The sequence below is a fragment of the Streptomyces sp. NPDC057702 genome (assembly GCF_042799315.1).
GTDB lineage: Bacteria > Actinomycetota > Actinomycetes > Streptomycetales > Streptomycetaceae > Streptomyces.
The window spans coordinates 56,732-114,402 of sequence record NZ_JBHVJC010000027.1 but is presented as its reverse complement, the minus strand read 5'-3'; the positions used below and the strand labels follow the sequence as shown (position 1 = coordinate 114,402).

The 57,671-nt window shown below is 74.1% G+C and carries 44 protein-coding genes and 3 pseudogenes (1 of these 47 cut by a window edge); 33 read left to right on the top strand and 14 right to left on the bottom strand.

Annotated features, from left to right (window positions below; all coding sequences use genetic code 11):
• Positions 1-151: 151 nt before the first annotated feature.
• Positions 152-772, bottom strand: coding sequence for an NAD(P)H:quinone oxidoreductase (gene wrbA, locus ACFVFR_RS21600; RefSeq protein ID WP_383704106.1), 621 nt, complete (start codon positions 770-772; stop codon positions 152-154).
• A 184-nt stretch (positions 773-956) separates the two neighbouring features.
• Positions 957-1,568, bottom strand: coding sequence for a nucleotidyltransferase domain-containing protein (locus ACFVFR_RS21595; protein WP_383704103.1), 612 nt, complete (start codon positions 1,566-1,568; stop codon positions 957-959).
• Positions 1,569-1,695: 127 nt separating this feature from the next.
• Between ACFVFR_RS21595 and hemC the strand changes: the two genes are divergently transcribed.
• Positions 1,696-2,631 carry a hydroxymethylbilane synthase gene (gene hemC / locus ACFVFR_RS21590; RefSeq protein WP_383704101.1) on the top strand — a complete coding sequence of 312 codons (936 nt, stop codon included), beginning with the start codon at positions 1,696-1,698 and terminating at the stop codon, positions 2,629-2,631.
• 403 nt (positions 2,632-3,034) lie between these two features.
• On the opposite strand, the gene ACFVFR_RS21585 is transcribed toward hemC, so the two are convergent.
• From ACFVFR_RS21585 to ACFVFR_RS21570, 4 genes and pseudogenes are all read right to left on the bottom strand, one after another.
• Complete coding sequence (locus ACFVFR_RS21585; protein WP_383704099.1) at positions 3,035-3,586, bottom strand: hypothetical protein; 552 nt, start codon at positions 3,584-3,586, stop codon at positions 3,035-3,037.
• A pseudogene (locus ACFVFR_RS21580) lies at positions 3,570-4,064 on the bottom strand (DUF6879 family protein); the annotation flags it as partial. The pseudogene ACFVFR_RS21580 and the gene ACFVFR_RS21585, both read right to left, overlap by 17 nt.
• Before the next feature lie 309 nt (positions 4,065-4,373).
• Positions 4,374-5,084, bottom strand: coding sequence for a leucine efflux protein LeuE (gene leuE / locus ACFVFR_RS21575; RefSeq protein ID WP_383704097.1), 711 nt, complete (start codon positions 5,082-5,084; stop codon positions 4,374-4,376).
• A 562-nt stretch (positions 5,085-5,646) separates the two neighbouring features.
• A complete protein-coding gene (locus tag ACFVFR_RS21570; RefSeq protein ID WP_383704095.1) occupies positions 5,647-6,015 on the bottom strand; it encodes a YbjQ family protein in 369 nt (122 codons plus the stop codon).
• A 247-nt stretch (positions 6,016-6,262) separates the two neighbouring features.
• On the opposite strand from ACFVFR_RS21570, the gene ACFVFR_RS21565 reads away from it, so the two are divergent.
• Together ACFVFR_RS21565 and ACFVFR_RS21560 are read left to right on the top strand one after the other, a co-directional pair.
• Positions 6,263-7,747, top strand: coding sequence for a VTT domain-containing protein (locus tag ACFVFR_RS21565; protein WP_383704093.1), 1,485 nt, complete (start codon positions 6,263-6,265; stop codon positions 7,745-7,747).
• A gap of 565 nt (positions 7,748-8,312) precedes the next feature.
• Complete coding sequence (locus tag ACFVFR_RS21560; RefSeq protein ID WP_383704091.1) at positions 8,313-10,031, top strand: threonine/serine exporter ThrE family protein; 1,719 nt, start codon at positions 8,313-8,315, stop codon at positions 10,029-10,031.
• 410 nt (positions 10,032-10,441) lie between these two features.
• Here the strand turns inward: ACFVFR_RS21560 and ACFVFR_RS21555 are convergent, their stop codons facing one another.
• Positions 10,442-10,939 (bottom strand): inorganic diphosphatase, encoded by a 498-nt coding sequence (locus ACFVFR_RS21555; protein WP_349996095.1) that lies wholly within the window; start codon positions 10,937-10,939, stop codon positions 10,442-10,444.
• A gap of 86 nt (positions 10,940-11,025) precedes the next feature.
• Between ACFVFR_RS21555 and dacB the strand changes: the two genes are divergently transcribed.
• From dacB to folE, 6 genes are all read left to right on the top strand, one after another.
• Positions 11,026-12,579 carry a D-alanyl-D-alanine carboxypeptidase/D-alanyl-D-alanine-endopeptidase gene (gene dacB / locus ACFVFR_RS21550; protein ID WP_383704088.1) on the top strand — a complete coding sequence of 518 codons (1,554 nt, stop codon included), beginning with the start codon at positions 11,026-11,028 and terminating at the stop codon, positions 12,577-12,579.
• Between the two features lie 104 nt (positions 12,580-12,683).
• A complete protein-coding gene (locus tag ACFVFR_RS21545) occupies positions 12,684-13,820 on the top strand; it encodes a zinc-dependent metalloprotease (RefSeq protein WP_383704086.1) in 1,137 nt (378 codons plus the stop codon).
• Between the two features lie 181 nt (positions 13,821-14,001).
• Positions 14,002-15,444 carry a tRNA lysidine(34) synthetase TilS gene (tilS, locus tag ACFVFR_RS21540; protein WP_383704084.1) on the top strand — a complete coding sequence of 481 codons (1,443 nt, stop codon included), beginning with the start codon at positions 14,002-14,004 and terminating at the stop codon, positions 15,442-15,444.
• Positions 15,445-15,503: 59 nt separating this feature from the next.
• Positions 15,504-16,043 (top strand): hypoxanthine phosphoribosyltransferase, encoded by a 540-nt coding sequence (gene hpt, locus ACFVFR_RS21535; protein WP_383704149.1) that lies wholly within the window; start codon positions 15,504-15,506, stop codon positions 16,041-16,043.
• 235 nt (positions 16,044-16,278) lie between these two features.
• The gene (gene ftsH / locus ACFVFR_RS21530; protein WP_383704082.1) at positions 16,279-18,303 is read left to right on the top strand and encodes an ATP-dependent zinc metalloprotease FtsH; all 2,025 of its coding nucleotides are present in this window, start codon (positions 16,279-16,281) and stop codon (positions 18,301-18,303) included.
• A 250-nt stretch (positions 18,304-18,553) separates the two neighbouring features.
• Positions 18,554-19,159, top strand: a complete 606-nt coding sequence (gene folE / locus ACFVFR_RS21525) for a GTP cyclohydrolase I FolE (protein WP_383704079.1) — start codon at positions 18,554-18,556, stop codon at positions 19,157-19,159.
• A gap of 70 nt (positions 19,160-19,229) precedes the next feature.
• Here folE and ACFVFR_RS21520 read toward each other — a convergent pair whose 3' ends face one another.
• Positions 19,230-20,363: an alpha/beta hydrolase gene (locus ACFVFR_RS21520; protein WP_383704076.1), complete on the bottom strand. Its 1,134-nt coding sequence runs from the start codon at positions 20,361-20,363 to the stop codon at positions 19,230-19,232.
• A gap of 145 nt (positions 20,364-20,508) precedes the next feature.
• On the opposite strand from ACFVFR_RS21520, the gene ACFVFR_RS21515 reads away from it, so the two are divergent.
• The 6 genes from ACFVFR_RS21515 (at position 20,509) to ACFVFR_RS21490 (ending at position 26,247) form a co-directional block, all read left to right on the top strand.
• Positions 20,509-22,530: a phosphatidylglycerol lysyltransferase domain-containing protein gene (locus ACFVFR_RS21515; RefSeq protein ID WP_383704073.1), complete on the top strand. Its 2,022-nt coding sequence runs from the start codon at positions 20,509-20,511 to the stop codon at positions 22,528-22,530.
• A 103-nt stretch (positions 22,531-22,633) separates the two neighbouring features.
• Positions 22,634-23,635, top strand: coding sequence for a dihydropteroate synthase (gene folP, locus ACFVFR_RS21510; protein WP_383704070.1), 1,002 nt, complete (start codon positions 22,634-22,636; stop codon positions 23,633-23,635).
• Entirely contained in the window at positions 23,632-24,114 is a 483-nt protein-coding gene (locus ACFVFR_RS21505; protein ID WP_383704067.1) for a nuclear transport factor 2 family protein, read from the top strand. The genes folP and ACFVFR_RS21505 overlap by 4 nt, the downstream gene beginning before the upstream one ends.
• Before the next feature lie 615 nt (positions 24,115-24,729).
• Entirely contained in the window at positions 24,730-25,089 is a 360-nt protein-coding gene (gene folB, locus ACFVFR_RS21500) for a dihydroneopterin aldolase (protein WP_383704064.1), read from the top strand.
• Positions 25,086-25,679: a 2-amino-4-hydroxy-6-hydroxymethyldihydropteridine diphosphokinase gene (folK, locus tag ACFVFR_RS21495; RefSeq protein WP_383704061.1), complete on the top strand. Its 594-nt coding sequence runs from the start codon at positions 25,086-25,088 to the stop codon at positions 25,677-25,679. The genes folB and folK overlap by 4 nt, the downstream gene beginning before the upstream one ends.
• Before the next feature lie 79 nt (positions 25,680-25,758).
• Positions 25,759-26,247, top strand: coding sequence for a DUF3180 domain-containing protein (locus ACFVFR_RS21490; RefSeq protein ID WP_383704146.1), 489 nt, complete (start codon positions 25,759-25,761; stop codon positions 26,245-26,247).
• A 174-nt stretch (positions 26,248-26,421) separates the two neighbouring features.
• On the opposite strand, the gene ACFVFR_RS21485 is transcribed toward ACFVFR_RS21490, so the two are convergent.
• The gene (locus ACFVFR_RS21485) at positions 26,422-27,582 is read right to left on the bottom strand and encodes an ABC transporter ATP-binding protein (protein ID WP_383704058.1); all 1,161 of its coding nucleotides are present in this window, start codon (positions 27,580-27,582) and stop codon (positions 26,422-26,424) included.
• 159 nt (positions 27,583-27,741) lie between these two features.
• Here ACFVFR_RS21485 and ACFVFR_RS21480 point away from each other — a divergent pair, with 159 nt between their 5' ends.
• The 4 genes and pseudogenes from ACFVFR_RS21480 (at position 27,742) to ACFVFR_RS21465 (ending at position 31,989) form a co-directional block, all read left to right on the top strand.
• Entirely contained in the window at positions 27,742-28,482 is a 741-nt protein-coding gene (locus tag ACFVFR_RS21480) for an ABC transporter permease (protein WP_383704055.1), read from the top strand.
• 5 nt (positions 28,483-28,487) lie between these two features.
• Positions 28,488-29,057 (top strand): annotated as a pseudogene (locus ACFVFR_RS21475) (ABC transporter permease); the annotation flags it as partial.
• 162 nt (positions 29,058-29,219) lie between these two features.
• On the top strand, positions 29,220-30,173 hold the full coding sequence (locus ACFVFR_RS21470) for an ABC transporter substrate-binding protein (RefSeq protein WP_383704144.1): 954 nt from the start codon (positions 29,220-29,222) through the stop codon (positions 30,171-30,173).
• A 64-nt stretch (positions 30,174-30,237) separates the two neighbouring features.
• Positions 30,238-31,989, top strand: coding sequence for a hypothetical protein (locus ACFVFR_RS21465; RefSeq protein WP_383704052.1), 1,752 nt, complete (start codon positions 30,238-30,240; stop codon positions 31,987-31,989).
• Between the two features lie 1,960 nt (positions 31,990-33,949).
• Here ACFVFR_RS21465 and ACFVFR_RS21460 read toward each other — a convergent pair.
• On the bottom strand, positions 33,950-35,092 hold the full coding sequence (locus ACFVFR_RS21460) for an NADH-quinone oxidoreductase subunit D (RefSeq protein WP_383704049.1): 1,143 nt from the start codon (positions 35,090-35,092) through the stop codon (positions 33,950-33,952).
• A complete protein-coding gene (locus tag ACFVFR_RS21455) occupies positions 35,089-36,282 on the bottom strand; it encodes an SAM-dependent methyltransferase (protein ID WP_383704046.1) in 1,194 nt (397 codons plus the stop codon). Before ACFVFR_RS21455 ends, ACFVFR_RS21460 begins: the two co-directional genes overlap by 4 nt.
• A 558-nt stretch (positions 36,283-36,840) precedes the next feature.
• Here ACFVFR_RS21455 and ACFVFR_RS21450 point away from each other — a divergent pair.
• Together ACFVFR_RS21450 and ACFVFR_RS21445 are read left to right on the top strand one after the other, a co-directional pair.
• Complete coding sequence (locus tag ACFVFR_RS21450; protein ID WP_383704043.1) at positions 36,841-38,040, top strand: sensor histidine kinase; 1,200 nt, start codon at positions 36,841-36,843, stop codon at positions 38,038-38,040.
• Positions 38,041-38,207: 167 nt separating this feature from the next.
• Positions 38,208-38,885, top strand: coding sequence for a response regulator (locus tag ACFVFR_RS21445; protein ID WP_383704040.1), 678 nt, complete (start codon positions 38,208-38,210; stop codon positions 38,883-38,885).
• A gap of 125 nt (positions 38,886-39,010) precedes the next feature.
• Here ACFVFR_RS21445 and ACFVFR_RS21440 read toward each other — a convergent pair whose 3' ends face one another.
• A complete protein-coding gene (locus ACFVFR_RS21440) occupies positions 39,011-40,105 on the bottom strand; it encodes a DUF5937 family protein (RefSeq protein ID WP_383704038.1) in 1,095 nt (364 codons plus the stop codon).
• A gap of 99 nt (positions 40,106-40,204) precedes the next feature.
• On the opposite strand from ACFVFR_RS21440, the gene ACFVFR_RS21435 reads away from it, so the two are divergent.
• The 11 genes and pseudogenes from ACFVFR_RS21435 (at position 40,205) to ACFVFR_RS21385 (ending at position 52,292) form a co-directional block, all read left to right on the top strand.
• A complete protein-coding gene (locus ACFVFR_RS21435; protein ID WP_383704035.1) occupies positions 40,205-40,678 on the top strand; it encodes a hypothetical protein in 474 nt (157 codons plus the stop codon).
• A 926-nt stretch (positions 40,679-41,604) separates the two neighbouring features.
• Entirely contained in the window at positions 41,605-42,573 is a 969-nt protein-coding gene (locus tag ACFVFR_RS21430; RefSeq protein WP_383704032.1) for a Rossmann-like and DUF2520 domain-containing protein, read from the top strand.
• On the top strand, positions 42,570-43,649 hold the full coding sequence (gene panC, locus ACFVFR_RS21425) for a pantoate--beta-alanine ligase (RefSeq protein WP_383704029.1): 1,080 nt from the start codon (positions 42,570-42,572) through the stop codon (positions 43,647-43,649). The genes ACFVFR_RS21430 and panC overlap by 4 nt, the downstream gene beginning before the upstream one ends.
• Positions 43,646-46,051 carry an L-aspartate oxidase gene (locus ACFVFR_RS21420; protein ID WP_383704026.1) on the top strand — a complete coding sequence of 802 codons (2,406 nt, stop codon included), beginning with the start codon at positions 43,646-43,648 and terminating at the stop codon, positions 46,049-46,051. The genes panC and ACFVFR_RS21420 overlap by 4 nt, the downstream gene beginning before the upstream one ends.
• Before the next feature lie 2 nt (positions 46,052-46,053).
• The gene (nadC, locus tag ACFVFR_RS21415; RefSeq protein WP_383704023.1) at positions 46,054-47,094 is read left to right on the top strand and encodes a carboxylating nicotinate-nucleotide diphosphorylase; all 1,041 of its coding nucleotides are present in this window, start codon (positions 46,054-46,056) and stop codon (positions 47,092-47,094) included.
• Positions 47,094-47,891, top strand: a complete 798-nt coding sequence (locus tag ACFVFR_RS21410) for a type III pantothenate kinase (RefSeq protein ID WP_383704020.1) — start codon at positions 47,094-47,096, stop codon at positions 47,889-47,891. Before nadC ends, ACFVFR_RS21410 begins: the two co-directional genes overlap by 1 nt.
• A gap of 1,817 nt (positions 47,892-49,708) precedes the next feature.
• A pseudogene (locus ACFVFR_RS21405) lies at positions 49,709-49,951 on the top strand (hypothetical protein); the annotation flags it as partial.
• A gap of 552 nt (positions 49,952-50,503) precedes the next feature.
• Positions 50,504-50,689 (top strand): hypothetical protein, encoded by a 186-nt coding sequence (locus ACFVFR_RS21400; RefSeq protein ID WP_383704017.1) that lies wholly within the window; start codon positions 50,504-50,506, stop codon positions 50,687-50,689.
• Between the two features lie 183 nt (positions 50,690-50,872).
• Positions 50,873-51,268 (top strand): BlaI/MecI/CopY family transcriptional regulator, encoded by a 396-nt coding sequence (locus ACFVFR_RS21395; RefSeq protein ID WP_383704014.1) that lies wholly within the window; start codon positions 50,873-50,875, stop codon positions 51,266-51,268.
• A 9-nt stretch (positions 51,269-51,277) separates the two neighbouring features.
• A complete protein-coding gene (locus tag ACFVFR_RS21390; protein WP_383704011.1) occupies positions 51,278-51,796 on the top strand; it encodes an amino-acid N-acetyltransferase in 519 nt (172 codons plus the stop codon).
• A 160-nt stretch (positions 51,797-51,956) separates the two neighbouring features.
• Positions 51,957-52,292 carry an Lsr2 family protein gene (locus tag ACFVFR_RS21385; protein WP_383704008.1) on the top strand — a complete coding sequence of 112 codons (336 nt, stop codon included), beginning with the start codon at positions 51,957-51,959 and terminating at the stop codon, positions 52,290-52,292.
• Here the strand turns inward: ACFVFR_RS21385 and ACFVFR_RS21380 are convergent.
• Positions 52,223-52,960 (bottom strand): SCO3374 family protein, encoded by a 738-nt coding sequence (locus tag ACFVFR_RS21380; protein WP_383704005.1) that lies wholly within the window; start codon positions 52,958-52,960, stop codon positions 52,223-52,225. The genes ACFVFR_RS21385 and ACFVFR_RS21380 overlap by 70 nt on opposite strands.
• 462 nt (positions 52,961-53,422) lie before the next feature.
• On the opposite strand from ACFVFR_RS21380, the gene ACFVFR_RS21375 reads away from it, so the two are divergent.
• On the top strand, positions 53,423-55,948 hold the full coding sequence (locus tag ACFVFR_RS21375) for an ATP-dependent Clp protease ATP-binding subunit (protein WP_383704002.1): 2,526 nt from the start codon (positions 53,423-53,425) through the stop codon (positions 55,946-55,948).
• Positions 55,949-56,300: 352 nt separating this feature from the next.
• Here the strand turns inward: ACFVFR_RS21375 and ACFVFR_RS21370 are convergent, their stop codons facing one another.
• On the bottom strand, positions 56,301-57,671 hold the end of the coding sequence (locus ACFVFR_RS21370; RefSeq protein WP_383704000.1) for an NACHT domain-containing protein. 1,929 nt of this gene lie beyond the right edge of the window; only the last 1,371 of its 3,300 coding nucleotides appear in the window; the start codon falls outside the window, past its right edge; it ends in the stop codon at positions 56,301-56,303.

Below are 57,671 nucleotides of genomic sequence, written 5' to 3'. Positions count from 1 at the left end.
GCGTGAGATCCGGAACGGCGGGGTCGGCCCGCGCCGGCGGGCCGGCGGGCCGGAGCGAGGAGCCCGGCCCGTCCCGGCCTTCCGAGGACGCCCTGGAGTATCAGGAGGTTCACGTACACCGGGGCGGACTGGAGGGTGCGTGGGGGATGGGCTACGCCGCGAGGCCCCGCTTGATGGCCCGGGCGAAGCGGACGACGCGTTCGGCCTGGACGCGGGCGGCGGTGCGCGCGTTGTCGTCGATGGGGGTGTCCGGGCCGCCGACGTGGGAGGTGCCGTACGGGTTGCCGTCCACGAACTTCGACGGGTCGGTGTAGCCGGGGGCGACCAGGATGCCGCCGAAGTGGTGGATGGTGTGGTAGAGCGCGAGCAGCGTGGACTCCTGGCCGCCGTGGGTGGTGGCCGAGGCCGTGAAGCCGCTGTAGACCTTGTCGGCCAGCTTGCCCTGCTGCCACAGCCCGCCGAGCGTGTCGATGAACTGCTTGAGCTGCGAGGTGACGTTCCCGTACCGGGTGGGCGAACCGAAGATCACCGCGTCCGCCCAGACCACGTCGTCGCCGGTGGCCTCCAGGACGTCGGCGGTCGCGTCGGCGTTCGCGGCCCACGCGGGGTTGGACTCGATCGCGGCCCGTGGGGCCAGCTCGGCCGCCTTGCGTAGCCGCACCTCGGCGCCGGCCCGCTCGGCGCTGTCGGCGATCTCCTGGGCGAGTGCGTGGACCGTGCCGGTCGACGAGTAGTAGATGACGGCGACGTTCACGGATACCGGTGTGCTCATGGCGCGATGCTCCCTCGGTCTGCGCTCCCTTACCGCGAATAGACATTACGGGCATAGCGCCGCCGAGGCCCGCTCTTGCGCGCGCCGAGCGGCAGTCGGGCGAAGCGGGCGGCTCCCACCGGGCCGGACCCGCCCCCGACACCCACCCGGGTCGGCCGGGTCGGCGACCGGGTCGGTCCCGCTCTCACCCCGCCAGCCGCGCGCGCCACGGGTGGTCGGGGCGGGTGAGCCCGACGGCCCAGCTCAGCCAGGCCCGCTGGGGCGGGGCGAGGCACGGCAGTACGGCCGTGAAGTCCCGCTCGTCCTTGGCCCGTGGCGCGGCGGCCTTGTAGTAGAGCTGCACCTCGGGGGCGAGGTAGGGGACGCCGTCGGGGGAGCGGCGGCCGATCCGCGCCAGCGGCAGCCGCACCCTGGCGTCGCGCCGGGAGACCCACCACCGGCCCGCCGTCTCGTCCAGCATGACCTGGATACGCCAGGGCTCGGCCGGCCCCGGCCGGCACCAGATGTCGTGGACGCCCGCCGGCAGCACCTCGCCCGGCGCCCAGCGGCGCAGCGTGCCCGGCGGGTCGGCGGCCCACCACTCCCAGCCCGGCAGCGCGCGCTGCGCCGCGAGCTGGTCGCGGCGCGGCAACAGCACGTCGACGTCGGCGTGTTCGCGCAGCGCCCGGCCGGCCGCCAGCTCGATGGCGTACCCGCCGGCGATCCACCACGGCGTCGGCGTACCGGCGAACCGGCGCGCGACCCGCGCCGGCGACTCCGGCTCCCACGGGCCCCACGGGGTCTCGGTGCGCACCATGGGCCCATCCTCGCCCGCGTCCGGCCCGCGCGGGCGTGCGCCCCCCGGTCGCCGGGGCCGGTGCCGTCGGGCTCGCCCCGGGGTGGCGCGGTCCGGCGCGCACCCCGGCGCGGCCTATCGTGGGGGCATGGCCGACGCTGAGCTGATCCGTATCGTCTCCCGCTCCTCGCCCATGGCGCTCGCCCAAGTCGAGCGCGTACGCGCCGAGTTGAGCGTGCTGCGACCCGGTGTGCGGACCGAGGTGGTGCCGGTGACGACCTCGGGCGACCGGTGGCTGGGCGACCTGGCCAAGCTCGGCGGCAAGGGCGCGTTCACCAAGGAGGTGGACGCGGCGCTGCTGGCGGGCGAGGCCGACCTGGCGGTGCACTGCGTCAAGGACGTACCGGCCGACCGGCCGCTGCCCGCGGGCACCGTCTTCGCCGCCTACCTGCGGCGCGACGACATCCGTGACGCGCTCGTCCACCCCGCCGGGCTGACCCTGGACGAGCTGCCGGCCGGCGCCCGGATCGGCACCTCCTCGGTACGCCGGGTCGCCCAACTCGCCCTCACCCACCCGCACCTGACCTGCGTTCCGATGCGCGGCAACGCCAACCGGCGGCTGGAGAAGCTGGCCGCCGGCGAGGCGGACGCGCTGCTGCTGGCCGTCTCCGGCCTGGAGCGCATCGGGCGCCCGGACCTGATCACCGAGGTCCTGTCGGTCGAGACGATGTGCCCGCCGATCGGCGCCGGTGTGCTCGGCCTCCAGTGCCGGGAGGACGACACGGCGACCATCGAGGCCGTGACCGGCCTCGGCGACGCCGACACCTGGCGCGAGACCACCGCCGAGCGGATGCTCCTGCACGTCCTCCAGGGCCACTGCAACTCCCCGATCGCCGGCTACGCCAGGGCCGAGCGCGACGGGCGGCTCTCGCTGCGCGCCCGGGTCTTCACCCCCGACGGCAAGACCGTGCTGGACGCCCACGAGTGGGCCGGCCCGCTCGACCCCGCCACGCTGGGCACCTCGGTGGCCGTCGCGCTGCTGCGCCAGGGCGCGCGCGAACTGATCGACTCGATCCCGCACTGAGGCGGCTCGCGCCGCCGGGGTCGTACGGGGGCCGGGGCTGTACCCCCGCGTGGGTGGGTGGTGGAGCCGGTTACCGCGCGGCGGGCCCGATGTCCTCGGCCGGGGTGACCAGCCACCTGTGCCGCTCGGGGGCGGCGTCCAGCCCAGGTCGGTCACGGCCGAACCGCCGGGCGCGGCGGCGACGTCGTCGCGTGCTGTCTTTGACCATCGGCCCGAGGCTGTCCCGCTCTCTTTCCGCGCGACACTCGGTCGTGGGGTGTGCGCGGGGTGTGCGCGGCTTCGTTCGGCATGGCGCGACCTCCGGTGTGGTCAGTGACGGCCTGGTCACTGACCACAGGGAGGGGGAGGTTCGCGTTCTCCATGGTCATTCGTCGGGTTGGGGCGTGGAAGGGGTATCGCCGCACTACAGCGGCGTCCCGATGGCATCGGCCAGGCGTCGCATGTCCGGCGTCAGTGTCCTTCGCCTGCGCATGGCCCTGGTCGCGATGTCCCGCGCGTACCGCTGCTGTGGAAGCCACTCGGGCGACGCCTCCTGGATGCCGTACAGCACCTCCATGGCCTGTCCGTACTGACGCGTGCGCGCGTGCGCGTCGGCCACGTCCAGCAGATGACGGTTGCGGTTGTTGCTGGTGGGGCGTAGGCCCCCGGAGGGAATCCTGCTGGCGAGGCTGAGCACCACGTCGGGCTTGCCGGCGACCGCCGCGTTCTCGGCACGCTTCAAGGCCACCGTGACGGGGCCGAAGGTGCGCAGAAAGTCGGCGCGGGGGGCGTGCTCGCGCCCCAGCGCGGCCGCCGCCGCGTGGGCCACGCGCAGGGCGTCCGCCGCCTCCACGGCCTCCGCGTCGGCCCGTTGACGCGGAGACCGGCCGGTGGTCGACGGCATGGAACGGCGCCGATCGAGCACGGCCGCGCGGGCACGCCCTGACGGGTCCACCTCGTCAGGGTCGATGGCCACCGTTGACGTACTCCCTGAACGGAACGGATTCCGCGAGGGCGATCCGCTGGTACTCGATGTACGGCGCCGGGTCGCCGTCGTACAGTTCCCGGCTGATCTGGGTGCCGTCCTGCGCGTAGTGCATGAGGACGACGTCCGACCGGTCGAAGAGCCAGAAGTCCCCCACCCCCTCCAGGGGGTGGGGTCGGTCGGTCACGTCGAGGACGCGGATGTCGTCTCCGGCCCGGGAGCGAACGTCGTAGTACGTGAACTCGAAGCGGAGATAGTCCGTGAGCGGCTGCCTGACGATGTGGACGCGGCCCTTGGACTTCCCCTCGGCTCTGATCCTTCTCAGGCCCTCCGTGTAACCGGAGGAGTAGTTCTCGGGGTCAAGCCGCTCCCCGGCCAGGAAGTCCCGAATGTCCCCGTCCTCGCTGGGCACTCTGTAGACGGGGAGGGTTTCTGGCCGCCACGCCTCACGCTTGAAGTCCCGAATCCTGGTCGTCCAGGTGCGCCATCCAAGAGCGCGGAACGCCTCCCTCGACGTCTCCTCGGGATCTCGACGAGTCCTTCCCCGGCCGGTGCGACGAACCCCCTGATGTGGGCCCCTCGTGGGCCGGTCGACCTGACCGTACGAGTGGCATGGGCGGGCCGTCCATGCGACAACGCGACTGTGCGCGTCATCGCATAAACAGCTGGCGGGGTAGACCAGTTGGCCCGAACGGGGGTCGCGCCGGGGGCCTGGCGGCCCCCGTACCTCCTGCCGGCCCCGCGACCCGCACGGACCAGCGGGGCGCCAGCCCCCCGGCTACCCCGCGCTGGCCAGCGACAGCTTGACCGCGAAGCCGAGGAACGCCGCTCCGGCGGTGGCCGACAGGCTCGCGGTCAGGCGCTTGCGGCGGCGGAAGGTGGCGGCGAGGAACGTACCGCTGAAGATCAGGATCGACAGGTACGTGATGCTGAAGAGCTGCGCCCAGGCGCCGAGCGCGACGAAGGACAGGACGGGGTGCGGGTAGTCCGGGTCGACGAACTGCACGAAGAACGAGATGAAGAACAGGATCGCCTTCGGGTTGAGCAGGCTCACCACGAGCGCGCGCCGGAACGGCCGCTCGCCCGCGCCCCGGCCGCCGGCCGTCGCGTCCCGGGGGGCCCCGGCCGTCTCCGGCCCGGCCTCGGTCCGCGCGGGGTCGGTCACCGCCGCGGCCTGCTCGGTCCGGCGGTGCCACAGCGCCCACGCGCCGCGCAGCATCCCGATCGCCAACCAGGTCAGATAGCCGGCCCCCGCGAACTTCACGATCGTGAAGGCCACCGGGCTCGCCTTCAGCAGCGAGGCGACGCCGCCCGCCGACAGGACCATGAGCACGGTGTCCCCGCACAGCACCCCGCCGGCCGCCTGGTAGGCGACGCGCGGGCCGCGCCGGGCGGCGACGGAGACGACGTAGAGCGAGTTCGGGCCCGGCAGCAGAATGATCAGCGCGAGGCCCGCGAGGTAGGTCGGAAGATCCGTTATCCCCAGCATGTCCCGCAGGATGTCATCCGCCCCGAGCGCCGCCCAAGCGCATTCCGCGATCCGGTCTCCCCCCTCACGCGACGTGAGGGAGCGCCGCGAGCGGCGTACCGAAGCCCGCGCGCCGAACGCCGCGTGCCGGCACCCGGCCGCGCGGTCGACCAAGGGGGAGGTGTCCCCGACGCCGCGTCCCAGGCCCGGGGCGCATTCGGGGGCCGGGGCGAGCCGGAGTCCGTCGGGAGTCGCCGGCGGCGGGGGCGGCCGTCCGGGCGGCGGGGCGGGTGGGGTGGCGGGGCGGGCGCGACGAGACGTATCGGCCGTGCGGGCCGCACCCCGTGCTCGGCGAGACATACGTCACGGCCGGGGCACCGCGCCGCGTCCCCCAGGGTGCTCACGCCCCACGAGGCCACGGCGCGCCCGGCCCTGCCGGCGCGTACCGGATCGGCCGCGTGGCGGCCTCACGCGTCGCGCGCGTGCCGGCATCGGGCGAGTCTCGATTCGGCCATGTCGCCGACCGGCCGTGGGGCGGGGGCCGGCCGCCGGGCCCGCTGGGGGGCGGGCCCGGCGGTGGGGGTCAGCTCTTGGGGACGAGCACGACGGCCGTGCCGTACGCGCAGACCTCCGTACCCACGTCGGAGCCGGAGGCCACGTCGAACCGCATCATCAGGACCGCGTTCGCACCCCGCGCGCGGGCCTGCTCGACGAGTCGTTCCATCGCCTCGTTGCGGGTCTCGACCAGGGTCTTGGTCAGGCCCTTCAGCTCGCCGCCGACCATCGACTTCAGGCCGGCGCCGATCTGGCTGCCGAGGTGGCGGGAGCGCACGGTGAGGCCGAAGACCTCGCCGATGACCCGCTGTACGTGGTAGCCCGGCACGTCGTTCGTGGTCACGACCAACACGTCGGCATGTTCCTGCTGACCGCCGCCAAACTCTTCGATGCCCATGGTTCTACTTTCTGTGAAACACGCGCCAGGTGTGGCTTGTGAGGTGCATGATCTCTTTCCGCGTGAGGAGACGCACGCGGGGGGCCGGGGGTTGGCTGGGCTGGAACCGGTGCTTCCCGTCCGGCGTTGATAGTTTTGGGCTGACTACCGCACCCCTGACGCGGCCAGCCGCATTCAGCCCGCTCCTTTGACCGCGGCCGGGCCGCCCGCGCCGCCCGCACTCCCTGATCCAGGAGCCCCGTCACCCGTGACCACTCTCGCGCTTGGCCCCAGTTGGCTCGACCCGGACCATCTGATCGACCAGTTCGGCATCTACGGCGTGCTCGCCATCGTCTTCGCCGAGTCGGGCCTGCTCATCGGCTTCTTCCTGCCGGGTGACTCGCTCCTGTTCACCACCGGACTGTTGGTCACCACCAACGCGATCAAGATGGACCTGTGGCTCGTCTGCCTGCTGGTGGTGCTCGCCGCCGTCGCCGGTGACCAGGCCGGATACCTCTTCGGCCGCAAGGTGGGACCCGCGCTCTTCAAACGACCGGACTCCAAGCTCTTCAAACAGGAGAACGTGGAGAAGGCGCACGACTTCTTCGAGAAGTACGGCCCCAAGTCGCTGGTCCTGGCCCGCTTCGTGCCGATCGTGCGGACCTTCACGCCGATCATCGCCGGCGTGAGCCGGATGAACTACCGCTCGTTCATCACCTTCAACGTCATCGGCGGTCTGCTGTGGGGCGCGGGCGTCACCCTGCTGGGCGCGGCGCTCGGCAAGGTCGACTGGGTGCACTCCAACATCGAGGCGATGCTGGTCGGCATCGTGCTGCTGTCGGTGGTGCCGATCATCATCGAGTTCCTGCGTGCCCGTAGCCAGTCCAAGAAGGCCGCCGCCGCCGGCGAGAGCGGGGCCACCGCGCTGGCCGCCGCCGCGCCGCGCGGCGGCGAGACCGACGCCGCGTCGCGGGGCGCCGACGGTGCCATCGGCGACGGCCCCTCCGGGCCGGGCCTCGGCGGTCCGGGCGGCGCGCGCGCCGACGTCTTCGGGCACCCGGGCGCCACCGCCGGCCAGCGGCCCCCCGCCGGCCAGCGACCCGGCGCCACCCCGCCCGGCCCGTACGGCAGCGCCCCGCAGGGCCAGCACCAGCGGCGCCCCGACCACCAGCAGGGCCACCCGGCCCCCCGCCCCCAGCAAGGCCAGCCCCCGCAGGGCCAGCCCCCGCACCCCGGCCAGCAGCGAGCCGCCCGGCCCGACCAGGGCTACCCGGACCAGCGGCCGCGACAGGACTACCCGCCCCAGGGCCAGGGCGGCTACCCGGCCGACCAGCGGCAGCCCGGCTACCAGGGCCAGCCCGGCCCGCAGGCCCACCAGCAGGGCTACCCGGCCCAGCAGGCCCGCCCCGGACAGCAGGCGCCGCACGGCTACCCGAACCAGCAGGGCTACCCGGGGACATCCGAGCCGGGGCAGGGGTACGGCCAGCAGCCCGACCACGGCGCGCGGCCCGCGTACGGGGCGCACCCGGGCCAGGCCGCGCAGCCGACCCCGGAGGGCGGCCCGACCGGGGGACACGGCGACCGGACAGCGTCGTACGAGCCCGGGTACGAGCCCGGCTACGAGCCGGGGGCGCACCAGGGCGACCCGTACGCCGCGCAGGGCGACCACGACCCGCGGGACCCGTACGGCCCGCAGGACGGCCAGGGCCCGCACGACCCGCCCGGCACCCGCGGCCGGCACGCGCGCCGCTGATCCACCCGGCCGGCCCGCGCCCCGGGCCCGCCCGCGCGTCGCGGACGCACCGGCACGAGCGATCAGCCCCCGTAGGCCAGCCTCCGGGGGCTGACGCCTGCCGGGGCCACCCCGGCCGAGACCGCCTCGCTCGCCCCGCCACCCACCGGCCGCCTGGCCGCCGCCCCGCCACCGCCCACCGCGTCGGCGGCGCGGGGCCGGCCGGGCCCCGGGACGTCCACGGACGGCGTAGCGCACCGGCCGACTCGCGCCCCGTCCACCGCGCCGCGTCGCCCCCTAGCAGGTCAGCCACCCCCCAGTGCTGGCGCGGGCTGGGCCTGCCCCCGCTGTTCTCCCCGTCGGGCGGGGCAACCATCATCACAACGCGCGGCACCGTCACCCGGCGCCGAAGCCGTCACAGTGTGTGGCCGTTCCGCCACCCGGTCGACGGAGGGCGGGTGGCCTGTGCCGGCGCGGGAAGACGTTGCACACTGGGGCCCCCGGTCGACGATCAGACGTCGCCCAGGGGCGGAAGGCAGGCGAGGAGAGAGGGCACGTGGCCTCACAGTCGCAAAGCAGGCAGGGCATGGGTGACATAGACGAGGTGGGGGAGCACAGGCCCCAACCGGAGGAGGTCCACAGCGCGTTCACACCGCCGCTGGGCCTGCCGCTGCCGTCCCACCCGGCCGAGGACGAGCACCCGACGTCGGAGTTCGCCCTGCCGAGCGGTCTGCCGCCGGAGGCGGTGGAGGCGCCGGCCGAGGACCTGGGCTCGGCGTTCGTGGTGCCCGGCTCGACCACGGGCCCCGAGACGCTCCCCGGCGGCCCGGTCGGCAGCACGGCCTCCGGCCTGGGTACGCCGCGCGGCCCGGCGTTCACGCCGCCCCACGGCATCCCCGTCATCCGGCTGACCAAGGAGACGCCCTGGCAGGACCGGATGCGCACGATGCTGCGCATGCCGGTGGGCGAACGCCCCGCGCCCGAGCGGGTCGAGAAGCACGAGGAGTCCGTGCACGCCGTGCCCCGCGTGCTCGACATCACGCTGCGAATCGGCGAGATCCTGCTGGCGGGCGGCGAGGGCGCCGAGGACGTCGAGGCGGCCATGTTCGGTGTGGCCCACGCCTACGGGCTCGAACGCTGTGAGCCCACCGTCACCTTCACCCTGCTGTCCATCTCGTACCAGCCCTCGCTGGTGGACGACCCGATCACGGCCAGCCGTACGGTGCGGCGCAGAGCGGTGGACTACACGCGGCTCGCGGCGGTGTTCCGGCTCGTCGACGACATCACCTCGCAGGACGACTTCACCACCGAGGAGGCGTACCGGCGGCTGGCCGAGATACGCCGTAACCGTCACCCGTACCCCGGCTGGGCGCTCACCGTGGCCTCCGGCGCGCTGGCCGGCGCGGCGAGCCTGCTGGTCGGCGGTGGCTGGCTGGTGTTCGTCGCGGCGGCGGCCGGCGCGATGCTCGGCGACCGGCTGGCCTGGCTGGCGTCCGGGCGCGGGCTGCCGGAGTTCTACCAGTTCGTGGCGGCGGCGATGCCGCCCGCCGCGATGGGCGTCGCCCTCAGCCTGGCCCACGCCAACGTGCAGGGCTCCGCGGTGATCACCGGTGGGCTGTTCGCGCTGATCCCCGGGCGGGCGCTGGTCGCCGGCGTCCAGGACGGCCTGACCGGCTACTACATCACCGCCTCGGCGCGATTGCTGGAGGTGGTGTACCTGATCGTCGGCATCGTCGTCGGCGTGCTGACGGTGCTGTACGTCGGCCTGCGGCTGGGCGCCAACTTCAACCCGGAGGCGGCGCTGCGCGGCGACGAGCGGCCCGTGGTGCAGCTGTTCTCGGCCATGCTGCTGGCCCTGGCCTTCTGCGTACTGCTCCAGCAGGAACGTTCCACGGTGCTGTTCGCGACCCTCAACGGGGGCGTGGCCTGGCTGGTGTACGGCTCCATGCACGATGTGGCCGGTATCCCCGCGGTGGCCTCGACGGCCGCCGCCGCCGGCCTGGTCGGCCTCTTCGGCCAACTGCTCTCCCGCTACCGGTACGCCTCGGCCCTGCCCTACGTCACCGCCGCGATCGGGCCGCTGCTGCCCGGTAGCGCCACGTACTTCGGGCTGCTCGCCCTGGCCCAGAAGAACCTGGACTCCGGCATCGCCTCGCTGACCCGCGCGGCCTCGCTGGCGCTGGCCATCGCCATCGGGGTGAACCTCGGCAACGAGATCGCCCGGCTGTTCCTGCGGGCGCCGGTGCCGGGCACCGACGTGGGCGGTCCGCTGCGCCGTGCGGCCAAGCGGACCCGCGGCTTCTAGGCCGGCCGGGGGATTTCGCCCCGCCACTTCGCCGGCCGCGCGCAACGGCGGCCCGGCGGCCGGACCGGGGAGAGGTGGCCCGGGGAGCTGGCGTGGCGGCGTGACCCGGCGAGGTTGCGCGGTGGCTGGCCCGCTGGCCCCCGGCCGCGGGTGCGGTGCCCGTACGCCCCGGCGCGCGCGTACCCCTGGCCTCGTGTGCCCGGGGCTTCGTACGCCCCGGGCCTCGTACGGCGCCGCGCGGGTGGTGGTGGGTCCGACATGCCGACGGGCGGAGCCCCGGAAGGGGGCTCCGCCCATCTGTGGAGGTGCTACCGCGGCTCGCGGTCCGGCCGGAGCGAGTCCGGTCGAACCGGGGCCGCCCCGCCGCCGGCGCCGCGCCGGTCGGTCAGCGCGACGTCGGCGGGTGGGGCTCAGTGGTGGGCGCCGCCGGACGCCTCAAGACGCTTGACCGACGCCTCGACCTCGGCCTCGGCCTCGGCGCGACCCACCCAGTTGGCGCCCTCGACGGACTTGCCGGGCTCCAGGTCCTTGTACACCTCGAAGAAGTGCTGGATCTCCAGGCGGTCGAACTCCGACACGTGGTGGATGTCGCGCAGGTGCTCCACGCGCGGGTCGGACGCCGGAACGCAGAGCAGCTTGTCGTCGCCGCCCGCCTCGTCCGTCATCCGGAACATGCCGATCGCACGGCACTTGATCAGGCAACCGGGGAAGGTCGGCTCGTCCAGGATGACCAGCGCGTCCAGCGGGTCACCGTCCTCGCCAAGGGTGTTCTCGACGAATCCGTAGTCGGCCGGGTAACTGGTCGAGGTGAAGAGTCGACGGTCGAGACGAATGCGACCGGTCTCGTGGTCCACCTCGTACTTGTTCCGCGAACCCTTCGGGATCTCGATGGTGACGTCGAACTCCACGGGTGGCTCCTCCATGATCAGCACATAGTTCGGGTGGTTAAGTGTCCCTCACGCAGGTGTGTGGTTGCGAAAGGGGCTACGAGAAGATGCCTGACGAGGCCAGATGGCGCTGGGGCGGGCCGCTCGACCGATGGCGGGCGACCACGTCGCGACAGCGTCGAACCGCGCTGCTCGCGGCGGGTTCCGCCGCGGTCGGCCTCGCGGTCGCGACCACCTCCGTGCTCGCGGCCGGCCCCTGGGACTCCGGCCAGCGTACGGCCGAGCGGCAGCGCGCCGCTTCCGGAGCGCGCTCCGGCACGGGCCACCCCGGCCCGCCCCCGGCGCCCGCCCCCAGCGCGGCCCCCGTACTCGCGCCCCTGGGCGCGCCCCCGCCCTCGTCGCCCGACGCGGACCAGCAGTCCGCCCCCCTGCCCACCGGGCCCGGGCTCGCCGACGCCCTGGAACCCCTGCTGCGCGACGACGACCTGGGGCCGCTGCGCGCGGGCGCCGTCGTGGACGTGGCGACCGGCCGCCAGCTCTACGGCGCGAAGGCCGACGCCGGCGCCATCCCGGCCTCCACCATCAAGCTCGCCACCGGCGTGGCCGCGCTCTCGGCCCTGGGCCCGGGCCACCGTCTGACCACCCGCGTCACCCGGGCGCCGGGCGAGGGGGGTCGCGTCGTCCTGGTCGGCGGCGGCGACCCGACGCTGACCGCCCGCGCCGTCCGTGGCCCCGACGGGGCGCACGTCGCCAGCCTGCGCGAACTGGCCGACGACACCGCCCGCGCGCTGCGCGCCCGTGACCAGCGCACGGTCCGGCTCGACTACGACACCTCGCTCTACACCGGCCCCGCCACGCATCCGATCGGGTCGAACGAGAACCTTGCCCCCGTCACGGCCCTGATGGTGGACGAGGGCCGGCGCGACGACTCGGACCGTGGCCCCGCCGACCGGGTGAAGGACCCCGCGGCCGAGGCCGCCCGCACCTTCGCCAGGCTGCTGCGCGACCGCGACATCACGGTCACCGGCACCCCCCGCCCCACCACCGCCGGAAACCCCAAGGCCGGCAAGGGCGGCAAGGGCGAGAACGGCGGGGGCGGCGCGACGCTGGCCAGCGTCCGCTCCCAGCCGCTGTCGACCCTGGTCGAGCGCATGCTCACCAACAGCGACAACGACATCGCCGAGGCGCTGGCCCGACACACGGCCCGCGCCACCGACCACCCGGCCAGCTTCGCCGGCGCGCGCCAGGCGGTCACCGCCCAGCTTCGCAAGCTCGGCCTGCCCGTGGCCGGCGCCCGCCTCGCCGACGGCAGCGGCCTGGACCGGGCCGACCGGATCTCGGCCGGCCTGCTCGCCCGGGTGCTGGCGCGGGCGGCCGGCCCGGGGCAGCCCGCGCTGCGTCCCGTACTGACCGGGCTGCCCGTCGCCGGCTTCACCGGCACCCTGCGCGACCGGTACGCGCACGAGGCCGTCGGCCGGGGCGTCGTACGCGCCAAGACGGGCACCCTCACCGGCGTCAACACCCTCGCCGGCACCGTCGTGGACGCCGACGGCCGGCTGCTGGCCTTCGCCTTCCTCACCAACGACAGCACCGACCCGGCCGCCGCCCAGCGCGTCCTGGACCGGCTCGCGTCGGCCGTCGCCAACTGCGGCTGCCGCTGACGGGCCCCGCTCGCCGCCCCGTCCGTTGGTGTCGGCCTGTCCGCCAGCCGAGCGGAAACATCGTTCGCTACCCCACATCGGGGGCGCCCACGTACCGTGAAGCCATGACGAGCATCGGTGGTGTCGAGATGGTCGACTGGAACCTCGCGGTGGCGACCGCCATCCGGTTCGCGCGGTCGGGTCCCGAGGTGAGCCAAGACGAGGCGCGGGCGGCGGTCCAGGAGCTGCGCCGGCACGCCAAGGCGTCCGAGGAGCACGTCCGTGCCTTCACCCGGATGGCGCCGGCCGGCGGTCAGTTCTCGGACACCCCGGTCCTGGTCGTGGACCGGGCGGGCTGGGTGCGGGCGAACGTGGCGGGCTTCCGCGCCGTGCTGGGCCCGCTGCTCGACAAGATGCAGACCCGCCGCTCCGGCACCCCCGGCGGGGCCGTGCTCGGCGCCGTCGGCGGCAAGGTGACCGGCGTGGAGCTGGGCATGCTCCTGTCGTTCCTCTCCTCCCGGGTGCTCGGCCAGTACGAGACGTTCGCGCCGGCCAGCCGTGACCTGGCGGGCGCGGGCAGCGGTCAGCTGCTGCTGGTGGCCCCCAACATCGTGCACGTCGAGCGGGAGCTGGACGTGGACCCGCACGACTTCCGGCTCTGGGTGTGCCTGCACGAGGAGACGCACCGCACCCAGTTCACGGCCGTGCCCTGGCTGCGCGACCACCTGGAGTCCGAGATCCAGGCGTTCCTCGGCGAGACCGACGTCGATCCCGCCACGCTCCTGGAGCGGCTGCGCGAGGCCGCCCAGTCGCTCACCGGCAACCGCCCCGAGCACCCCGACGGCGGCCCGGCCGAGCGCGGCGGGCGCAGCATCGTCGAGCTGGTGCAGACCCCGGCGCAGCGGGAGATCCTGGCCCGGCTGACGGCCGTGATGTCGCTGCTCGAAGGGCACGCGGACTTCGTCATGGACGGGGTGGGGCCGGCCGTGGTGCCCTCCGTCGCGGAGATCCGGGAGAAGTTCCAAAAGCGTCGGGCCAGCGGCGCGGGCCGGCTCGACCAGGCACTGCGCAAGCTGCTCGGGCTGGACGCGAAGCTGCGCCAGTACCGGGACGGCGAGCGGTTCGTGCGGGCGGTGGTGGACGAGGTCGGCATGGACGGCTTCAACCGGGTGTGGACCTCTCCGAACACGCTCCCGACCAAGGCCGAGATCCACAAACCGGCGGACTGGGTCGCGAGGGTGCACCGTAGGGCAGAGTCGTAGGGCACGCACGCCAGGAGGCAGGTGAACGACCACTCCATCACTCGTCTGAGGGACCCTCGGCAACGGGTAGGCGTGCGATGCTCGGGTAACAGCTCGGCTCTGTCACCATCTACGTACTTAGCGTGACTGGAGCCTGATGTGGCTCCCGAGGCACCCCCCGATTGAAAGATGGGAAACGGACATGGGTCCCCATCCAGCGGTCGCCGCGATACGCCTGGCGGTTCGCCGCGTACTCCAGGACGTCCTCGCCGACATCGACGCCGACGCCACTCCCCCCTCCTCCCCGTACGCCCCCGGCCGGCCGCGCGCCGCCGAAGGCCCCGCCGCCCGCGGCCACGACATCCCGCGCGGCCCCGCCGCTCGTGGTGTCGTTCCCGCCCCCGACGCCGGGCCGCCGACCGCGCGCCGTGGGCCGGGACAACTCCCACCCGGCACCCCACCGGGCTCCACCGTCGACGCGCGCCCGCTGGTGCTCGTCGCCTGCTCCGGCGGCGCCGACTCCATGGCGCTCGCCTCCGCCCTGGCCTTCGAGGCCCCCAAGCTGGGGCTGCGGGCCGGCGGTGTCACCGTCGACCACGGGCTCCAGGCCGGCTCCGACGTGCGTGCCGCCGAGGTCGGCGAGCGGCTGCGCGCCCTGGGTCTCGACCCCGTCGAGACCGTCGCCGTGGCCGTCGGGCGGGACGGCGGGCCCGAGGCCGCCGCGCGTGACGCCCGGTACGCGGCGCTGGACCACGCCGCCGAGCGGCACGGCGCCCGCGCGGTCCTGCTCGGCCACACCCGTGACGACCAGGCGGAAACGGTGCTGCTGGGGCTCGCCCGTGGCTCCGGCACGCGCTCGCTGTCCGGCATGGCCGTCGTCTCCGGCGAGGGCGGGCGTTACCGCCGCCCCTTCCTGCACCTCGACCGACAGACCGCGCGCCGGGCCTGCCTGGCCCAGTCGCTGCCGGTCTGGGACGACCCGCACAACGCCGACCCGGCGTTCACCCGCTCCCGGGTGCGGCACGAGGCGCTGCCCGTGCTGGAGAAGGCGCTGGGCAAGGGCGTCGTCGAGGCCCTGGCCCGGACGGCGCAGCTCTCCCGCGACGACGCCGACGCCCTGGACGCCTGGGCCGCCGAGGCCGAGGCGCTCGCCCGCGCGGCCCGCCCCGTCCCCAAGGACCGCGCGAGCGTTCCCGCCCGGTCCGCCGCCCCTCTGCGGTCGGCCGCCGTGCCGCCCTCCGTCCGCGCCGGAGCCGATGTCCCCGGCGCCCCGGCCCCCGCCGCCCCGCCCGCGCCCGCCGTGTCCGTCCCGCCGGCGGGTTCGCCCGCGTCCCGCGATCCGCGCCGCGCCGCGAGCCCCGTCGGCTCCCTCACCCGCTCCCGACCCGGCACCGCCACGGACCCCTCCGACGTCCTCGACTCCCTCGACACCGCCGCACTGCGCGACCTGCCGGCCGCCGTGCGCCGCCGGGTGCTGCGCCGGGTGGCCATCGCGGCCGGTTCCCCCGCTGGTTCGCTCTTCGCCCGGCACATCGAAGAGGTGGACCGACTCATCACCAGTTGGCACGGTCAGCGCGCCATCAACCTGCCCGGCCGCATCGAGGTGCTCAGGCAGGGTGGCAGACTGGTGATCCGGCAGGGCTGATTCGCCCGAGCCTGGCAAGCGTGAACCAAGCGAGAGTGGCGCGGGTGGACGACAAGGACATGGGCACCGACCTCCAGTCGGTGCTCATCACCAAGGAAGAGATCGACGCGAAGCTGGCCGAGTTGGCGGCCAAGATCGACGCGGAGTACCAGGGGAAGGACCTGCTCATCGTCGGCGTCCTCAAGGGCGCCGTGATGGTCATGGCCGACCTGGCCCGAGCCCTGTCCACCCCCGTCACGATGGACTGGATGGCGGTGTCCTCCTACGGCGCCGGCACCCAGTCCTCCGGGGTGGTGCGCATCCTGAAGGACCTGGACACCGACATCGCCGGCCGTGACGTGCTGATCGTCGAGGACATCATCGACTCCGGCCTGACGCTGTCCTGGCTGCTGTCGAACCTGGGCTCGCGGAACCCGGCGTCGCTCAACGTCGTCACCCTGCTGCGCAAGCCGGACGCGGCCAAGGTCGACATCGACGTGAAGTGGATCGGCTTCGACATCCCGAACGAGTTCGTCGTCGGCTACGGCCTCGACTACGCGGAGAAGTACCGCAACCTGCCCTTCGTGGGCACTCTGGCGCCGCACGTCTACGGCGGTTGACCGGCCCGGCGGCGACCCCGGGCCCGGGCGGGAACCGGGCACCGTTTCCCGCCGTTGAAGCAGGGGAAGGCCATTTCGTTAACCGCCTGTGGCGGCACCTGGTGACGATGCTGGGGTACCGTCCGAAGGTCAGTCTTCTCAGACCGAGTAAAACACCGCACGCACAAGCAGCTCTCGCCAGAGAGTTCCGTGCCTCACTGTGGCAGGAGGGACGGGGCGAATCCGCCCCGTATGGATGGACGTGAAGCGCTACTTCCGTGGGCCGGTCATGTGGATCGTGCTGGCCGTCCTCGCCGTGGTCGTGTTGATGCAGGTCGTCGGTTCGTCCGGCGGCTACAAGTCGGTGGACACCAGCGAGGTCGTCAATGCGATCGACAAGAACCGAGTCAAATCCGCAGAGCTGACGACCGGCGACGAGCACAAGATCAAGATCCAGCTGAAGGGCGGCGAGGACAAGATCTCGGGCAGTCGCAAGCTGCAGGCCAACTACATCGGAGACCAGGGCGTCCGGATCGCCACGACGCTTCAGGCCAACGCCGAGAAGGACCAGATCCCCGACGGGTACACGGTCTCCCAGTCGAAGCAGAATCCGTTCATCGGCATCCTGCTGTCGCTGCTTCCCTTCGTGCTGATCGTCGTCGTCTTCCTGTTCCTGATGAACCAGATGCAGGGCGGCGGCTCCCGGGTCATGAACTTCGGGAAGTCCAAGGCCAAGCTGATCACCAAGGACACCCCGAAGACGACGTTCTCCGACGTCGCGGGCTCCGACGAGGCGGTCGAGGAACTCCACGAGATCAAGGAGTTCCTCCAGGAGCCGGCGAAGTTCCAGGCCGTCGGCGCCAAGATCCCCAAGGGCGTGCTGCTGTACGGCCCCCCCGGCACCGGCAAGACGCTGCTCGCGCGCGCCGTCGCCGGCGAGGCGGGCGTCCCGTTCTACTCGATCTCCGGTTCCGACTTCGTCGAGATGTTCGTCGGTGTCGGTGCCTCCCGGGTCCGTGACCTGTTCGAGCAGGCCAAGGCGAACGCCCCGGCGATCGTCTTCGTTGACGAGATCGACGCCGTCGGCCGACACCGTGGCGCCGGCATGGGCGGCGGTCACGACGAGCGCGAGCAGACGCTGAACCAGCTCCTGGTGGAGATGGACGGCTTCGACGTCAAGGGCGGCGTCATCCTGATCGCCGCGACCAACCGGCCCGACATCCTGGACCCCGCGCTGCTGCGCCCCGGCCGCTTCGACCGGCAGATCGCCGTCGACCGGCCGGACATGCAGGGCCGCCTGGAGATCCTCAAGGTGCACCAGAAGGGCAAGCCGGTCGCCCCGGACGTCGACCTGCAGGCCGTCGCCCGGCGCACCCCCGGCTTCACCGGTGCCGACCTGTCGAACGTGCTGAACGAGGCGGCGCTGCTGACCGCCCGCAGCGACAAGAAGCTGGTCGACAACCACGCCCTCGACGAGGCCATCGACCGTGTCGTGGCCGGCCCGCAGAAGCGGACCCGGATCATGAGCGACAAGGAGAAGAAGACCACCGCGTACCACGAGGGTGGTCACGCCCTGGTCGCGGCGGCCTCGCCGAACAGCGACCCGGTGCACAAGGTCACCATCCTCTCCCGGGGCCGGGCCCTGGGGTACACGATGGTGCTGCCGGAGGACGACAAGTACTCCACCTCGCGTAACGAGATGCTCGACCAGCTCGCGTACATGATGGGCGGGCGCGCGGCGGAGGAACTGGTCTTCCACGACCCGACGACCGGCGCCTCCGACGACATCGACAAGGCGACCCGCACCGCCCGCGCGATGGTCACGCAGTACGGCATGACCGAGCGGCTGGGCGCGATCAAGTTCGGCTCCGACAACTCCGAGCCGTTCCTGGGCCGCGACATGTCGCACCAGCGCGACTACTCGGAAGAGGTCGCCGCGCTGGTCGACGAAGAGGTCAAGAAGCTCATCGAGAACGCGCACAACGAGGCGTGGGAGATCCTGGTCGAGAACCGGGACGTGCTCGACAACCTGGTGCTCGCCCTGTTGGAGAAGGAGACGCTGAACAAGGAGGAGCTGGCGGAGATCTTCTCCACCATCGTCAAGCGCCCCCTGCGTCCGGCGTGGACCGGCTCCTCCCGGCGTACGCCCTCGACCCGGCCGCCGGTGCTCTCGCCCCGCGAGCTCGCCCCGGCCAACGGCGCCGCCTCGGCCAGCCTGTCCAAGGGCGCCACGTCCGAGGACCCGGCCGACTCGCGGGACGAGCCGCGCGGCGACGCCTGATCGATCCGCTGTCGAGAGCGCCCCGGACACCTCCGGGGCGCTCTCGCGTTGGTGCCGGCGCCGGGCCCCGGGCGGGGTGGCGTTCGTCACGATGGCGCAGCGCGCCCACGGCCCGGAATGTAGCCCGCGCCCCCCAGGTTCTAGCCTGGGGGGCGCCGCCTTTCGCTAGGGCGGCGCGGGTGAGTCCGTACCCGTACGGCTGTGCGCCGTCGGCACGAAGTACGGCACGAACGAGGAACGAGGCAACCCCATGACCGATCCGGTCACCTTGGACGGCGAGAGCACCGTCGGTGAGTTCGACGAGAAGCGCGCCGAGAGCGCGGTGCGCGAGTTGTTGATCGCCGTCGGCGAGGACCCGGACCGCGAGGGTCTGCGGGAGACGCCGGGGCGGGTGGCCCGCGCGTACCGGGAGATATTCGCCGGGCTGTGGCAGGAGCCGCAGGACGTGCTGACCACGACCTTCGACCTGGGCCACGACGAGATGGTGCTGGTCAAGGACATCGAGGTGTTCAGCACCTGTGAGCACCACCTGGTGCCCTTCCACGGCGTGGCCCACGTGGGCTACATCCCCTCCGGCGACGGCAAGATCACCGGCCTGTCCAAGCTGGCCCGGCTCGTGGACGTCTTCGCGCGCCGGCCGCAGGTGCAGGAGCGGCTGACGACGCAGATCGCCGACTCGCTGATGCGGATACTGGAGCCGCGCGGGGTGATCGTCGTCGTCGAGTGCGAGCACATGTGCATGTCGATGCGCGGCATCCGCAAGCCCGGCGCCAAGACGCTGACCTCGGCGGTGCGGGGCCAGCTGCGTGACTCGGCCACCCGCTCCGAGGCGATGAGCCTGATCATCGGCCGCTAGCGCGACCAGGTCGCCGCCCCCGTGACGGCCGGGGCGGCGCCCGGGGCGTACGACGGGCCAGCGGTGGCGCTCAGGACGAGGGGGAGACCAGGCGGCTGCCCATCCAGGTGAGCGTGCCGGACACCTCGCGGCGCCAGGTGTTGAAGTTGTGGCCGCCGCTGTCGAGGATGATCGAGGAGACGCGGGTCGGCTCGCCGGCCGCGTTCAGCCGCTTGACCCTGTCGATGAACCGGACCGTGTCCCGGTAGTTGTGCTCGCCCTGCTTGCTGCTGGTGACCAGCAGGGACACCGGCGGCGCGGGTTTGTGGTCCAGCCGCCACATCAGGTTGTTCTCGCGCTCCAGCTGCTTGCTGCCGCCGAACAGGTCGCCCGTGGTCCGGTCGATGGGCGCCTTGTACGAGGGGGACAGCCCCGCCCCGGCGGAGAACGAGCGCGGGTGGCGCATGGTCATCTTCAGCGCGCAGTAGCCGCCGGTCGAGTTGCCGATGACGCCCCAGCTCCGGGCGTCGCGGCCGGTGCGGTAGTGGGCCGATATCGCGCTCGGCAGGTCCTTGGTGAAGAAGGTCTCGGTCTGCGGGCCGTGCGGTACGTCCACGCACTCGGTGTCCCGGGGCGGTGCGACGGTGGGCCGCAGCATGACCAGCACCATGGGCTGCGTCCTGCCCTGCTTGACCAGCTTGTGCGCGGTCTGCGGGTACCGCAGGCCGTTGATGAGGGCCTCCGCGGTGCCCGGGTAGCCGGTCAGGACGACGACGGCGGGGAAGACGCGGTCGGGCTCGGCGAAGTACTCGGGTGGCAGGTACACGTACGCCGGGCTGGCGATCCGGGACGTGGGGCCCTGCACGGTGATCTTCTCGATGCGCCCGCCGAGGTGCGCCTTGTCGCCGCCGGGCACGTTCACCTTGCGGGTGCTGAGGACCGTGACCCGCTCGTGGGCCGGGGTGTCGTGGTCCACGACCACGCCCGGGGTGTCCTCGGTGCCGAACAGGTCCGCCCACGAGCCGTAGAAGCCGAAGGTCTGGTTCGCGAACAGGCCGATCGCGCAGAACACCGAGACCTGCGTGGCCAGCAGGGTGCCGATCCGCCCCAGGAAGGCCAGCGGAGTGCGCCCCGCCAGCCGCGGCCACAGCCATACCGTGGCGGCGAAGAACAGCACGGCCGCGACGACGGCGATCGTCACGACCTTGTTGCTGGTGAGACCCATGGCGAACTTTCTGACGGGCGACCGGTCACCCGTGCCGCGGAAGGGAACCCCGTGCGGTGAAAAACCGTCCTAGAGGGCGCGCATTTGACCAAAGCTGTGAACGAGCGGGCAGCAGATCCTCTTGACAGGGGCGACGGGAAAGTACATGTCTGCAAGGCAAGACGGTGAAGAGTCCAAAGTGGTTGCCACCCGGCTGCGACGTGTGGCTCGGGGCCCCCGGCCCGAGACCATCCCCTCGGTGATCGGCACCGCCTGCGCGCTGATCGGCCTGCTCGACATCGCCGCCGGCGTCTTCCCACGCTTTCGCCACAGCCGGCTGCACGCCGTCGCCGAGATCCTGCCCGGCGCGGTGAGCCCGCTGGCCGCCGCCGCCTCGATCGTGGTGGGCGTGCTGCTCCTCATGCTCGCCCACGGCCTCAAGCGTCGCAAACGGCGGGCCTGGGTCGCGGCGGCCGGGCTGCTGCCGGTGGGCGCCGCCGCCCAGCTCGTCTACCGGCACTCGATCGGCGGCGCGCTCCTGTCGCTGGTGCTGCTGGCCCTGCTCGTACGGCACCGGGGCGAGTTCGCCGCGCTGCCCGACCCGCGCACCCGGTGGAAGGCGCTGGCCAACTTCGTCGTCCTGGGCGGGGCGAGCTTCGGGCTCGGACTGGTCATCGTCGGCTCGCACCCGGGCAAGACGGTCGGCTCGCCCTCGCTGGGCGAGCGGCTGCGGCACGTGATGTGGGGGCTGTGCGGCTTCGAGGGGCCGGTGGACTACACCGGCGGCGTCGACTACACGGTGGGCTACTCGCTCGGCGCGCTCGGCCTGCTCACCGTCGCCACCACCGCCTACCTGGCCTTCAAGCCCGAGACGCCGGCGGCCCGCCTCACCGCCACGGACGAGGAGCGGCTGCGGGAGCTGCTGGCCCGGCACGGCGGACGGGACTCGCTGGGCCACTTCGCGCTGCGCCGCGACAAGGCCGTGGTCTTCTCGCCCACCGGCAAGGCCGCCGTCTGCTACCGCGTGGTCTCCGGCACCATGCTCGCCAGCGGCGACCCGGTCGGTGACGTGGAGGCGTGGCCGGGGGCCATCGAGGCCTTCATGGCGGAGGCCAGGGCGCACTCGTGGACGCCCGCGGTGATGGGGTGCAGTGAGACCGGCGGTCAGGTGTGGACCCGGGAGACCGGCCTGGACGCGCTGGAGCTGGGCGACGAGGCCATCGTGGACGTGGCGGACTTCACGCTCAGCGGGCGCTCGATGCGCAACGTGCGGCAGATGGTCGGCCGTATCCAGCGCAACGGGTACCAGACGCGGGTACGGCGGGCGTCCGAGCTGAGCCCGGCCGAGCTGGCGCGCATCCAGCGGGCGGCGGCCGACTGGCGCGGCACCGACACCGAGCGCGGCTTCTCCATGGCGCTCGGCCGCATCGGCGACCCGGCGGACGGCGACGCGGTGATCGCCACGGCGCACCGGCGCGAGGAGGGCGAGGCGGCGGACGCGGGCCCGTACGGCGATCTCAAGGCGGTGCTGCACTTCGTCCCGTGGGGCACGGACGGCATGTCGCTGGAGCTGATGCGCCGCGACCGTGCGGCGGACCCGGGCATGAACGAGCTGCTCATCGTGGCCTCCCTCCAGGCCGCGTCCGAGCTCGGGGTGCAGCGGGTCTCGCTCAACTTCGCCATGTTCCGCTCGGCCCTGGCACGCGGCGAGCGGCTGGGCGCGGGGCCGGTGCTGCGGGGCTGGCGCGGGCTGTTGATCTTCCTCTCGCGTTGGTTCCAGATCGAGTCGCTGTACAAGTTCAACGCGAAGTTCCGGCCGCGCTGGGAGCCGCGCTTCGTGGTCTTCCGCAACACCCGTGACCTGCCGCGCATCGGACTGGCGGCGATGCAGGCCGAGGGCTTCGTCTCGCTGTCCCTGCCGCGCCCCGGCCGGTGGCGGCGCGGTTCCGGTTCCGCCCCCGGCGGCGGCTCGCCCGCCCCCTCGGCCGACACGGGCGCCTCGGTCACGCCGGGTGAGGTGTGCGCCCGCGCGGACGGGAGCGCGCTGGGTGCCGCGCGGGCCGACGGGTCGAAGCGGCCCGGCGGGCGGAGGCGTCCGCGCCGGCCCGCGCGGCTGGCCCGCCCCGGCCGGGCCGAGGGCGCGAGCGTGCCCGTGGGCGCCGGTACCTCGCCCGCGACCCCGAGCTGACGGGCCGGCCGAGGACCTCGACGCGAGGGCCGGGCAGCCGGCGTGCGGGGCCCCGCGCGCTGCCGCCGCGTGCCGTCGGACGGGGTCGGCCTAGGCTGGAGGCATGAGTACGTTGCGTGATGGCGGTGGGCGGACGGGGCCCGACGGTCTGGTGGGGCTGCCCGCGTGGGACCGGTGTGCCGTGATGGGCGTGGTGAACGTCACGCCGGACTCCTTCTCGGACGGCGGCCACTGGTTCGACACCGAGCTGGCCGTCAAGCACGGCCTCGACCTGGTCGCCAGCGGCGCCGACCTGGTGGACGTGGGCGGCGAGTCCACCCGCCCGGGGGCGGCCCGGGTCGACGAGGCGGAGGAGCTGCGGCGCGTGGTGCCCGTCGTGCGGGAGCTGGCCGGCGCCGGTGCCGTGGTCAGCGTGGACACGATGCGCGCCTCGGTCGCCGAACAGGCGGTGCGCGCCGGGGCGGCGCTGGTGAACGACGTGAGCGGCGGCGCGGCCGATCCGGCGATGGTGCCGGTGGTGGCCGCGGCCGGGGTGCCGTTCGTGGTGATGCACTGGCGCGGCCAGTCCATCGACATGAACAACCGGGCCGTCTACGCGGACGTGGTCGCCGAGGTCGTCGCCGAACTCGAACAGGGCCTGGAGCGCGCGGTGGCCGGGGGTGTCGCACCCGAGCGCGTCGTGCTCGACCCGGGCCTGGGCTTCGCGAAGAACGCCGAACACGACCTGGCACTGGTGGCCAACCTGGCTCGGCTGCGCGCGCTGGGACGGCCCCTGTTGGTGGCGGCCTCCCGCAAGCGGTTCCTCGGCCGGGTGCTGGCCGACGACGCCGGCAGCCCGCCCCCGGCGCGCGAGCGGGACGCGGCCACGGCCGCCGTCTCGGCCATCGCCGCCCGGGAGGGCGCCTGGGCGGTACGCGTCCACGAGGTGCGGGCCAGCGCGGACGCGGTGCGGGTCGCCCGGGCGATCGAGGGCGCGCGGCGCGGCACGGCGACGGACGGCACAGCCGGCGCGGGAACGACGGCGGAACGAGCAGGGGCAGAGCGGACGTGCGAGGCGAGCGGGGCAAGTGGGGTCGGCGTGGCCAACGCAGAGGGAGCGGTGTGACTTCCCGTACGGACAACGAGCTGGTGGAGCGGGCGAACACGGCCCTCTACGAGGCGATGGAACGCGGTGACACGGCGGCGCTGGACACGATGTGGCTGGACGGCGACGTGAGCTGCGTCCACCCGGGGTGGCCGGTGCTGCGCGGACGGAGCGAGGTGCTCCGCTCGTACGCGTTGATCATGGCCAACACGGAGTACATCCAGTTCTTCCTCACCGACGTCGAGGTGTCCGTGCTCGGGGACACGGCGCTGGTCACCTGTACGGAGAACATCCTCAGCGGTGGTCCGGCCGAGGAGGAGGGCACGTTGGGCCCGCTGGTGGGCCAACTCGTGGTGGCGACGAACGTGTTCCGGCGGGGCGCGGACGGCTGGCGGGTCTGGTCCCACCACGGTTCGCCGGTGCTGGCCGAGCAGGACGACGAGGACGGCCCGGCCCCCGACGACGGCATCGGCGGCGACCCCGCCGGTCTCGGCGACTGACACCCGGCCCGCGCGCCCCGGCCGCGCCCCGCGCGCCCGCCACCCCGTGGAAGCGCCCGGGAACGTGGCCGGAACTCGCCCCCGGCGGTCCGGAGTCGATTCGCGGCGGTCCGTAGTCGTCCGGCCCGGCCGACGGCGTACCGCCGCTCGCCCCACCGTGCTGACCTGGCCGTACACGGCCCGGCGCGGGGCGCGGCCACGAGCGGCCGACGGTGGGCGCCACCGGCCGGCCCGGCCGCGTACGCCTGTCCTTCAACCTCCCGTACGCGTCTCCTCACGCGGCCCGGCCGGGTCGTGGACGGGTCGAACAAGGGCGTCGGGGCGGCCGTGTTGCCGACGGGGCGTCGGCCGGAGGGGTGTCAGCGGGGCGTGCTGGGTCACTCGTTCGAGCTGCGTGATGGGCGGGTAGGGAGTTGGGGCACGGGAGTCGGGTAGCGCGCTGGCGATGGTCGTCTAGCAGTCGGGCCCCGTGCTGTCCATAGCCCCCGAGGGCGGGCGCTGTCGGCGCTCGCAGGTAGATTCGATAACGGGGGTATTCCAGCCCCAGGCAGAGAGGGTGGCGCGCCGGCCGTGGCCGGGGGCGCGCCCGCTCCGACGACAGCAGGAGTGATTCGTGTGGATCGTGTCGCGCTGCGCGGCCTGAGGGCCCGAGGGCACCACGGCGTGTTCCCCGAGGAACGCGAGAAGGGCCAGACCTTCGTCGTGGACCTGGTGCTCGGCCTGGACACCCGCCCGGCGGCGGCCGACGACGATCTGACGAAGACCGTGCACTACGGGGTCGTGGCCGAACAGGTCGTGGCCGAGGTGGCGGGCGAGCCGGTGGACCTGATCGAGACCCTCGCCGAGCGGATCGCCCAGCGGTGTCTGGAGCACGCGGTCGTGCGGGAGGTCGAGGTCGTGGTGCACAAGCCGCAGGCCCCGATCACCGTTCCCTTTGACGACGTGACCATTACCATCACGCGGAGCCGAGTATGAGCAGCAGCGATCCGACCGTGCAGCCCGTCCCCTCCTCCGTGGTGGAACAGGTGGACGCCGCCGATGTGACCCTGTCCAACCCGAAATGGGCGGTGATCTCGCTCGGCAGCAACCTGGGCAACCGCCTGGAGACCCTCCAGGGCGCGGTCGACGCCCTGGAGGACACGCCCGGCCTGCGGGTCAAGGCCGTGTCGCCGGTGTACGAGACCGAGCCGTGGGGCGTGGAGCCGGGCACGCAGTCCACGTACTTCAACGCCGTCGTGCTCGTTCGGACCACCCTGCCGCCGACGTCGCTGCTCGACCGGGGCCAGGCCCTGGAGGAGGCGTTCGAGCGGGTGCGGGACGAGCGCTGGGGCCCGCGCACGCTCGACGTGGACATCGTGAGCTACCAGGACGTCGTCTCCGACGACCCGGTGCTGACGCTGCCGCACCCGCGCGCCCACGAGCGCGCCTTCGTTCTCGTACCGTGGCACGACGTGGAGCCGGAGGCGGTCGTTCCGGGCCGGGGGGCGGTCGCCGAGCTGCTGGCCCAGGTGGACCGGGAGGGCGTGGTGGCCCGGGTGGACCTGGAACTGCAACTGCCCGAGTAGGCGTTGACGTAGCTGGTGCCGGCGGACCGTGGCGGCACCGGTGGAAGGCGGTGGAGCGACGATGAGGGGCGACCACTCGGTGAAGCAACTTCGGATCGGGGTACTGGTCGGCCTCTTCCTCGGGGCCGGCGTCCTGTCGTGGGCGGGCGCGCGCCTCTGGGACTCCGTCGGCACCCTGCCGAGCGTGCCGCTCGCGGCCCCCGTCGTGCTGGCGCTGATCGCCGTCGTGCTGGGGGCGACGGCCCTCTCGCTGCGGTCCCGGCTGCTGGCCCAGCGTGAGCGGCAGCCCGGCGCGAAGGGCGTCGACCCGCTCGTCGCGGCCCGCGCGGTGGTCTTCGGGCAGGCCAGCGCCCTGGTGGCGGCCCTGGTCGCGGGCGTGTACGGCGGCGTGGGCCTCTTCCTCGTGCTCGCCGAACTCGACGTCCCGGCCCGCCGCGACCAGGCGATCTACGCCGGGGCCTCGGTGGTCGCCGGGGCGGCCGTGGTCGCCGTGGCGTTCTTCCTGGAGCGCGTCCTGAAGCTCCCCGAGGACGACGACAACGACCACCGGGGCGCGGCCCGCGCGTGACCCCGCCGGCGCGGCGTACGCGCACCCGCGCGGCGAGCGCCGGGTACGAGGCGCTCGGGCGGCTGAGGCGCCCGGCCGCCGGGCGGCTGCCCCTCCGCGGTGGCTGTCCGGCCGTCGGCCCCGGGGCGCGGGTGCGCGCCTTCCTCCCGCCCGGCTCTCCCGCCCGCCGGGGCGTTACGCGTCGGCGACCGTCTGGAGTTCCACGGCGGCGCGGGGGATGTCCTGGGCGTCGGCGTCGATGGAGCGGCGCAGGGCCTCGTGGAGGCGGGCCGGGGTGAGGACGCCGAGGAAGCGATCGCCGTCCAGGACGGCGATCCAGCCGGCGTCGTGCTGGAGCATGGTGCTGAACGCCTGCTTGAGCGAGGAGCCGACCGGAAGCCACGCCTCCATGCGCCGGGCGTGCTGCTTGACCGTGCCGCCCTCGGCGGCCGAGGCCGCGTCCGCCAGGATCCAGCCGTGCAGGTTGTCCTGGTCGTCCAGGACGACCGCCCACCGGGCGCCCTCGGCTGCGAGGTGGGCCGCGGCCCGGGGCAGCGGGTCCTCCAGGTGGACGACGGGCGGCTGTTCCAGGTCGCCGGGCTCGATGGGGGTGACCGTGAGCCGCTTCAGGCCCCGGTCGGCGCCGACGAAGTCGGCCACGTACGGCGTGGCGGGCGAGCCGAGCACCGCCGCGGGGGCGTCGAACTGCTCGATGGTCCCGCTGCCGTAGACCGCGATCCGGTCGCCGAGCCGCACGGCCTCCTCGATGTCGTGCGTGACGAACAGGACCGTCTTGCGGACCTGCGCCTGGAGCCGCAGGAACTCGTTCTGCAGGTGCTCGCGCACGACCGGGTCCACCGCGCCGAACGGCTCGTCCATCAGCAGCACCGGCGGGTCGGCGGCGAGCGCGCGGGCCACGCCGACGCGCTGCCGCTGGCCGCCGGAGAGCTGGTCGGGGTAGCGCTCGCCGTACACCGAGGGGTCGAGTCCGACCAGGTCGAGCAGTTCCGCCGCGCGCTCGCTCGCCTTGCCGCGCTGCCAGCCGAGCAGGTGCGGCACGGTGGCGGTGTTCTCCAGCACGGTCTTGTGCGGGAAGAGGCCCACCTGCTGGATGACGTAGCCGATACGGCGGCGGAGCTGGACCGGGTCGATCGTCGCGATGTCCTCGCCGTCCAGGAGGATCCGGCCGCTGGTGGGCTCGATGAGCCGGTTGACCATCTTCATCGTGGTGGTCTTGCCACAGCCTGACGGTCCGACGAGTGTGACCAGCTCACCTTCCGCGACCTCGAAGGACAGGTCGTCCACCGCGGTGGTGCCATCGGCGTAGCGCTTGCTGACGTGCTCGAAGCGGATCATGGGTCCCCATTGTCGCCGTAATCGTTGAAGAACATATTGCGCTCTCGTGGCGGCCTGACTCGATTGTCGGTGCTCGGGGTTAGGGTCGCCAGGCATGGGACCGGCGTGTGCCGAACGCGCGGGGCATGAGACCGGCACGGGCGGGGGAGGTAGGCGGTCATGAGTGCGAAGGGCTGTCTCGCGGCGAACGAGTGGATCTGCGGTGAGTACGTCCGCACGCGGAGCCAGGAGCTGACGGACGCGACGGTGCAACACGTGTGGATCACCGCGGTCTCCGTGGGCATCGGCCTGCTCGTGGCGTTCCCGCTGGCGCTGCTCGCCCGCCGCTGGCGCGCCGCCGCCGGGCCCGTGCTGAGCCTGACGACGGTGTTGTACACGGTGCCGTCGCTGGCCATGTTCGCGCTGCTGATGCCGGTGTTCGGGGTGTCGGCGGCCGTGGTGGTGACGGGCCTGGTGCTCTATTCGCTGACCATCCTGGTGCGCAACATCCTGGCCGGCCTTGAGTCCGTGCCGGCCGACGCGCGCGAGGCCGCCCGGGGCATGGGGTACGGGCCGGGGAGGCTGCTGTTCGAGGTGGAGCTGCCGCTGGCGCTGCCCGCGCTGATGGCGGGCGTGCGGATCGTGACCGTCTCCACCATCTCGCTCACCACGGTCGGCGCGATCGTCGGCTTCGGCGGCCTGGGCAACCTGATCTACGACGGCATGGACAGCTTCTTCAAGGCCCAGGTGCTCACGGCCTCCGCCATCTGCGTCGTCCTCGCGGTCGTCGCCGACGTGCTGTTGCTGGGCGTGCAGCGGCTGCTGACGCCCTGGGCCCGGACGCGCGGCGGGGACGCCGGCAGCGGGGCCGGGAAACGGATCGGGACCCGGCGCGTGGCGCGCGCCGCGAAGGCGGGCTGAGGACGATGGACGAGATCACCGGCGCCTGGGACTGGCTGACCACCGGCGCCAACTGGGCCGGCTCCAGCGGCGTGTGGCACCGCCTGGGCGAGCACATGTACCTGACCGTGGTGTGCCTGGCCATCTCCTGCGCCATCGCCCTGCCCGTCGCGCTCTACCTGGGCCACATCGGCAGGGGCGGCGCGCTCGCGGTCAACATCTCCAACGCCGGCCGCGCGGTGCCCACCTTCGCCGTCCTGGTGGTGCTGATGCTCACGCCGCTGGGCAAGCACGGGGACGTGCCGACCATCATCGCGCTGGTGCTGTTCGCGGTGCCGCCGCTGCTGACCAACGCCTACGTCGGGATGCGCGAGGCGGACCGGGACGTGGTCGAGGCCGCGCGCGGCATGGGCATGTCCGGCTGGCAGCTGCTCGGCCGGGTCGAGCTGCCGCTGGCCTTCCCGCTGATCATGACGGGGCTGCGGACGGCCGCCGTGCAGGTGGTGGCGACCACCACGCTGGCGGCGCTGCCCGGCGGCGGCGGCCTCGGCCGCATCATCACGGCCGGCTTCAACACCTACGACACCGGCCAGGTGGTCGCCGGAGCCGTGCTGGTCGCGGGGCTCGCGCTGCTGGTCGAGGGCGTCCTGGTGATCGCCGAGCGGCTGCTGAGCCCGGTGCCGGCGCCGGTGCGCGCGGCCAAGCGGCGCGCGGAGCGCGAGCGGCGCGCCGAGGAGCGGGTGGCCCCGGCCACGGCGGTGAAGTTCGCGGCGGGCGGCACGGCCGTGGTGGTCGCGCTCGGCGCGGTCGTCGTCGGGTACGGCGGCCGGAGCCTGGAGGACTCCTCGGCCAGGGGCGGTGGCGGCAAGGGCTCGGTGGTGGTCGGGGCGGCCGGTTTCACCGAGTTCAAGGTCATGGCCGAGCTGTACGCCCAGATACTGGACGACGCCGGGTTCTCCGCCTCGATCCAGCCACTCAAGGCCCGCGAGCTGTACGAACCGGCCCTGGAGAAGGGCCAGATCGACGTCGTGCCGGAATACGCGGCCACGCTCGCCGAATTCCTCAACGCCAAGAAGAACGGCCCCGACGCGCCGGCGAGGAATCCCGTCGCCTCGGACGACACGGACAAGACCGTCGCCGCGCTGAAGAAGCTCGCCGAACCCCGTGGACTGAAGGTGCTTTCCGCCGGCGACGCCATCGACCAGAACGCGTTCGCGGTCACGAAGGAGTTCGCCGAGAAGCACGACCTGTCCACCCTCTCGGATCTCGGCCGGTCGAATCTCAAGATCAAATTGGCGGCGGGCGACGAATGCGTCGAGCGCCCGTTCTGCGCGCCCGGACTGGAGAAGACCTACGGCATCGACGTCGCGGAGGTCGACCCCAAGGGCGTGGGCACCGTGCAGTCCAAGCAGGCGGTCAAGGACGGCACCGACGACATGCTGCTGACCACGACGACGGACGCCACGCTGGAGGACTTCGGGCTCGTTCTGTTGCGGGACGACAAGGGTCTGCAAAACGCCGACAACGTGCTCCCCGTGGTCAACGCGAAGGACGCCGGCGGTGCCAAGCTCGAAGCCGTACTCGACAAGCTCACCCGGGTTCTGACGACCCAGGACCTGGCCGACATGAACCGCGCGGTGGACGCCGACCGGGAGAAGCCCGCGGATGTCGCCAAGGACTATCTCGAGAAGAAGGGATTGCTGGCGAAGTAACCAGGGGGGAACAGATCGCGGGGCGGGCAGCGCGGCGCGACGTACGCACGGTAAGTTTCAGGCCATGCCACGTGGACGCCATCGTCATTCCCCGCCTCTGCACCGGCTGCTCCCGCCGCTGACCGTCGCAGGTGTCTCCACGGCCTGCGCGGCGGCGGCGTGGCTCGTCGGTGAACCCCTACTGGTCCGTTCGCTGGCCACGGCCGCCGCCGTGGTCGCGATCGTCGGCGCCGTGCTGCTGCGCAGCTGGGACAACGCGGCCGGCAAGCAGGTCGCGGACCTGAACAGCGCCCGGCTGCGCGACGAGTGGCGCACCGAGGAACGCGTGGCGGAGCTGGAGTCGGAGGCCGACCGGGTCCGCGCCTCGCGCGGCAAGCTGGAGGCCAAGCTGCGGGCCCGGCGCGCGGAGCTGGCCCGGTTGCGCAACGAGCACGCCGCGCTGCTCCGCCGTTACGCCACCGCCGAGACCGAGCGGGCCCGGACGCTGGAGGACCGCCGGCGCCTCGCGCTTGGCGCCCCGTCAGCCGCGCCCGAGTTGGACGCGTCGCCGACGGAGCGGTCGGCGGCCGAGGGGGCCCGGCCCGGCCCGGTCACCTATCGGCAGGCGGCCACGGCCCTGCGCCACCTGGCGCGCAACGCGGCCCGCCAGCGCGCGGCGGCCGACGCGGTGTCACCCGACACGGTGACGTCCGGCTCGGTGTCGGCCGGCTCGGAGCGGTCCGACGCGGCGGCTCCCACGAAGGCGCGCGGCGCGGCGACTCCCGATGTGGCGACGGTGCGGTTGAAGGTCTCCGACGCGGTGCTGCTCGGCACGGTGGTGGACCCGGCGGCGTCCACGGCGGCGCCGGAGGCGGCCCAGCCGACCGAGCGGACCGAGAGCGCCGCCCCGGCCCCGGTGGTCGCGGCCTCCTCGGCCACCCCGGAGCGGGCCGGCGCCGAGCTGGCCCCGGCAGGGCCGATGCCCGCCGCGCGGGCCGACGCCACGCAGGCGGCGGAGCGGGTGCCCGCGGCCGACGCCACGCAGGCGGCCTCCGCCGCCGGGGGCGCGTCCGGGGAGCACAGCCGGGCCGGCGCCGCGCCGGCTCCCACGACGCCTTCGGCCGTACCGGCGGAGGACGTCGCGACGCGGGCCCCCGCCGCCCAGGCGGCCGCGGCCGCGACCCGGACCCCCGCCCCGGCCGCGGCGCCGGGCGGTGCGCGGCGGGCCCCGGCCCCGGCCTCGACACGGGGCGACGTACGGCAGGCTCCCGCCGCCTCGAACACCCCCGCCCCCGGTGCCCCGGCCCCGACCCCGGCCGGTCAGCCCGTCGCGACCCGGCCCACACCGTCGCGGGCCACTCCCACCCGGCCCGCCGTGGCCCGACCCGCCGCGACCCAGCCCGCCGCAGGCCAGCCCGCGGCGGCCCGGTCCACGTCGGAGCAGGCTCCCGCCGCGCGAGTGGCCCCCGGTTCCGCCGCCGAGGCGGCGCACGCCGCGCAGGTGGCCTCGGCCGTGGTGGCGCCGCCGGCGCAGGCGGCCTCGCGGACCGCGCCGCAGTGGCGGCCGGCGTCGCGGGCCGTCGGCGGGTTCGACTTCTTCGGCAACGAGCCGGGTTCGCCGGCCGCCCGACGGGCCGCCGCGCTGGAGGACGACCTCGCGGACGTCGTCGGCGCGGAGGCCGTAGCCGACCACGCGGCGCACGCCGACAAGGCCTCCGACGCACCGGAGACGCCCGAGGAGGCCGAGCCCGCCGAGGAGCACGGCGTCATCGACCTGACCGCGCACGACGAGACCGAGCAGATCGACCTGGCGGAGTTGCGCGGCGCCATCTCGTAGCACCCGGCGACATCCACGGAAGAACGGAAGGGCCCCCACAGCGGGGCCCTTCCGCGTACGTCGCGCTCCCCACGCGGCGGCGCCACACCCACCCCCGAACCCCCGCACCCGGCAGAAGCCCCCCGCCCGGCAAGGCCCCACGCCCGCCGGGGGCCCGCACCCGGCGAAGCCTCTCGCTCGGTACGAGCCACGCGCCCGGCAGGGGGCACTGGTCGGGCCGCGCGTGTCCAGGCAGTTGGCCACCCGACCCCGCCGCTTGCCTGGCAGGGGCCACCCACCCGACTCCCGCACCCACGCAGCTGGCCCGGTCAGCCCCGCGCTGCCCACCCGGGCCCCACGCGGAGCGGCGACGCACACCCCGCCCCGGAGCCCACCGAGCTGGCCCGCTACGGGCCACCCACCCGGCGAAGCTTCCCGTCCGGTACGAGCCACCTGCCCGGCAGCGGTCACTCGCTCGACAGCGGTCACGCAGCCGGGCCGCGCTGATCCGGGGCACTCCACCACCCGGGTCCTCCTCGTCGCCCAGTGGCAACGCACGCACACCCGGAGCCCACCGAGCTGGCCCGCTACGGGCCACCCACCCGGCGAACTCTCCCGCCTGGCAAGGCCCCTCCGCCCCACAGCGGTCACCCGGGTCGGGCAGCGGGTATCCAGGGCAGCCGGCCCGGCCGGGTGCTCCGCCCACTCGGGCCCTGCCCGTCGTGGTGACGCACGCACTCGGAGGTTCACCGAGCCGGCCCGCCAAGGTGTCACCCACCCGGCGAAACCTCCGTCCGGCAGGGGCGCTTACCCGTCCGGCAGGGGCCACCCGCCCGGAGAACGGCGTGCGCTCGGTAGGGGGCCGGCACCCGGCAACGCTCGTTCAGCTGGCTCGCGCGTACCCGGCCGGTCGGCCCACCCTGGTCGCCGAGGGTCACTCACCCGGCGAAGCTTCCCGTCCGGTAGGAGCCACCTGCCCGGCAGCGGTCGCTCAGCCGGGCCGCGCGTGTCCAGGGCAGCCGGCCCGGGCCCTCCCCGTCGCGTAGCGGCAACGCACGCACCCCGGAGTCCACCGAGCTGGCCCGCTACGGGGCACCCACCCGGCGAAGCTTCCCGCCCGGTACGAGCCACCTGCCCGGCAGCGGTCACTCAGCCAGGCCGCGCTGATCCGGGGCACTCCGCCGCCTGGGCCCTCCCCGTCGCGTACCGGCAACGCACACACGGCCGGAGGCCACCGAGCCGGCCCGCGAAGGAGTCACCCACCCGGCGAAACCTCCGTCCGGCAGGGGCGCTTACCCGTCCGGCAGGGGCCACCCGCCCGGAGAACGGCGTGCGCTCAGTAGGGGCAGGCGCCCGGCAACGCTACGTTCAGCCGGCTCGCGCGTACCCGGCCGGTCGGCCCAGCCTGGCCGCCGAGGGTCACCCACCCGGCGAAGCTTCCCGCTCGGTACGAGCCACCTGCCCGACAGTGGTCGCTCAGCCGGGCCGCGCTGATCCAGGGCACTCCGCCGCCTGGGCCCTCCCCGTCGCGTAGCGGCAGTGCACACACGGCCGGAGTCCATCGAGCTGGCCCGCCAAGGGCCACCCACCCGCCGAAACCTTCCGCTGGCAAGGCCCCTCCGCCCGACAGCGGTCACCCAGCCAGGCCGCGCGTACCCAGGGCAGCCGGCTCGGCGGGCACTCCGCCGCCCGGGCCCTCCCCGTCGCGTACCGGCAACGCACACACGGCCGGAGGCCACCGAGCTGGCCCGCCAAGGGCCACCCACCCGCCACAAGGGCCCCCGCCCGGCAGGGCCCACCCACCCAGCGAAGCCGCACCCGCCCGGCAGGGCCCACCCATCTGACGATGCCCCATCCACCGCCAGGGCGCCCCGCCCGGCAGGGCCCACCCGCCCGCGAGGGCGCCCCCGCCCGGCAGGGCCCACCCACCCAGTGGCGGGCCGCCCACCGCGTGCCCTCTACCCGTGGCCCCCCGCCAGGGTTACTTGTCGATGTCGCCGACGACGAAGAAGAGGGAGCCGAGGATGGCGACCATGTCGGCGATCAGCGTGCCGGGGAGGAGGTCGGTCAGGGCCTGGATGTTGTTGAAGGAGGCGGAGCGCAGCTTGAGTCGGTACGGGGTCTTCTCGCCCTTGGAGACCAGGTAGTAGCCGTTGAGGCCGAGGGGGTTCTCGGTCCAGGCGTACGTGTGGCCCTCGGGGGCCTTGAGGACCTTGGGCAGGCGCTGGTTGATGGGGCCGGGCGGGAGTTCGGCGATCCGGTCCAGGCAGGCTTCGGCGAGGTCGAGCGCGTTGTGTGTCTGGTCCAGCAGGCACTCGAAGCGGGCCAGGCAGTCGCCCTCGGTGCGGGTGACGACGCGCAGCGTGTCGCGCAGTTCGCCGTACGCCAGGTACGGCTCGTCCCGGCGCAGGTCGAAGTCGACGCCGGAGGCGCGGGCGATCGGGCCGCTGACGCCGTACGCGTGCACGGCCTCCGGGGACAGGACGCCCACGTCACGGGTGCGGCCCCGGAAGATCTCGTTGCCGAGCACCAGGTTGTCGTACACGTCCATCCGCGCCTGCGCCTCGGTCACCGCGGCGCGCGCCCGGCCGAGCCAGCCGGCGGGCAGGTCCTCCTTGAGGCCGCCGACGCGGTTGTACATGAAGTGCATCCGGCCGCCGGAGATCTCCTCCATGACGGCCTGGAGTTGCTCGCGTTCGTGGAAGGCGTGGAAGACGGGCGTGATGCCGCCCAGCTCCAGGGGATAGGAGCCGAGGAACATCAGGTGGTTGAGGACGCGGTTGAGCTCGGCGAGCAGGGTGCGCGTCCACACGGCGCGCTCGGGCACCTCCATGCCGAGCATCCGCTCGACGGCGAGTACCACACCGAGTTCGTTGGAGAAGGCGGAGAGCCAGTCGTGCCGGTTGGCGAGCATGATGATCTGCCGGTAGTCGCGCGCCTCGAAGAGTTTCTCCGCGCCCCGGTGCATGTACCCGATCACGGGCTCGGCCCGCTCGATCCGCTCGCCGTCGAGCACCAGTCGCAGGCGCAGCACGCCGTGCGTGGACGGGTGTTGCGGACCGATGTTGAGCACCATGTCGGTGCTCTCCGCCGCCCCGCCGATGCCGACTGTCGTCTCCGTCATGGGCCTAGTCTCTCAGCTCGCTCCGGGGCGCCCGGCCCGTCCCCGGGGGCGTTGGGCAGCAGGTCGCCGACGTCCAGCGGGCCCACCGGCTGGCACAGCCAGCGGAAGCCGCCGAGCCCCGCCGGGTCGGTCAGCTCGGCCGCCTCGCCGGCCGCGCCGAGCGCCCGCAGATAGCCGGTGGGGTCCGTGCTGGCCAGCGTCAACGGCGGCCGGCGCCCCGAGACGCCCAGCGCGCGCAGCGCCTGCCGCTGGGTGCGCCAGCCGGGAGCGTGGGCCCCGGGCAGCTCCCGGGCGCCCGCCGCCGCGCACGCGTCGAGCGCGACGTGGGTGGTGAGGTCGCACGAGCCGTCGGGTACGGGGGGCACCTCGCGGCCCGCGTAAAAGCCGGTCAGGGTGCCGTACGGGGGGCGGCTCGCGCGCGCGTGGGCGTAGTCGACCGCTACCGCGAGCCCGCCGGCCAGGGTGCGCGCGGCGCGGGCCCAGGCGGCGTCGCGGGGGGCACCGATCTCGGCCCGCAGTCCGGGTTCGGGGCCCAGCGGCCACCAGTCGGCCAGCCACGCGGCGTCGGCGCCGGTGACCGGCGCGCCCAGCTCCTCCGAGCCGTCCGGGCCCACCAGCACGGTGCGCGGCACGCCGTCCGGGTCCACCTCGACGACGTCCACCGGCACGTTGTCCAGCCACTCGTTGGCGATCAGCAGCCCGGTCAGCGTGCCCGGCGCGGGCAGCGTGGCGTGCCACGCGACGCGCGGGTCGAGCCCGGCGGGCCGCTTGGCGCGCTCGACGGCGTACGGCCGCAGCCGGCCCACCAGGCCGCGGGTCACCCCGCCCCCGCCGGCCCCCCGGGGCGAACGCACCCCACCCGCCCCACCGGTCTCCCGTACGCCGTCGGGCGCGTACGCCTCCCCGGCCGCGCCACTGCCGTACGCCGTCCCGGTCCCGTGCGGCGGGTGCGTCTCGGCCGCCTCCAGCGCGCGCAGGACGCCGGTGAGGAGTTCGCCACGGCCGGCGCCCAGGTCGAGGAGGGCGAGTTCGACGGGGTGGCCGAGCGCGGCGTCCACGCGGGTCAGCAGCGTGGCGACGGCCCGCGCGTACAGCGGTGAGGCGTGCACGGAGGTGCGGAAGTGGCCGGCCGGGCCCTCGGGGCGGTGGTAGAAGCCGCCGGGCCCGTACAGCGCCCGCTCCGTGGCCACCCGCCATCCCGTACGGCCCGCGCCCGGGCCACCGGGCGGTACGTCGGGCGGTACGCCAGGCGATGCGTCGGCCGCCGGCGGGGTCGCCGGCGCGGGGCCGGTCGTCGGCCGGCCGGCCGCGCCCGCTCGGGGGTCGGCGCCGGGTGCGCCCCCGGCGCCGGCCCCCCGCGCGCGGGCCGCGCCCCCCACGCCGTCGCCCGTGGAGCCGTCGCCCGTGGAGCCGGTGCCCGTGGGCCCGGAGGGGGGCCGGTGGGCGGCCCCGTCGGTGGGCGCTTCGGCGCCCCGTTCCCTCTCGTCGCCCGTCACCGGTGCACCCGCCTTCCTGTCCGCCCGTCGTCGCGCGGGCCGCGTGGCCCGACACGATCATCGCGGCCTCCAGGACAGGCAGGGCTCACCACCCCGCCCCGTCCGCCGCTGACCTGCGTCGGGACGCCGACGGGAGACGGCCGGGGGCGCACACCGGGCACCCGGTCTCCACCTTGGGGAGTACGCGAGGGCGTACCGGATCGACCGTCCGGTTGACCCCTGCACGTACCTTCCCTGCCTACGCTGGGTGACGTGCAACGTCTCTACGACTTCCTCCGCAGGCACCCCACCGGTGTGGACGGCTTCTGGGCCGTCATGCTGGCGGGGCTCGCCGCGCTGTGGGTCCTGGAGGCGGGCGGGCCGGGCCGCGAGCAGCGGCTCGTCGCCGCGACGCTGTGCGCGGCCCTGTGCGTCGCCAGCGCGCTGCGGCGGAAGGCGCCGGAGAAGATGCTGCTGGTGGTCACGGTGTGCGGGCTGCTCCAGCTCGCCACCGACGTGGAGATCAACCCCGCCGACTTCGCCATGCTGGTGGTCATCTACACCTGTGCCGCCAACGGCGCCCGCTGGGCCTCCTGGTTCGGTCTGGTCGGCGGCCTGATCGCGCCCACCCTGGCCGCCGTGCGCTGGCCGCCGGAAGCGCAGACCGACTGGCAGCGGCTCGTCTCCGTGTTCTTCATGACGATCCCCTTCGCCCTGGCCTGGGTGCTCGGTGACTCGATCCGTACGCGCCGCGCCTACTACGCCCAGCTTGAGGAGCGCGCCGCGCGCCTGGAGCGGGAGCGCGAGGCGCAGGCGAAGGTGGCCGTGGCCGGCGAGCGCGCCCGCATCGCCCGCGAACTGCACGACGTGGTCGCGCACAACGTGTCGGTGATGGTGGTGCAGGCCGACGGCGCGGCGTACGTCCTGGACGCCGCCCCCGAGCAGGCCAAGCAGGCCCTGGAGACGATCTCGGGCACCGGCCGGCAGGCGCTGGCCGAGATGCGCAGGTTGCTGGGCGTGCTGCGGACCGGGGAGGGCGCCGAGGGCGGCGAGTACGTGCCGCAGCCGGGTGTCGAGCAGCTCACGGAGCTGGTCGAGCAGGTGCGCGGCGCCGGCCTGCCGGTCGACTTCAGGGTGGAGGGCGAGCCGCGCCCGCTGGACAGCGGCGTGGAGCTGACCGCGTACCGCATCGTGCAGGAGGCGCTGACCAACACGCGCAAGCACGGGGGGCAGCACGCCGGGGCGACCGTCCGGCTCACCTACGCCGACACCGAACTGGACCTGCTGATCGAGGACGACGGCCGGGGCGCGGGCCGCGAGCTGTACGAGGCGGGCGGCGCCGACGGTCTCGGCCACGGCCTGATCGGCATGCGCGAGCGCGTCGGGATGGTCGGGGGCCGCCTGGACGCGGGAGCCCGCAGCGGCGGCGGCTTCCGGGTGAGCGCCGTGTTGCCGCTCAAGCCGGGCCGGTGAGCGGCGGTGACCGGCGCGTCGGGTCCCGCGCGTACGGTGTGCCCCATCGCCCCATCCGCCACGGCCCCTCGCGGGGCGGGCCCGCCCCCACGGGCCCCCGTCTCCCGCCGCCACACGCCGCGCCCGCCCCAAGAACCCGAAGAACCTGAAGAAAGAGAACCGGACCGATGCCCATTCGCGTGATGCTCGTCGATGACCAGGCCCTCCTTCGTACCGGCTTCCGCATGGTGCTCGCGGCCCAGCCGGACATGGACGTCGTCGCCGAAGCCGGCGACGGCCTCGAAGCGCTGGAGGTGCTGCGGAGTACGCGGGTGGACGTCGTGCTGATGGACGTGCGCATGCCCCGACTGGACGGGGTGGAGGCCACCGCGCGCATCTGCGGCGTGGAGGGCGCGCCCAAGGTGCTCATCCTGACCACGTTCGACCTCGACGAGTACGCGTTCTCCGCGCTGAAGGCCGGCGCCGGCGGCTTCATGCTCAAGGACGTGCCGCCCGCCGAGCTGCTCACCGCCATCCGCGCCGTGCACAGCGGCGACGCGGTGGTCGCGCCCAGCACCACGCGCCGGCTGCTCGACCGGTTCACGCCCATGCTGCCCAGCAGTGGCGCGGCCGAGGCCGAGCGCTCGGAGATCGGCAAGCTGACCGACCGGGAGCGCGAGGTCATGTTGTTGGTGGCGCAGGGTCTGTCGAACGGCGAGATAGCCAAGCGGCTGGTGCTCTCCGAGGCGACCGTCAAGACCCACGTGGGCCGCATCCTGACCAAGCTCAACCTGCGGGACCGGGTGCAGGTGGTGGTCCTGGCGTACGAGACGGGGCTGGTCCGCGCGGGCGGTACGCCGCAGTAGCGGCGGGGCCGGGTGCGCCCGCCCGGCCCCGTGGGTCCGGGCGTGGCGCGGGGGCGTACGCCGGGGCGGCGGGGTCGCGGCGCGGGCCCGTGGCGGGCGGGGTGTGTGCGCCGGGCGCCTGCCGCCTAGCGCAGGACGGCCTCCAGGAAGTCGGTGCCCATGCGTGCCACGGCCGTCAGGTCGAGTTGGTGCTGGACGTACCGGCCGCGCCGGCGCGTGGTCAGCAGCCCGGCCTTCTTCAACACGGCGACGTGCCGCGAGACCTCGGGCGCGGTGATGCCGTGCGCGTTGGCCAGCTCGCCGGTGGTGTGCGTGCCCCGCGACAGTGTGCGGCACAGCATCATGCGCACCGGGTGGGCCACCGCCTCCAGGCGGAGCTGCACCAGTTCCAGGGCCTGCGGGCGGGGCAGCTCCGGGGAGCTGACGGGGTAGTGCACGACGGGCCGCCAGCCCGGGGCGTGCAACACCAGCAGGTGCGGCCAGCCGAACGCGCTCGGCACGAAGGTGACGCCGGCGCGCTCGCCGGGCAGCAACGCGCTGGTCTGACCGGTGGCCAGCTTGTCCGCCACGATGCGCTGGCGCTCGGTGTCGAGCGAGAGCGCCGGCGAGACCTCGGCCAGCGCCTCGGCCAGCCCCTTGTGCCGCAGCACCTCCGCCTTGTGGCGGGCGTCGGCGGCGAGCTGGACCCGCACCCGCTGCCAGGTGTCCGCGAAGAACGCCTGCTCACAGTCCTCGAAGAGGCGACGCAGCCAGGCGCGCACGGCGGGCGGGTCGGCCAGGATGCGCTCCACGAACGCCGCCTGGCACGGGCCGCGCGCCGCCGCCCGCTCCCGGGTCCGGTCGCGCTCGTCCGCGTCGTGCAGCGGGCTCGGCCGCGCCCGCCCGTAGCTGGCCGCGCAGGAGATCTCCAGCGCGGCCGTCACGAACTCCTCCTCCGGCATCAGGTCGAGCTGGTCCAGGTCCTCGGCCAGCGTCGCGCCCGGAGTGGGCGGCAGCATGATGTCGGAACGCGTCGTACGCCACAGGAAGTCGGCCTCCTGGAGCCGGTCGGCCAGGTCGGGCTTGAGGGCGCAGGCGGTGGCGGTCGTCCAGTTGTGCAGCCCCGGGTGGTGCGCGGGCTCGGACAGCGCGTGCAGCGCCGCGCCCAGCTCCGCCAGCGGGGACGGGGCGAAGACGATGCGCTCGGGGGGCAGTCCCGCGATGTCGATGGTCACACTCACACCACCTACTGTGCACTGCCGCGACCCAGCTCAGCGCTCACTTGACTGCCTTCGTCAAACGAAGCGACGCGCTTGGCGGGGCTGTCGCAGGGTGAGGCCATGGACGTCACCCAGCAGTACGCACTCGACCTCTACCGCAGCTCACGGCAGGGCGTGCCCGCCCCGCCCGCGCCCGGCCGCCACGACTGGCGGGTGGTGGGTGAGCTACGCGAGTACCGGAGGTTCCAGGCCGTGGTCGCCGAACGCGCCGTCGGCCGGGGCCCGGTGCCCCGCCTCCTGCGCGCCGCCCGTGGCACCCTGACCCGCTGGCTGCACCCCGCGGCCAGCCGGGGCAGTACCGCCACCGCCCGCGCGGCGGTGACCGCGACCACCACCGGCGCGGAGCCGGCGCACTCCGCCGCGCGCCCCCGCGCCGAGGCGCCCGCCCCGTCGCCCGGGCCCGCCGCGCGCCAGCCCGCGCCCGGCGCGCTGACCACGGCGATCGACGCGAACACCACACCCGCGACGCACCCGGCCGGGACCTCGTCCCGAGCCTTTCTGTGCGACGCGGGGGCGTGCCGCGAGACGGCGTAGGCGCGGCGGGCCGGGCCTGGCCGGGCCCCGGGGGCACGGCGGGGCGCGCGGGGGGGGACGGGTCGTGTTCTTCGCGATCTCCTCGCGTCGGAAGTGTTCACGCGCGCGCGTGCGTGCGAGGCAGCGCGTAGCGCGAGTCCGGGAGCCGTGTGTGGGGGCGGGTGGGGACGCGGCCGATGGGGCATCCGTCTCCGTCCGCGCGTCCGCCGCGCGGGTGTGCGGGTGTGCGGGTGCGCGGGGATCGCGCGTCATCGAGACGAACCGGAGCGGTCGCGACGGACGCGCGCGTGCGCGTGGGGACGCGCGGGCGGCGGCGTGGTAGCGGGGGAACGGAGCGGGCGGAGGCGGCGACGGGGGAGTACGCCGCGGCCGTCACGGGGGCGGCGCGCGTGGCCGGGGGTGGCCGCGCGGGCCGCCCTCCCCGCGTGTCGGCTGCCGCTCCCCGCCCGACGACTGTTCCCCCTTGCCCTACGTGCGCCCCTCGACTCTCGGCCGTCGCCCCGCTGTCGGCCGTCGCCCCGCGCGTCGGCCGCCCTCGGCTGTCGGTCGTCGCGCGGCCGGCGGGTCTCGCCCCACGGCATCGGGGTGGTCGCTCGCGGGTTCCGGGGTGCGGGTGCGGGTCGGGGGCGCCAGCGTGGGCTCCGGCTCGCGTGGCGGGCGGTCCACGGGCTGTCGGTGGGGACGCGTGGCGGCCGGGGCGGGGCGTGGTGCCTGGCCTCGCCCCGGCCGCCCCCGTGACGGGTTCGCGCTGGTGGCGAGGGGTGTGACAGGCAGCGGGCGGGGTGCGCCGGTCCGCGCTCCGGAGCGTGTCCTACGAGGTTATCCACAGGCTCTGGGCACATCAGGAGCCCGTTGTGGGCACTCGCGTAGCATGGCGCTCAATCGTCCGGTACCCCTCGCGGACTGGAACGGAAGGCCGTCGCTCCGTGAACCCACACCCCCTCCCAGACCCCCAGGACCGACCCGCCAGGCTCACCGTCGGTGTCGTCGGCACGGGCAGGGTCGGGCCCGCGCTCGCCGCCGCGCTGCGCCTGGCCGGGCACCGCCCGGTCGCCGCCTCCGGCGTCTCCGACGCTTCCGTGCGCCGGGCCGCCGCGCTGCTGCCCGAGGTGCCGCTGGTCACCCCCGCCGAGGTGCTGGCCCGCGCCGAGCTGGTGCTGCTCACCGTGCCTGACGACGCGCTGCCCGGCCTGGTCGAGGGGCTGGCCGAGACCGGCGCGATCCGCCCGGGTCAGCTCCTGGCACACACCTCGGGTCGGTACGGGACGGCCGTGCTCGACCCCGCGCTGCGGGCGGGCGCGCTGCCGCTGGCGCTGCACCCGGCGATGACGTTCACCGGCACGGCCGTGGACGTGGAGCGGCTCGCGGGATGCTCGTTCGGCATCACCGCGCCCGAGGAGTTGCGGCTGGCCGCCGAGGCGCTGGTCATCGAGATGGGTGGCGAGGCGGAGTGGATCGCCGAGGAGGCCCGCCCGCTCTACCACGCGGCGCTGGCCATCGGGGCCAACCACCTGGTCACGCTGGTGGCCCAGGCGCGGGAGCTGCTCCAGGAGGCCGGTGTCGGCGCGCCCGGCCGCATGCTGGGCCCGCTCCTCGGCGCCGCCCTGGACAACGCCCTGCGCAGCGGTGACGCCGCGCTGACCGGCCCGGTCGCGCGCGGCGACGCGGGCACGGTCGCCGCCCACGTGGCGGAGCTGCGCCGGCGCGCGCCGGCCGCCGTGCCGGGATACCTGGCGATGGCGCGCACGACGGCCGACCGGGCCCTGGCGCACGGCCTGCTCAGGCCAGAGCTCGCCGAGGACCTGCTGGAGGCGCTGGCGCACCACGGGGACGAGGAGCCGCGCGGCGGTGGCGGCGCGGACAGTGCGAACGGTACGAGTGGAGGCGGCCGATGAGCCCGCGACGGTGGAGTGAGGCCAACACCGGGGGGCCGGACGTCGAGCTGTGTACCGGCATCCGTGACTACGAGGAGGCGCTGAGCCCGCACGCGACGCCCGGCCGCACGGCCGTGGTGATGACGATGGGCGCGCTGCACCGTGGGCATGCCTCGCTGATCCGCGCCGCGCGCGCCCGGGTCGGCGACGAGGGCCTGGTCACGGTCACGGTCTTCGTGAACCCGCTGCAGTTCGGCGCGGGCGAGGATCTCGACCGCTATCCGCGCACGCTGGAGGCCGACCTGGAGGTGGCGGCGGAGGCCGGCGCCGACATCGTGCTGGCCCCACCGGTGGCCGACGTCTACCCGGGCGGTGAGCCCGAGGTGCGGATCGCGGCGGGCCCCACGGGCGAGCGGTACGAGGGGGCGTCCCGGCCCGGCCACTTCGACGGCGTGCTGACCGTCGTCGCCAAGCTGCTCCACCTCACCCGGCCCGACGTGGCCTTCTTCGGCGAGAAGGACGCGCAGCAGCTCGCGCTGATCCGCCGCATGGTGACCGACCTGAACTTCCCCGTCCACATCGTGGGCGTCCCCACCGTGCGCGAGCCGGACGGCCTGGCCCTCTCCAGCCGCAACCGCTACCTCTCGCCCGCCGAGCGCGGCACGGCCCTGGCCCTGTCCCGGGCCCTGTTCGCGGGCCGCGCGGCGCTGGCGGCGGCGGCGGCGGACGGCCCGGCAATCGCCTCGGCCCAGGCCGCCCCGGCCGGCCGCGCCTCGGTCAACGGCGCGGTGCGGCCGTCGGCCAGCGGGCCGGCGGGCGGCTCGCCCACCCCGGCCGGCGGCGAGCCGACCGCACCGGCGGGGCGATCGCTGCCCGAGCACGTGCGGGAGGCCGCGCGGGCCGTGCTGACCGAGGCGGCCGGCGCCGATCCGTCGCTGGTCCTGGACTATCTGGCGCTGGTGGACGCGTCCGGCTTCACCGAGATCGGCGCCGACTTCAGGGGCGAGGCCGTGCTCGCCGTCGCCGCCCGCGTCGGCGCCACCCGCCTCATCGACAACGTACGCCTGGAGTTCGCACAGCAGGGGGCCACGTCATGACCCGTACGGACGACGGCGTACGCCCCGGCCCCGGCACCGCCGCGACGCCCCCCGGCGCCGGGGCCGCGGCCGACGCGCGCCCGAGCTCCCGGTCCCCGGCGCCTCCGGGGCGCCAGGCAGCCGCCGAGCCCACCGACCCCGGCCCGGTCGAGCCGACCAGCCCGGCCGAGCCGGACGCCGTGCCCGGCTCCCGGCCCCGGCTGCACGCGCCCGCGCCCGGGTGGGCGATCGACGCCGACGTGGTGGTCGTCGGCTCCGGCGTGGCCGGCCTGACGGTGGCGCTGCGCTGCGCCGCCGCCGGTGCCTCGGTCACCGTGGTGACCAAGGCCCGGCTCGACGACGGCTCGACGCGCTGGGCGCAGGGCGGCATCGCGGCGGCGCTCGGCGAGGGGGACACGCCCGACCAGCACGAGGCCGACACGCTCGTCGCGGGCGCCGGCCTCTGCGACGAGGCGGCCGTACGCACCCTGGTCACCGAGGGCCCCGGCGCGGTCCACCGGCTGATCGGCACCGGCGCCCGCTTCGACAGCGACGCCGACACCGGCGCGATCCTCCTCACCCGCGAGGGCGGCCACCACCGGCGCCGCATCGCGCACGCGGGAGGGGACGCGACCGGCGCCGAGATATCGCGGGCCCTGGTGGACGCCGTCCGCGCGGCGGGCCCGGCCTCGGGGCCCGAGGCCCCCGCGCCGGGTGTCGCCGTGGCCGGCGGGCGCATCGAGACCATCGAGAACGCCCTGGTCCTCGACCTCCTGCGGGACGCGTCGGGCCGGGCGGCGGGCGTGACGCTGCACGTGATGGGCGAGGGGCGGCGGGACGGCGTCGGGGCCGTGCGGGCCCGCTCGGTCGTCCTGGCCACCGGCGGCATGGGCCAGGTCTTCTCGGCCACCACCAACCCCGCCGTCTCCACCGGTGACGGCGTCGCGCTCGCGCTGCGCGCCGGCGCCGAGATCTCGGACCTGGAGTTCGTCCAGTTCCACCCGACGGTCCTGTGGCTCGGCCCGGAGGCCGAGGGTCAGCAGCCGCTGGTGTCCGAGGCAGTGCGGGGCGAGGGCGCGTACCTGGTGGACGACGAGGGCATCCGCTTCATGGTCGGCCAGCACGAGCTCGCGGAGCTGGCCCCGCGCGACATCGTCGCCAAGGGCATCACGCGCCGGATGCTGGAGCGCGGCGCCCCGCACATGTACCTGGACGCCCGGCACTTCGGCGCGACCATGTGGGAGCGGCGCTTCCCCACCATCCTCGCCGCCTGCCGCGCGCACGGCATCGACCCGGTCACCGAGCCGATCCCGGTCGCGCCGGCCGCGCACTACGCCAGCGGCGGCGTACGGACCGACCTGCGTGGACGTACCACGGTCCCGGGCCTGTACGCGTGCGGGGAGGTCGCCTGCACCGGCGTCCACGGCGCCAACCGCCTGGCCTCCAACTCGCTCCTGGAAGGGCTGGTCTTCGCCGAGCGCATCGCCGCCGACATCACGCCACCCGCCCAGCCCGCCGCGTGCGCGCCCGCTCCCGACGACGCGGCCCCGCCGCACCCGGCCGGTCCGCACGAGGCTGCCCCGTCCGCCGCTGCCCCACCCGAGGCGGGCCCCCACGACGCGGCCCCGCGCGCGGCCGACGCCCGCCCGTCGACGCCCCCGAGCGAAGCCGGTGCGTACGAGGTCGCCGCGCACCCGACCAGCCCGCTGCTGGCGCCCGAGGCCCGGTTCGCCGTGCAGCGGATCATGACGACGGGCGCCGGAGTGCTGCGCTCCGCCGCGAGCCTGCGCCGGGCGGCGCGGGAGCTGGAGAGCCTGCACGAGGACGCCGCGCGGGAGCTGGCGGCCGACGGCAAGACCGCGGCACCCGGCGTCGAGACGTGGGAGGCCACCAACCTGTTGCTGGTCGCCCGGGTGTTGGTGGCCGCCGCGCTGCGGCGCGCCGAGACCCGTGGCTGCCACTGGCGCGAGGACCACCCGGACCGGGACGACACGGACTGGAACCGGCACCTTCTGGTCACCCTGCGACCGGATCGGGCGCTGACCCTGCGCACCACGCCCACCCCGGCCTTCCCGCCCGTACGCTGTGCCCCCGGGGCCGAACCCGCGCCCCGCGAGCACGCCCCCGCCCCGGCACCCACACCGACCTCACCCGGCCCGGTCGCCGCACCCCAGCCCACCCCGGCCACACCCGCCACCCCGGGCCCCTCCGCCCCGGCGTCCGCCCCGGACCCGTCCGCCGCCCCGGCCGCGCACCCGACGACACCGGCGCGCCCCGCGCGCGCCCCGGCCGACGCCCCGTCCGAGGGGGCCCCGCCGGCGCCCGCCGACGCCACCCCGCCAAACCCCCTCCCTCCCCCCGCTTCCCTTCCTAGGCTTCCTCTCGACGCAGTCAGTCCCACCGAGCCCACCCAGGAGCCGTGACCGTGAGCACTCCCGACGACAGCCCGCAGCCAGTGGACCTCCCGCTGTTGCAGATCGGCGGCTCCGCCGCCGGGGGAGCGGGGGAGACCGGCGGCTGCGGCGACGGCTGCGGCTGCGGCGCGGGCGAGCACGCGTACGCCCTGGACCCGCTGGAGTGCGGGCTCGACCCCGACCTGGCCGCCCTGCTGGTGACGGCCGGCCTCGACCCGGTGCAGGTCGAGGACATCGCGCACATGGCGATCGAGGAGGACCTCGACCGGGGCGTGGACGTGACCACCGTCGCGACCATCCCCGAGGACGCGACGGCCACCGGCGACTTCACCGCCCGTGAGGCGGGCACGGTGGCCGGGCTGCGGATCGCCGAGGCGGTCCTGTCGGTGGTGTGCACCGACGCGTTCGAGGTCGAGCGGCACGCCGAGGACGGCGACCGCGTCGCCGCCGGCGACAAGCTGCTGACCGTCCGTACCCGCACCCGCGACCTGCTGACGGGCGAGCGCAGCGCGCTCAACCTGATGTGCCGACTCTCCGGCATCGCGACCGCGACCCGTGCCTGGGCCGACGAGCTGGTGGGCACCGGCGCCGCCGTCCGCGACACCCGCAAGACGACGCCGGGCCTGCGCGCCCTGGAGAAGTACGCGGTGCGCTGCGGCGGTGGCGTCAACCACCGCATGTCCCTCGCGGACGCGGCGCTGATCAAGGACAACCACGTGGTCGCGGCGGGTGGCGTCGCGGCGGCGTTCAAGGCCGTACGGGACGGGTTCCCCGGGCTGCCCATCGAGGTCGAGGTGGACCGCCTCGACCAGATCGAACCGGTCCTCGCCGAGGGCGCCGAGCTTCTCCTGCTGGACAACTTCACGCCCGAGCTCACCCGCGAGGCGGTCGCCCTGGTCGCCGGCCGGGCCAAGCTGGAGTCCTCGGGCCGGCTGACCCTGGCCAACGCCCGCGCGTACGCCGAGACCGGGGTGGACTACCTCGCGGTCGGCGCCCTGACCCACTCGGCGCCCATCCTCGACATCGGCCTGGACCTGCGAGAGGAGGGCTGATGCTGCTCACCATCGACGCCGGCAACACGCACACCGTGCTCGGCCTGTTCGACGGCGAGGAGATCGTCGAGCACTGGCGCATCTCCACCGACGCCCGCCGCACCGCCGACGAACTCGCCGTCCTGCTGCACGGCCTGATGGGCATGCACCCGCTGCTCGGCGAGGAGCTGGGCGACGGCATCGACGGCATCGCCATCTGCTCCACCGTCCCCTCGGTGCTGCACGAGCTGCGCGAGGTCACCCGCCGCTACTACGGCGACGTACCGGCCGTGCTGGTCGAACCGGGCGTCAAGACCGGCGTGCCGATCCTGATGGACCACCCCAAGGAGGTCGGGGCGGACCGCATCATCAACGCGCTGGCGGCGGTCGAGCTGTACGAGGGGCCGTGCGTGGTGGTCGACTTCGGCACCGCGACGACGTTCGACGCGGTCAGCGCGCGCGGCGAGTACGTCGGTGGCGTCATCGCCCCCGGGATCGAGATCTCCGTGGAGGCGCTCGGCGTCAAGGGCGCCCAGCTCCGCAAGATCGAGCTGGCCCGCCCGCGCAGCGTCATCGGCAAGAACACGGTCGAGGCGATGCAGTCCGGCATCCTGTACGGCTTCGCCGGCCAGGTCGACGGCGTCGTCGCGCGTATGGCCCGTGAACTGGCCGACGACCCGGACGACGTCACCGTCATCGCCACCGGCGGCCTGGCCCCGCTCGTCCTCGGCGAGGCGTCGGTCATCGACGAGCACGAGCCCTGGCTGACGCTGATAGGGCTGCGCCTGGTGTACGAGCGCAACGTCTCCCGTATGTGAGCCCACGGCACGGACGCCCGCTCCGCCAGGCGTCCGACCCCCCGCCCGGCCACCCGCCCGGCGAGGCGGGCGACCGCACGGGCCGGCGACCCACCGCGCGGCCGCACCCTCCGCGCCGGGCGGTGCCGGCCGCGTGGGCGAGCGGCCCTACGGGGCGTCCCACCGGCGCCGTGGAGCCGTCGCGCGGCGCGTGGCCCCGCCCGGGGGGCGGTGTCGCTCGGCGGTTGGGCCGGTCGGCGCACGGTGGGTCGGCCGCGTGGGCGAGTCCGCGTGGGATGAGCCCGCCCGGGCCGAGCCCGCCCCGGAGGTGAGCCGCTCCGGTGGGTGGGGCCGCTCCGGAGGTGCGTTGCCCGGTGGGTGGGGCCGCTTCGAGGATGTGTCGTTCGCTGGGTGGGGCTGCTCCGGGGGTGTGTCGTTCGCTGGGTGGGGCCGCTCCGGAGGTGCGGCGTCTGGTGGGTGGGGCCGCTCCGCGAGTGAGCCCGCTGCCGCGTGGGGCGGTCGGGACGCGGCGGGCCGGTGCCGACCATGCCCCGGCGATTCGGCGCGTGCGTTCATGGCGGAATTCCGGCCGTGGCGGCCGTGCCGCCAGGCCCCGTTGACCGGAGTTCCGGGAAACCCTCCGCTCGTCACCCGTGGTCGGGCACGCGTGTACGGCCAACTCATCTCCCGTTCCGCTTCGGCCATCTTTCCGCGCCCGCGAGCGGTGAATCCCCGCGCGGCGCGCCCGCGCCCCCACCCGAACCCCGGCCCGCCCCTCCCCGGAATCGCGTACGGCCCCTCGGCGACGCCCACCGCGAGGTGTTCGCCCGTACCGAGAATTCCGCTCCCATTGCCACGGCCCTCACCTCGCGGCGCCCCGCGCGGGAATCGGTGCGCATAAGCGCGAATCGGGTCGGTCCTATTCGGATCTGATCGGTGATGACAGATTTTGCAAGGCGCGATTGCACTCCGTGATTGCCGATGCGTTACGAAACGACTACGCGGTGATAGGGCGCACAACGGCGCGCGAAGGCTCACTCGCGGAGCGCGACGAGGTATATCCGGCCAACACGGCTCACAGCGCGAAGAAATGGCGCGGAGCGGCGCGGCGGATCGCGGCACGCGCACGGGATGGCCGGCCCTGGGCCGCCGCGAGGACACGCCGCCCCCGCGCGGCGGTCGGTGTCGGCCGACACGGCGCGGTCACGGCCGGGCTCGCGCGCGTCGGCGTGGCGCGGCTGGAGCCGGCCGGCCGGCGTGCCCGGCGCATCTGACGGGCGGACCGGGGTGGGGGGCCGGCGAGGTGGTCGGGGGCCGCGAGTCGGTACGCCCGGTCGGGCCGCGAGGCCCGGTCGGAGGGGAGCCGGTCGAACGTCGCGGGCGAGCCGGGCCGGTCGCGGGTCGGGGCCGCCGCTCCGTGGGGGCCGCGTGTGGCGGCGAGTCAGGGCGCGCCCCGGTATGGCGTACTGGGCGACATTTGTCCGCTTAGCACTTAAAGTCGTGCCATGCCCACGCCCTATGGATCGCGAGGCGGCATGGCGTTCAGCGCGGACGAGCTGCGCGTGCTGCGGCGCGCCCTCGCGCTCGCGCTCGAACCGACCGCCGCCACTGTCCAGGCCGCCCCTGTGGCCACCCCGCCGGCGCGCCCTACGCCCGAGCCCGACGCGACCCCGTCGCGCCCGGCCGCGCCCGCCCCGCTGGCACCCCACGCCGCCGCCCCCGCGACCGCGGCCGGCCCGCCGCTTCCCGCCGTCGACCACGCCCCGCCGGCCTCGTCGCATGCCGCCGCGCGCACCGCCGCCCGCGCGGCCCCCGGCGCCACCGCCGGCCGGCCGGCGGTGTTCGCCCCCGGCCAGCGTGGGGCGCCCGCGCCCGACCGGGACGAGGAGGTGCGCGCGTTCCTGCGGCTGGCCCGGGGCGTGGACGAGGCGGCGCGCGAGGGCGGCCGGTTGCGGGCCTTCCTGCTGGCCGAACTGGCCCGCTACCGGTCCGCCCTGCCCGGCGCGGCCATCGGCTACCTGGAGCAGCTGACCGCCGCCGTGGACGCCGGCTACGTGCCGCGTGCCGAGGACCTGGCCGCCCTGCGCGTGCTGTGCGCCGCCCCCGTCGGACCGGCCGAGACGCGTCGACGGGTCGCTCTGGCGCGCCGCTGCGAGTGGCTGGCCGAGTTGGAGGTGCGGGCCCGCCTGGTCGCCCTGCCGGGCGGCAGGACGGGCGCGGCCCGCCCCGCCGGGACCCCGGGCGCGGCCCCCTCGCGTACGCCGGGCGGCGCGCCGGGCAAGTCCCCCGACCCCAGGCCGGACAAGGCGCCCGAGCCGGCCAGGCGGCCCCCCGGGCCGGGCCCGAGCGCGCCCCGTCGCCCGGTGCCCACGCCGGGCGAGGTCTTCCCGCGCAAGCGCCCGCCCGCCACCCCGCCGCCCACCGCCCCCGCCGACGACCGGCTGTCCGACCTTCGCGCCGGCCGGCTGTCGGGCCCCCTCGGTCGCCGCCGGTCGGCCCTCCCGGCGGCCCGCTCGGCCTGACCCGCGGCCCGCCCCGCCGGCCCGTCACCCGTCGATGTGTCGGCCCCTGTCGGGGCGGTCCGGGGGGCACCCCGTAACCTGGGGTCCTCAGGCACAGGGAGGCCGACACTCATGGATTACGTCTCCGCGCTGGTCCCGCCCGCCGTGATGGCCGTGGCCTTTATCGCGCTGATCAAGACCATCGTGAAGAGCCAGGGTGGCGTCAACAAGGGCAAGGAAGACGCCGCCGTGGACGCCGCGCTGGTGCGCGCCGAGGCCGCCCGCCAGGAGGGCGCGCCGAAGGGGCAGGGAGCCTAACCCCCCTCCCGCCGCGTGGCCGTCGCATGCCGTACGGGCGGTCGGGCGGTGACCGTTAACCTCGCGGGCCCACGGTGAGTGGGTCCGCCACGGGCGTATGAACCGAGTCCTCTGGCCGGAACGTACGCCCTTTTTCCTGCCGCACAGGCGGGCAAATGGGACATCTCCCACTATTATTCAGGTGTGCCTCGGCCATTGGGAGAGTTGGAAGACGCGGTCATGACGCGGGTGTGGAAGTGGAACCGCCCGGTCACTGTCCGAGAAGTGCTGGAAGACCTTCAGCGGGAACGCTCCATCGCCTACACCACCGTCATGACGGTAATGGACAACCTTCATCAGAAGGGCTGGGTGCGGCGGGAAGCAGAAGGCCGGGCCTATCGATATGAGGCCGTCTCCACCAGGGCCGCCTACGCCGCCGCACTCATGAACGAAGCGTGGTCCGCTAGTGACAACCCGGCAGCGGCGCTCGTGGCGTTCTTCGGGATGATGTCCGATGGTCAGCGGGAAGCCCTGCGCGATGCCATGCGGGTGGTGCAACTCGACGAGCCCGGCGACACAAGCGGTGAAGCGGGGCGATAGCGTCCGGCCATGTCCCCGCTATCAAAAGCCGTCACCGTCCGCCGCGCCCGCACCTCCGATGTTCGTGCCGTGCGGCGCCTCATCGACGCGTACGTGGGCGAGCGCATCCTGCTCGACAAAGCGACCGTGACGCTTTACGAGGACATCCAGGAGTTCTGGGTAGCGGAGCGGGACGAGGACGGCGAGGTCATTGGCTGTGGCGCGCTCCACGTGATGTGGGAAGACCTGGCCGAGGTGCGCACTCTGGCCGTCCATCCCGAGCTGTCCGGCTGCGGCATCGGGCACCAAGTACTGGACAAGCTGTTGCAGACCGCGCGATGGCTCGGCGTTCGGCGAATTTTCTGCCTGACCTTCGAAGTGGAGTTCTTCGGCAAGCATGGCTTCGTAGAGATCGGGGAGACGCCGGTGGACGGCGATGTCTACAGCGAGCTGCTGCGTTCCTATGACGAGGGTGTCGCCGAGTTCCTTGGCCTCGAACGGGTGAAGCCGAACACCCTTGGCAACAGCCGGATGCTTCTGCAACTGTGAGTGCGGGCCCCTATGTCCGAATCGCTCACCTATCACATAGCTCCGCGACGGAGTGTTCCCACGCGGATGCGTAGCCGAACCTTCCCTGGGGGTTTGTGTTTTCTCGGGAAAAGCGGTTTGCTAATGCCTCGTAATCCCTTATCCGTGAAAGGAATCCTCAATGGCACAGAAGGTTCAGGTCCTTCTTGTTGATGACCTCGACGGTGGCGAGGCCGACGAGACCGTGACGTTCGCGCTGGATGGCAAGACGTACGAGATCGACCTCACCACGGCTAACGCGGACAAGCTCCGCTCTGCCCTTGAGCCGTACACCAAGAGTGGTCGTCGTACCGGTGGCCGTGCCGCCGGCGGACGTACGCGGGTGCGCGCGGGGGCGAGCAGCGGTCAGGACACCGCGAAGATTCGTGCCTGGGCGAAGCAGAATGGTCACGAGGTCAACGACCGCGGTCGTGTTCCCGCCGCCGTGCGTGAGGCGTACGAGAAGGCCAACGGCTGAGTTCGGCCGACATCGTTACGCCGCACGCGCAGCAGTCGGGCCCGGTGGCATTCCGTCGCCGCGGCGCTGACCAGTCGGACCAGGTCCGGAGTGTCGGCGTCGCCCCGAACGTCGTCCCTTCCCGCACCGCCGGCAAGGCCGTGGGACCCTCGGGCTCCCTCCCCGCGCCGGAGGCCGAGGGACGGCAACATCCAGCTCGACCCGCCCCCAGGACTGGGAGGCCGCACCCAGACGGCGGTCTCCCGCGAGCCGCGGTCGCCGTGGGGTGCGGGGAGCGGAGCGGGCATCCGGTCACCCACGCCCAACGCGGTCAGCTCCAGCGGGACGCCGCCCCAGTCCAGCCAGTCGAGCAGCCCGGGAAGCTCGTCGGCGGCGCCCGGGGCGACCAGGAAGAACATCCGCGACCCGTGGACGGCCACGGGGCCGGTGCGCGACACGCGGCGCGCCACCGCGTTCCCCGCGTCGGCGGGCAGCTCCAGAACGTCGAAACAGAGCCCGGTCAACAGCTCGACCGGGCCCCCGCATGCCGGAGCCGTCCGCCAGTCCAACTCGCGCTCGTACCAGTCGCGTACCGCACGCCACGACGCGGGCGCGTCCGGCGGAGTACGGGGCGCGAGGGGCGCGCGCCGTCGGGGGAGCGCCGCCGTGGTCGGGTCGGGTGACGTCATGTCCGGGGCAACCCACCGAAGGATCGAGGGGTTACGCTCAGTTGACATGCCGTCGCTCTCTGTGGGTGGTTCGGGGTGTACGGGGCGTGGCCGGTCTTTTCCGTGGGCGCGAGGTTGTTCGCCCGTAGCGGATGGAACCGGGTCGCGCGGCATGGAGTGTCAGTGCGTGAGGGTAAGACAGACCTAGTGGGAAGGGGCGGCCCGGCGGCCGGGACACCGGCGCGTTCGCCATCGGCGTAGCGGCGGTGTGCGTAGATGCTTGGCCTGCGGGAACATCGTCTCGCACCATCGGGTTGGAGCAGGTGCCGGCTGTTCGGGGCAGGAATCCGTCCCCACCGCTGTGGGGGAGATCCCGGGTGTCGGCAGTTGGAATGAGCGGTCCCTGCTTGCGGGACTAAGCTGCGGAAGGACAGGGAGGGGATCGTCCCCGATCTTTCTGACCGCTCTGAGGAGCGATTAACGATGTTCGAGAGGTTCACCGACCGTGCGCGGCGGGTTGTCGTCCTGGCTCAGGAAGAAGCCCGGATGCTCAACCACAACTACATCGGCACCGAGCACATCCTCCTGGGGCTGATCCACGAGGGTGAGGGTGTCGCCGCTAAGGCCCTGGAGAGCCTCGGGATTTCGCTCGAGGCGGTCCGGCAGCAGGTGGAGGAGATCATCGGTCAGGGCCAGCAGGCCCCGTCCGGGCACATCCCCTTCACTCCCCGTGCCAAGAAGGTGCTGGAGCTGTCGCTCCGAGAGGCCCTTCAGCTCGGGCACAACTACATCGGCACGGAGCACATTCTGCTCGGCCTGATCCGCGAGGGTGAGGGCGTCGCCGCCCAGGTCCTCGTGAAGCTCGGCGCGGACCTGAACCGGGTCCGGCAGCAGGTCATTCAGCTGCTTTCCGGATACTCCGGTGGCAAGGAGGCCGCCACGGCTGGCGGCCCCGCCGAGGGCACGCCTTCGACGTCCCTTGTCCTGGACCAGTTCGGCCGCAATCTGACGCAGGCCGCCCGCGAATCCAAGCTCGACCCGGTCATCGGGCGCGAGAAGGAGATCGAGCGGGTCATGCAGGTGCTTTCGCGCCGCACGAAGAACAACCCGGTCCTCATCGGTGAGCCCGGCGTCGGTAAGACGGCGGTCGTCGAGGGACTGGCGCAGGCCATCGTCAAGGGCGAGGTGCCCGAGACGCTCAAGGACAAGCACCTGTACACCCTGGACCTGGGTGCGCTGGTCGCCGGTTCCCGTTACCGCGGTGACTTCGAAGAGCGCCTGAAGAAGGTGCTCAAGGAGATTCGCACGCGCGGCGACATCATTCTGTTCATCGACGAGCTGCACACCCTGGTGGGTGCCGGCGCCGCCGAGGGCGCGATTGACGCCGCCAGCATTCTCAAGCCGATGCTGGCCCGTGGCGAGCTCCAGACCATTGGTGCCACCACGCTCGACGAGTACCGCAAGCACCTGGAGAAGGACGCGGCCCTTGAGCGCCGTTTCCAGCCCATTCAGGTCGCGGAGCCGTCGCTGCCGCACACCATCGAGATCCTGAAGGGCCTGCGCGACCGGTACGAGGCGCATCACCGCGTTTCCATTACCGACGCCGCCCTGGTGGCCGCGGCCCAGCTCGCCGACCGCTACATCTCCGACCGCTTCCTGCCGGACAAGGCCATCGACCTGATCGACGAGGCCGGCTCCCGGATGCGCATTCGCCGGATGACCGCACCGCCGGACCTCCGCGAATTCGACGAGAAGATCGCCGACGTGCGCCGGGAGAAGGAGTCCGCGATCGATTCGCAGGACTTCGAGATGGCCGCCGGGCTGCGCGACAAGGAGAAGCAGCTCCTGGCCGCGAAGGCCAAGCGGGAGAAGGAGTGGAAGGCCGGCGACATGGACGTCGTCGCCGAGGTGGACGAGGAGCTGATCGCCGAGGTCCTGGCGACCGCCACCGGCATTCCGGTCTTCAAGCTCACCGAGGAGGAGTCCTCCCGGCTGCTGCGGATGGAAGACGAGCTGCACAAGCGCGTCATCGGCCAGAAGGACGCCATCAAGGCGCTCTCGCAGGCCATCCGCCGTACGCGGGCGGGCCTCAAGGACCCCAAGCGCCCCGGTGGTTCGTTCATCTTCGCCGGCCCGTCCGGTGTCGGTAAGACCGAGCTGAGCAAGACGCTCGCCGAGTTCCTCTTCGGCGACGAGGACGCGCTCATCTCGCTCGACATGTCGGAGTTCAGCGAGAAGCACACGGTCTCGCGGCTGTTCGGCTCGCCCCCCGGCTACGTCGGATACGAGGAGGGTGGCCAGCTCACCGAGAAGGTGCGCCGCAAGCCGTTCTCCGTCGTGCTCTTCGACGAGGTCGAGAAGGCCCACCCGGACATCTTCAACTCGCTGTTGCAGATCCTGGAGGACGGTCGGCTGACCGACTCCCAGGGCCGGGTCGTGGACTTCAAGAACACGGTCATCATCATGACGACCAACCTCGGCACCCGGGACATCTCCAAGGGCTTCAACCTCGGCTTCGCCGCCGCGGGCGACGTCCGGACCGGGTACGAGCGGATGAAGAACAAGGTCAACGAGGAGCTCAAGCAGCACTTCCGGCCCGAGTTCCTCAACCGTGTCGACGACACCGTGGTCTTCCACCAGCTCACCGAGGAAGACATCATCCAGATCGTCGACCTCATGGTCGACAAGGTGGACGAGCGTCTGAAGGACCGCGACATGGGCCTGGAGCTCAGCGCGGACGCCAAGGCGCTGCTCGCCAAGAAGGGCTACGACCCCGTGCTGGGCGCCCGGCCGCTGCGCCGGACGATCCAGCGCGAGATCGAGGACACGCTCTCGGAGAAGATCCTCTTCAGCGAGCTGCGCCCCGGTCACATCGTGGTCGTCGGTGTCGAGGGCGAGGGTGAGGAGAAGAAGTTCACCTTCCGTGGCGAGGAGAAGTCCGACCTGCCCGACACGCCTCCGATCGAGTCGGCGGCGGGCGGCGGCCCGAACCTGACGAAGGACGCGTAAGCGGTCGTCACCCGGCGGCGGGCCGGCCCCTGACACGGGACCCCAGCCCCCCGCCCTGGCGGCCCCCCGTGGCGACACGGGCGGTTCGCACCAGCAGCACCCAGCCCGCCCCCGGGCCCGCTACGGCGGAGCCGGGGGCGGGCTTTCGTGTGGGGCGGCGGAGGCCCCTGGCGGCGGCCCGGCTGCTGCCCAGGCCGCGCAGGGGCTCGGGGGCTCTGGCAGGGGCTGGGCTCGGGGGCCTGGAGCGCCTTTCGCCCCGCAGGGGGCGCCGGTGCGGCCCCGGAAAGTCCCGCCCGTACGGAGGCGGGCCCGGCCGCCCCACGGCCGGGGCCGGGCCGCTCAGCCGGGCTACTCAGGAGGAGTGTCGGGGCGGGAGCACGTCGGGGCCTAGGCGATTAGCTGTGATGATGTCGAGGGGCCTGGGGCCGGTCAGGCGGGCGTCCGGGGGGACGTGGAGGGTGGTGAGCTGGGTGAGGTCGGCTAGCGGGGTGAGGTCGAGTTCCGCGTTGGTGTCGACCTCGTCGCTCAGGTCCAGCCAGCGGAGCCCGGGGAAGGACGTAGGGAGCGCGGTGAGGTCAGGGGCGTCCTCGAAGGAGAAGTCCACCCGGAGGCGGGGGAGTGTGGGCAGGGTGTGCCGTGGCGTCAGGTGGGTGAGGGAGTCACCGGTGATGCTCAGGTAGTCCAGGTGGCCCAGGGTGCAGAGGGCGTCCCACTCGGCGGAGCTCTGCGGGCTGTTCACCCCCAGCTCCAGCGCGCCCAGCAGGGGCCAACGGGAGACACCCTCCATGCCACCGCGGGCCCGGGGGAGATAGCCGAGTTCGAGGACGCTCAGCGGCGCCTCCACGGGCAACCGTCCCAGGTCCCACGTGAGGTCGTCGTCCACCAAGAGCCTGAGCGAACGGAGCCGGGTGAGGGTGCGCAGGGGGCTCAGGTCCATCTCGGCCCCCGGTGGCGGGGTCAGCGTGAGAGCGAGGTGCTCCAGCGGCAGCGAGCTGATCGGCCCCAGGTCGTGAACCGGGCCGCAGAGCTGAATGCCGAGACTCGTCAACTCCCCTTGTCCGGAGAGGAAGTTCAGGTCCTCCAGCAGGTCGTTGCCCCGCATGCGCAGGTGCGTGAGCTGGTGGCCGCCGACGTACGCGGCCAGCGCCGCCGGGTCGATATCGCCGCGCGTCTCCAGTCGGGGTCGGCCGCCCAGCTCGGCCAGGGCGGCCAGCTCCTCCGCCGAGGTCGCCACGTAGTACAGGCCCTCCGGATCGAGGTGGGCGATGACCTCGTGGGCGTAGCGGCGGGTGTCGTAGCGGTGCCAGGCCCAGACGAGCTGGGAGCGCACGGAGATGGCGGGGTGGTCGCGGAAGCGGGCCAGGGCGGGGATGGCGGCGTCGGAGTCGATGTGGGAGGCGGTGACGGTGACCCGGGTCGCCTCCCGCTCGGAGAGGTTCTCCGGGCCGGGCAGCAGGCCCAGGACCAGCGGGCCGATCGCGGCGAGCAGGCGGGCGGCGTCGTTGGTGGCGGGCGGGATGAGGCGGGCCGTGCGCTCCTCCACTTCCGCGCGGACGGCGGGGTCGATCTCGGTGGCGTGTTCCAGACAGGCCAGGGCCAGCAGGTGGACGCGCATCCGGGTGGCGGCGTCGCCGGCCTGGTCGCCGGCGCGTATCAACTCGCCGAGTAGTTCGGCGCGTTCGCGGGGGCGGGCGTGGGCGACGGCCATCCGGATGACGTCCTC

Excerpts from the sequence above, each read along its gene's own strand:
- wrbA (WP_383704106.1), bottom strand. The coding sequence starts at position 772 with ATGAGCACACCGGTATCCGTGAACGTCGCCGTCATCTACTACTCGTCG.
- ACFVFR_RS21595 (WP_383704103.1), bottom strand. The coding sequence starts at position 1,568 with ATGGTGCGCACCGAGACCCCGTGGGGCCCGTGGGAGCCGGAGTCGCCG.
- hemC (WP_383704101.1), top strand. The coding sequence starts at position 1,696 with ATGGCCGACGCTGAGCTGATCCGTATCGTCTCCCGCTCCTCGCCCATG.
- leuE (WP_383704097.1), bottom strand. The coding sequence starts at position 5,084 with ATGCTGGGGATAACGGATCTTCCGACCTACCTCGCGGGCCTCGCGCTG.
- ACFVFR_RS21570 (WP_383704095.1), bottom strand. The coding sequence starts at position 6,015 with ATGGGCATCGAAGAGTTTGGCGGCGGTCAGCAGGAACATGCCGACGTG.
- ACFVFR_RS21560 (WP_383704091.1), top strand. The coding sequence starts at position 8,313 with ATGGGTGACATAGACGAGGTGGGGGAGCACAGGCCCCAACCGGAGGAG.
- dacB (WP_383704088.1), top strand. The coding sequence starts at position 11,026 with ATGCCTGACGAGGCCAGATGGCGCTGGGGCGGGCCGCTCGACCGATGG.
- ACFVFR_RS21545 (WP_383704086.1), top strand. The coding sequence starts at position 12,684 with ATGACGAGCATCGGTGGTGTCGAGATGGTCGACTGGAACCTCGCGGTG.
- tilS (WP_383704084.1), top strand. The coding sequence starts at position 14,002 with ATGGGTCCCCATCCAGCGGTCGCCGCGATACGCCTGGCGGTTCGCCGC.
- hpt (WP_383704149.1), top strand. The coding sequence starts at position 15,504 with ATGGGCACCGACCTCCAGTCGGTGCTCATCACCAAGGAAGAGATCGAC.
- ftsH (WP_383704082.1), top strand. The coding sequence starts at position 16,279 with ATGGACGTGAAGCGCTACTTCCGTGGGCCGGTCATGTGGATCGTGCTG.
- folE (WP_383704079.1), top strand. The coding sequence starts at position 18,554 with ATGACCGATCCGGTCACCTTGGACGGCGAGAGCACCGTCGGTGAGTTC.
- ACFVFR_RS21520 (WP_383704076.1), bottom strand. The coding sequence starts at position 20,363 with ATGGGTCTCACCAGCAACAAGGTCGTGACGATCGCCGTCGTCGCGGCC.
- ACFVFR_RS21515 (WP_383704073.1), top strand. The coding sequence starts at position 20,509 with ATGTCTGCAAGGCAAGACGGTGAAGAGTCCAAAGTGGTTGCCACCCGG.
- folP (WP_383704070.1), top strand. The coding sequence starts at position 22,634 with ATGAGTACGTTGCGTGATGGCGGTGGGCGGACGGGGCCCGACGGTCTG.
- folK (WP_383704061.1), top strand. The coding sequence starts at position 25,086 with ATGAGCAGCAGCGATCCGACCGTGCAGCCCGTCCCCTCCTCCGTGGTG.
- ACFVFR_RS21485 (WP_383704058.1), bottom strand. The coding sequence starts at position 27,582 with ATGATCCGCTTCGAGCACGTCAGCAAGCGCTACGCCGATGGCACCACC.
- ACFVFR_RS21480 (WP_383704055.1), top strand. The coding sequence starts at position 27,742 with ATGAGTGCGAAGGGCTGTCTCGCGGCGAACGAGTGGATCTGCGGTGAG.
- ACFVFR_RS21465 (WP_383704052.1), top strand. The coding sequence starts at position 30,238 with ATGCCACGTGGACGCCATCGTCATTCCCCGCCTCTGCACCGGCTGCTC.
- ACFVFR_RS21460 (WP_383704049.1), bottom strand. The coding sequence starts at position 35,092 with ATGACGGAGACGACAGTCGGCATCGGCGGGGCGGCGGAGAGCACCGAC.
- ACFVFR_RS21445 (WP_383704040.1), top strand. The coding sequence starts at position 38,208 with ATGCCCATTCGCGTGATGCTCGTCGATGACCAGGCCCTCCTTCGTACC.
- ACFVFR_RS21435 (WP_383704035.1), top strand. The coding sequence starts at position 40,205 with ATGGACGTCACCCAGCAGTACGCACTCGACCTCTACCGCAGCTCACGG.
- panC (WP_383704029.1), top strand. The coding sequence starts at position 42,570 with ATGAGCCCGCGACGGTGGAGTGAGGCCAACACCGGGGGGCCGGACGTC.
- ACFVFR_RS21420 (WP_383704026.1), top strand. The coding sequence starts at position 43,646 with ATGACCCGTACGGACGACGGCGTACGCCCCGGCCCCGGCACCGCCGCG.
- ACFVFR_RS21410 (WP_383704020.1), top strand. The coding sequence starts at position 47,094 with ATGCTGCTCACCATCGACGCCGGCAACACGCACACCGTGCTCGGCCTG.
- ACFVFR_RS21400 (WP_383704017.1), top strand. The coding sequence starts at position 50,504 with ATGGATTACGTCTCCGCGCTGGTCCCGCCCGCCGTGATGGCCGTGGCC.
- ACFVFR_RS21390 (WP_383704011.1), top strand. The coding sequence starts at position 51,278 with ATGTCCCCGCTATCAAAAGCCGTCACCGTCCGCCGCGCCCGCACCTCC.
- ACFVFR_RS21385 (WP_383704008.1), top strand. The coding sequence starts at position 51,957 with ATGGCACAGAAGGTTCAGGTCCTTCTTGTTGATGACCTCGACGGTGGC.
- ACFVFR_RS21380 (WP_383704005.1), bottom strand. The coding sequence starts at position 52,960 with ATGACGTCACCCGACCCGACCACGGCGGCGCTCCCCCGACGGCGCGCG.
- ACFVFR_RS21375 (WP_383704002.1), top strand. The coding sequence starts at position 53,423 with ATGTTCGAGAGGTTCACCGACCGTGCGCGGCGGGTTGTCGTCCTGGCT.